This is a genomic window from Achromobacter dolens (assembly GCF_902859745.1).
In the GTDB taxonomy this organism is placed as follows: Bacteria; Pseudomonadota; Gammaproteobacteria; order Burkholderiales; family Burkholderiaceae_B; genus Achromobacter; species Achromobacter dolens.
Map to the genome: position 1 here is coordinate 1 of NZ_CADIJW010000035.1, position 55001 is coordinate 55001.

A 55001-nucleotide genomic window follows, 5' to 3' on the forward strand; every position below is an offset into this window, starting at 1 on the left:
GGCGTCGGGCGCGGCCGCCGCGGCCTGGCTGGCGCAGGCGCAGGGTTGGGCGGCGCAGCCCACGCCGACGGCCTATCTGGCCCAGGCGCTGGGTTCGTTCGGCGCGGGCGCGGCCTCGGTTGCGCTGATGACGCTGGCGATGCGCTTCGCCGCGCGCGGCACGCAGGCCGGCACCGACATGACGGCGGTGCAGAGCGCGCGCGACCTGGGCGAGATCCTGACCTCGTCGCTGATCACGGCGCTGGCGGCGCGGTTGGGCTATGCCGCCGGTTTCGGCGGCGGGCTGCTGGCGGCCGTTGCCACCCTGGCATTCGTGGCGTTGGCGCTGCGCCGCCGAGGGTGACATGGCGTTTCGGGCGGTTGCGGCTACACTTGTGCGCCGTTTTGCTTTCAAGCCCCGAATTTCCATGATTTCCACCGCATGCGGCGTCGACTTCGGCACCTCCAACTCCACCGTCGGCTGGAGCCGCCCCGACCAGCGCGCGCTCCTGGCCCTCGAAGACGGCAAGACCACCTTGCCCTCGGCCATCTTCTTCCACGATGAAGACGCCGAGGTCAGTTACGGCCGCGCGGCCATCTCCGACTACCTGGCGGGCTACGACGGGCGCCTGATGCGCTCGATGAAAAGCCTGCTGGGCAGTTCGCTGATCGACGGCTCCACCGAGGTGCAGGGCCGCTCGATCCCGTTCCGCGTGCTGCTGACGCGCTTCATCGCCGAACTCAAGCGCCGCGCCGAGACCGCCGCCGGCCGCGACTTCACCCGCGCCGTGCTGGGCCGGCCGGTGTTCTTCGTCGACGACAACCCCGCCGCCGACCAGACCGCCCAGGACACGCTGGGCGAGATCGCGCGCAGCGTCGGCTTCACCGACATCGAATTCCAGTTCGAGCCGCTGGCGGCGGCCTTCGACTACGAGTCGCAGATCGACCGCGAGGAACTGGTGCTGGTCATCGACATCGGCGGCGGCACCTCCGACTTCTCGCTGATCCGCCTGGGGCCGGGCCGCGCCGCCAAGCCGGATCGCCGCGACGACATCCTGGCCTACGGCGGCGTGCACATCGGCGGGGTGGACTTCGACAAGCAGCTCAGCCTGGCGCACGTCATGCCGCTGCTGGGGCTGGGCAGCCAGTTGCGCAGCGGCAAGGATGTGCCGTCCACGCAATACGGCAACCTGGCCTGCTGGCACACCATCAACCAGGCCTACACCCGCAAGGCGGCCGAACACTTCGCCTACATCCGCGCCGAAGCCGGCGACCGCGACAAGATCGACCTGTTGCTGAACCTGGTCAAGCAGCGCGCCGGCCACTGGGTGGCGGTGCAGGTGGAAGAGGCCAAGATCGCGCTGTCGGAAGGCCCGGCCGCGCGCATCGACCTGTCGCGCATCGCGCCCGAGCTGGGCGTGGACGTGACGCGGCCGTCGTTTGACGCCAGCGTGGCGCGGCTGATCGAGAAGATCGAGCAGACCGTCGGCGTCCTGCTGCGCGACGCGGGCGTCGCCCCCGCCGACGTGGACACGGTGTTCTTCACCGGCGGTTCCAGCCGCGTGCCGCGCCTGCGCGATTGCGTCTCGGCGCTGGTGCCGCAGGCGCGCAGCGTCGAAGGCGACCTGTTCGGCAGCATCGGCGCCGGCCTGGCGCTGGACGCCCGCCGCAAGTTCGACTGATACACGGGCGGCGAGCCTGCCGCCCCGAGATCCTCGGCGCTTGGTCCTGCGCGGGGGGGCATGATGCCCGTCATTCCCATCACGCCCGTCAGCTCCATGACGCGGCCATGGCGGGCGCGATGGTAAGCTGCAAGCTCTTCGCGCCGGCCGCCTTGCGTGGCGGCGCTCGCACCTTCCCACGCCGCGCCATGACCGACAAGTCCGATTCCCATCTGTTCGAAGAACGCGTCTCCACCGAGGCCGCCTACGATGGCCGCTTCCTCAAGATCCGCAACGACACCGTGCGGCTGCCCAACGGCAACACCTCCACGCGCGAGTACGTCGTGCACCCGGGCGCGGTGGTGGTGATCCCGTTGCTCGACGACGGCCGCGTGCTGCTCGAGCGCCAGTACCGCTATCCGATCGGCCGCGTCATGACCGAATTCCCCGCCGGCAAGCTCGATCCGGGTGAAGACCCGCTGGCCTGCGGCAAGCGCGAACTGCTCGAGGAAACCGGCTACACCGCCAGCCAGTGGGCCCGCGCCGGCGCGCTGCACCTGGCCATCGCCTATTCCACCGAGATCATCCACATCTACTTCGCGCGCGGCTTGCGCGCCGGCCCCCGGCAACTGGACCAGGACGAATTCCTCGACGTCTTCAGCGCCCTGCCCGAAGACCTGTACGCGGCCTGCGCCAAGGGCGAAGTCACCGACGCCAAGACCCTGACCTGCACGCTGTGGCTGCAGAACGTGCTGTCCGGCGCCTGGCAACTGGACTGGCAGGACCAGCCCGCCTGAGCGGGCAGCGGCCTTCCCCGCCCTGAAGGCCGGCCCGCGCCGCCGCCCTCACTAGACGAACGATCCCGCCGACCATGCCCGCCTTTCCTGTCCTGGTGCACCCGTCCGGACTGCGTTTCGAGGCCGACGCCGATTCGACCCTGCTGGCGGCCGCGCAGGCCGCCGGCATCAAGCTGCCCAGTTCCTGCCGCAACGGCACCTGCCGCGCCTGCATGTGCCTGATGCTGGAAGGCGAGATCGCCTACCGCATCGAATGGCCGGGCCTGTCGCGCGACGAGAAGGAAGAAGGCTGGATCCTGCCCTGCGTGGCCCAGGCCCGGTCACCGCTGGAAATCCAGTCGTTGCAGGCCGCGCCTCTCGAACCGGCGCCGCCGGCGCCACCGCGGCCGCTGACGGGCGCGCGGCGCTAGGCCGCGGTCCAGCAACCTCCGCCCGCTTCCCGTTTCCCGCGGCTCGCTGCCCGCCGCCGGCTGCCAGCCGCCAGCCGCCAGCCGCCCGGCACGGCAACCCTCGGATGCGCGGTTGATACGAATCAGCATATAAACGCGATTTTTCGGCTAAATAATCGCTGCCAGGTCGCGCATACTGCCTCCATGGCGTCAGGCATTCAGCCACGCCGCTTTTTTAAGGAGCACGACATGCTGGATTGGGTGAACTACCAAAAGGAACTGATGGGCCGCATCGGCGAACTGGGCGCGCTCACGCCCGACACGCTCAAGGGCTACCAGGCGTTGTCGGCCGCCGGCGCCAGGACCGCGCACCTGGATGCCAAGACGCGCGAATTGATCGCGCTGGCGGTGGCGGTCACGACCCGCTGCGACGGCTGCATCACGGTGCATTCGGCGCAGGCGCTCAAGCACGGCGCCACCCGCGAGGAAATCGGCGAGGCGCTGGGCGTGGCGGTGGCCTTGAACGCTGGCGCCGCGATGGTGTATTCGGCCCGTGTGCTGGACGCCGTCAGCGCGCATCAGCCGGGCTGACGGCCCGTGCGACTTTGCACGGTCGCACATCGCCGGCGCGCGCGGCCGGTCGTCGCACGGGCGGCCGCGCGCGCCGGCCATTCCCCGCGTGCGGCGTCAGTCGTGCCGGTGCATGGCCGACTGATGCTTGGTGTCGCGCATGGTCGCGTACACCAGCAGCGAGATGAAGATCACGCCCGCCAGGTAGTAGTAGAACCACTGCTCGTGGCCCTGCTGCTTGAACCAGAGCGCGATGGCGGGCGCCGTGCCGCCGAAGATCGACACGGTGATGGCGTAGGGCACCGCCACGCCGGTGGCGCGGATATTGGTGGGGAACAGCTCGGCCTTCACCACGGCGTTGATCGAGGTGTAGCCGGCCGTGAAGATCCAGGCCGCGCAGATCAGCAGGAAGGCGATGAACGGCGAGCGGGTCTGCGACAGCGTCATCAGCAGCGGCACGGTAAGCAGCGCGCCGGCGATGCCGAAGAACACCAGCAGCGGCTTGCGCCCGATCCTGTCGGACAGCGCGCCATACAGCGGCTGCAGGATCAGCGCGAAGATCAGCGACGCGGCGATCACGTAGGTGGTGACGATGTCGGAGAACCCGGCGGTCTGCCGCACGAAGGTCTGCATGTAGGTGGTGAAGGTGTAGAACGCCGCCGTGCCGCCGGCCGTCAGGCCCACCACGATGGCGACCTCGCGCGGATAGCGCAGCAGGCCGCGCAGGGAACTGGTCTTGGGCTTGGTCTGGCTGGCCTGCCGGTAGGAGTCGGTTTCCGGCATGTCGCGCCGCATGACGGCGGTGATGATGGCCAGCATGGCGCCGATCACGAAGGGAATGCGCCAGCCCCATTGCACCAGTTGCTCGTGCGTCAGGAATACGTTCTGCAGCAACAGCAGCACCAGGATCGCGCAGAGCTGGCCGCCGATCAGCGTGACGTACTGGAAGCTGGAATAGAAGCCGCGATGATCGGGATCGGCGATCTCGGTGAGGTAGGTGGCGCTGGCGCCGTATTCGCCGCCCAGGCTCAGGCCCTCGATGACCCGCGCCAGTGCCAGCAGCGCCGGCGCCGCCAGGCCGATGGAGGCATAGGTGGGCGTGACCGCGATGATCAGCGACCCCACGCACATCATGCCCACCGAGACCATCAGCGACAATCGGCGCCCGTGCCGGTCGGCCAGGTGGCCGAACAGCCAGCCGCCCAGCGGCCGCACGATGAAGCCGGCGGCGAACAGCGTGGCGGCGTTCAACTGCTGCACGACGGGATCGTGCGAGGGGAAGAAGGCGGGGGCGAAGTACAGGGCGAAGGCGGTATAGGCGTAGAAGTCATACCATTCGACCAGGTTGCCCATGGAGCCGACGAAGATCGCCTTGATGCGGCGTTTGGCGTCGGGCATGTCGAGATACGCTTGGCTCATATCTGTCTTCCACGGAGACGGTTCCCGCCTATGGTGCGCCTGCTGGCGCCAAAATGCACCCCTGCGCCCGTCCGGGTTATTCGTTCAGCTTGGTGTCAATAATCGCCGGCGGGATACTCCGCGCCGCGTTGCGGTCCGGGCGCGTCTACTTGCGCGGCGGTTCGATCACCGTGCAGGCCGCCGCGCCGGCGGGCGCCTGGGCATCGTCGCCGAGCAAGGCGCGCGCGCCGCAGACCGAGCCGAACATGCCCTTGTTGTCGTGGCCGATGCCCGTTACTTCGAAGCCGGCGCGATGCAGTGTCACCGGCCGGCTGCCGCGCGCGGCGACGATGCGCTCGTACTGCAGGTAGGCGGTGCCGCGCGCCAGCCGCGTCGCCCCCTGGGCCTCGGCGCCGCAGGTCTTGTCCAGCAGGCGGTGCTCGGGGTTGTTGTCGGCGCCGCCCAGCAGGTAGGTCACGTCGCGCGCCGCGTAGCGGATGAACAGGCGCGTGTCGTCGGTTTCCTGCGCGTACGCGGGCAGCTTGTCGGTGCCGTACTTGTATTGGTTGTAGGTCGGGCAGATGCCGCGCTCGTAGGGCGCGTAGCCCTTGCCGTCCGGGCGCGGGCGTTCGCCGGTCAGATACAGGTACGACGAGGGGTTGGCGATCACGTAGCGCAGCGCGACGCCGTCGCGGCGCAACGGGCCGTCGATCTGGTTCAGCACGGCGTAGCGCTGCACCAGTTGGCCACCGCCGGAATGCCCGGCCAGCACGATGCCGGCCAGGATCGGCAGGCGCTTGCGATCGTCCAGGCTGCGCAGCAGGTCGTCAATCACCTGGAACGAGCTGACCGGCGCGGGCCGGCCGTTGGCCTGCACACTGTCCTCGCCGTCTTCCCAGCCGGCCTTGCGCCACGCGGCCATGCCGGCGAAGCCCGAGTCGATCGAACCGACAAAGCGCGGCGCCAGGATCAGCGTGTCGTTGGCCCGCGCCGGATTGGCGGCCAGCACCGTGGCGACCGTTTCGTAATAGGCGTCCGCGTTGCGCTTGACCCCATGGAACACGATCACGATCTGCTTGATATCGCGCAGGTCGCCGCGCGCCAGGTTCCGGTTAGCATAAACCGGTATCTTGTAGCGATGGCCGGGCTTGCCCAGTTCCAGCGTCTGCCAGCGCGGCACCACCACCCGCTTGGGAGCGGGCGCGGGTTCGTCGTAATCGTAGGGGTCGGGCAGCGGCGTCTGCGCGCGCGCCGCCAGGGGCAGCAGGGCCGCCAGGATCAGCGCCGCCACGCCCCGCGCCCGGCGCGAGCGCGGCACGCGCGTAGCCGGATGGGGCTGCGCGGCGCCGGGTGCGGCTGTGCGGCGCATGGCGCGGGCGGGCGTCAGCAGCCCTCGTGGCCCAGCAGTTGCTTGAGCGCGGGCTGGTCCAGGATGCGGACTTCGCGCTGGTTGATGCGGATCAGGCCGTCGCGCGCGAAGCGCGAGAACAGCCGGCTGACCGTCTCCAGGGTCAGGCCCAGGAAGTTGCCGATTTCCTCGCGGCTCATGCGCAGCACGAACTCGGTCGAGGAGTAGCCCAGCGACGCATAGCGCTGCGACAGGTTCAGCAGGAACGCGGCCAGGCGCTGTTCGGAACGCATCGATCCCAGCGACGCCAGCATCTGGTGCGAGCGCGTGATTTCGCGGCTCATCAGGCGGCGGAACTGCTGCTGCAGCGACGGCAGATGGGTGGCCACGCGGTCGACTTCGTTCAGGCGGATCACGCAGACTTCGGAGTCTTCCAGGGCCACGGCGGCCGAGACGTGCTTGCCATCGAGCATGCCGTCCATGCCGACGATCTCGCCGGGCAGGTGGAAACCGGTGATCTGGATCTGGCCGGTGGCGTCTTCGAGCTGCGTTTTCAGGCTGCCGAAGCGCACGCCGTAGACGGCGTCCAGGGGATGATCCAGCGAATACAGCGTCTTGCCCTTTTCGAGGCGCACGCGTTCTTTCACCAGTTCGTCCAGCTTTTCCACTTCGGCGGCTGCCATCCCGACCGGGACACACACGTGGCCCAACATACACGTGGAACAGTGGGCGGCATCAGGGGCAACGGGAACCCGTTTTTGCATACGATGACCTTTATAGTGCCTAGACCTGGCCGGTAGCCTGGACGGGCTTAAAAGCGTGAAGACAGGTACCCATTGTAGTCCGTTGTTACTACGGGTGTCTTACGCGGCATTTTGTAGCGCATTCCTACGGCTGCGATCGGGCCGGGCGGGCCCGCCGATAGGCGATCCAGTCGTCCCCGTCGATGTCCGCCGCGGCCCCGCGCCAGGCCGGGTCGATGGGGTAGTAGTCGCAGGCCACCGGCGCGGCGCCAGGCGCCAGCGGCCGGGCCAGCACCGGCCGGCGCACGAAGCAGCCGGGGCGGCCGGGGACGTATTCCTCGATCTCATCCATCAGGGCGAGCAGGGCCGGGTCGACCTCGTAGATATCGCCCAGCACCCGCCGGCCATCGGTCACCGGGAGCAATCCGGGCCAGTCGCCGAAATCCACCAGCATGCCGGGCACCGTGGCCGGGCCGACGTGGCGCGCCGGCGGCAGGCCGCGGCGCGCGGCGGCTTGCGCCAGGTCATTGATTTCGCCCGCGCGTAGCGTGCCGTAGACAAAAACGTTTATGCTCATGGGACAGATTGTTGCTGTACGCGGATGCGTTACCGACCAAATCCATGCGGCCGACGAGGTATTGAAATTCTCGCATCCGGCCGCATATTCAGGTCATCGAGCCCGCCGGCGCGTATCGGTCAGGCTCACCAACAAGCCACCAACGACCATTATGCGATTCGACAAACTGACCACCAAGTTCCAGCAAGCCCTGGCCGACGCTCAGAGTCTGGCCGCCCGCAACGATCACCCCTACATCGAGCCCGTCCACGTGCTGGCGGCGCTGCTGTCCGACCCGGACAGCGGGGCCGGCAGCCTGCTGGCGCGCGCCGGCGTGGCCGTCAACCGGCTGCAGCCGGCCCTGGACGCCGCGCTCAAGGCGCTGCCCCAGGTGCAGGGCGATGACAACGTCCAGGTCGGCCGCGACCTGCAGGGCGTGCTGACCCGCACCGACAAGGAAGCCGCGCGCCGCGGCGACACCTACATCGCCAGCGAACTGTTCCTGCTGGCCCTGGCCGACGACAAGGGCGAGGCCGGCCGCATCCTGCGCGACGCGGGCCTGCAGAAAAAGGCCCTGGAGGCCGCCATCGACGCCGTGCGCGGCGGCGAGAACGTCTCCGGCGCCGAAGGCGAATCCAACCGCGAGGCGCTGTCCAAGTACACCCTCGACCTGACCGAGCGCGCCCGCCAGGGCAAGCTCGACCCGGTCATCGGCCGCGACGACGAAATCCGCCGCACCATCCAGATTCTGCAGCGCCGCACCAAGAACAACCCGGTCCTGATCGGCGAACCCGGCGTGGGCAAGACCGCCATCGTCGAAGGCCTGGCGCAGCGCATCGTCAACGACGAAGTGCCCGAGACCCTGCGCGGCAAGCGCGTGCTGTCGCTCGACCTGGCCGCGCTGCTGGCCGGCGCCAAGTTCCGCGGCGAATTCGAAGAGCGCCTGAAGGCCGTGCTCAAGGAACTGTCGCAGGACGACGGCAGCAACATCGTCTTCATCGACGAGCTGCACACCATGGTCGGCGCCGGCAAGGCCGAGGGCGCGATGGACGCCGGCAACATGCTCAAGCCGGCGCTGGCGCGCGGCGAGCTGCACTGCATCGGCGCCACCACGCTGGACGAATACCGCAAGTACATCGAAAAGGACGCCGCGCTCGAGCGCCGCTTCCAGAAGGTGCTGGTCGACGAACCCGATGTCGAGTCCACCATCGCCATCCTGCGCGGGTTGCAGGAGCGCTATGAGATCCACCACGGCGTCGAGATCACCGACCCGGCCATCGTGGCCGCGGCCGAGCTCTCGCACCGCTACATCACCGACCGCTTCCTGCCCGACAAGGCGATCGACCTGATCGACGAGGCCGGCGCCCGCATCCGCATGGAAATCGATTCCAAGCCGGAAGTGATGGACAAGCTCGACCGCCGCATCATCCAGCTCAAGATCGAGCGCGAGGCCGTCAAGAAGGAAACCGACGACGCCTCCAAGCGCCGCCTGGGCGTGATCGAGGACGAGCTCGAGAAGCTGCAACGCGAGTACAACGACTTCGAGGAAATCTGGAAGGCCGAGAAGGCCGCGGTGCAGGGCACCCAGGCCATCAAGGAAGAGATCGACAGCGTGCGCGCCGAAATGGCGGAGCTGCAACGCAAGGGCCAGTTCGACAAGCTGGCCGAGCTGCAGTACGGCAAGCTGCCCGACCTGGAAGCGCGCCTGAAGGCCGCCGAGGTGGGCGCCGCCGAGGCGGCCGAGGAGGCCGAGGGTGGCGAAGGCCGACCGCGCCTGTTGCGCACCCGTGTCGGCGCCGAGGAAATCGCCGAGGTCGTGTCGCGCGCCACCGGCATCCCGGTGTCCAAGATGATGCAGGGCGAACGCGAAAAGCTGCTGCACATGGAGGAATACCTGCACAAGCGCGTGGTCGGCCAGGACGAGGCCGTGCGCCTGGTGTCCGATGCCATCCGCCGTTCGCGCGCGGGCCTGGCGGATCCCTCGCGCCCGTACGGTTCGTTCCTGTTCCTGGGCCCCACAGGCGTGGGCAAGACCGAGCTGACGCGCGCGCTGGCCGAGTTCCTGTTCGACTCCGAAGAGCACATGATCCGCATCGACATGAGCGAATTCATGGAGAAGCACTCGGTGGCGCGGCTGATCGGCGCGCCGCCCGGATACGTGGGCTACGAAGAGGGCGGCTACCTGACCGAGGCCGTGCGCCGCAAGCCGTACAGCGTGGTGCTGCTCGATGAAGTCGAGAAGGCGCACCCGGACGTCTTCAACGTGCTGCTGCAGGTGCTGGACGACGGCCGCCTGACCGATGGCCAGGGCCGCACGGTGGACTTCCGCAACACCGTCATCGTGATGACGTCGAACCTCGGTTCGCAGCATATCCAGACGCTGGCCGGCCAGCCGTACGACGTGGTCAAGGAAGTGGTCTGGGGCGAGCTCAAGCAGACGCTGCGGCCCGAGTTCCTGAACCGCATCGACGAAGTGGTGGTGTTCCACGCACTGGAAGCGCAGCACATCGAGTCGATTGCCCGCATCCAGTTGCGCCGCCTGGCCGAGCGCCTGGAAAAGCAGGAGATGCGGCTGGAAGTGACCGAGCCCGCGCTGGCCGAACTGGCCCGCGACGGTTTCGATCCGGTGTTCGGGGCGCGTCCGCTCAAGCGCACCATCCAGCAGCAGATCGAGAACCCGGTCGCCCGGCTGATCCTGGAAGGCCAGTTCGGTCCGCGCGACGTGGTGCCGGTGGATTGGCGCGACGGCAAGTTCGTGTTCACGCGTACGTTGCAGTAAGCCCGGTCGCCTCGCCCATCCCGGGCGCGCACTCCAAAAGCCCCGCAGGCAATCGCTTGCGGGGCTTTGTTTTGGACAACGGGGGCCGCGCGGGCGGCCCCGCCAACGGCATCAGGAAGGGGCGTAGTCCCGCCGTTGATCGCCCACCTGACGGCCCAGGCCTTGCAGCGTCCGCAGCACCAGCGCCAGCCCGCGCCGCGTGTCCTCGTCGCGCGAGAGCTGGAACAGTCCGCCCAGGCCCGGCGGGCGCGCCTCTTGCAACCCTTGCGCATGGGCCGCGCGCCAGGCGTTGGACAGGGTCCAGGCCGCGCCCGTGGCCTGCTCCGACAGCGCGCCCAGCTTTTCCACCATGGGGGCATCGAGCAGGTCGACCAGGTCGGACGCCAGCGCCAGCAGGTCGACCAGATTGTCCAGCCGGCCGCTGTCGGCCAGCGGTTGCAGCTTGCCGGCGAGCTGCGCCAGCGCATCGTTGCCGGCCGCCGCGGGCGGCGCATCGAGCAGGGCGTCGCATTGGCCGGCGTTGGACAGGCTGTTGTCGTGCGGTGCGTTCATAGCATTCCCCTGGCGACGGACCAGTACAGGCCCCGGTTGAAACCATGCCGCAGCAGTCCGCCCAGCTTGGTCGGCGGTGTCGGCCGCACGTCGTGGGTGTAGTCGTACCAGAGCGGCATGCCCGCGTTCAGGCCCATCTGCGCCACGGCCTGGACGCGGCCGTCGTAGGCGCTGCAGGGATGGCCCAGCCGGATCTCGCCGGAGATGTTGTTGGCGATGACGGGCGCCTGGTTGTGGCACGAGCCGCCTGCCTTGCTCACCGGCAGGTCCACGGTGTCGCCGATCACGTACACATTGCGCAGGCCATAGACCTGCATGGTTTCGTGATCGGTGGGCAGCCAGCCCTCGTTGTCGGGCGCCTGCGAAACGCCCGATTCCAGCACCGCGTCGACCGCGCGGATCGGCGGCGTGGCCATGAGGATGTCGAACGGCTGCTCGACGCCTTCCTCCGAGTAGGCAATGCGGCGATCGGGGTCCACCTTCGCCAGCGTGAAGCCGCGCTGGAACCGGATGCCGCGTTGCTCGAAGATGGCCGGCAGCACCTCGCAGGTGGGCTTTTGCAGGAACAGGCAGTTGCGCAGCAGTTGCGAGGTGGTGGGGTAGGTGTAGATGATCTCCACACGGTCGCGCACGCCGCGTCGGCGCAGGTAGTCGTCCAGCATCAGCGTGGTCTCGATCGGCGCGATGCCGCACTGGTGCGGCACGTTCGGTGTCTTGGGAAAGGTGACGCTGACGAACACGCGGCCGCGTTCGATCGTGGAGAGGCGGCTGGCCAGTTGCCGCGCCGGCTCGTACTGGTAGAAATGGTCGCCCGCTTCGCGCAGCCCTTCGATGCGCTCCGGCGCGGGCACGCAGCCGGTGGCGATCACGAGATAGTCGTAGCCGTGGCGCTTGCCGCCGCGGGTGTGCAGTTGCTGGGCATCGAAATCGAAGCGCGTCACCTTGTCGACGCGGAAATCGATCTCGGGCCGCAGCAGGGAACGTTCGGGACGCTTGAGTTCTTCCTGGAAAAACAGGTTGAACGCCACGTACATGAAGGCCGGCTTGTAGTAATGATCCGGCGAATCGGACAGCAACATGATGCTGACCTTGCCGGCCGCCACTTCGGGGTACAGCTTGTGGGCCAGTTGGTTGGCCAGCATGGTGCCGCCGACCCCGCCTCCCACGACAACAATTCGCTTGCTCATAAAAATCCTCCGATGAGAATAATCAGGAACCAAGTGCAGTTGCGCCCTCATATGTAGCAATTGAGGGGTGGTCGGTCAACAAAATAACTGTGACTTATAAAAGGGAATCCGTGCCGGTCGCGTCTCGGATCGGGCCGGCGCGGCTCGAAATGCCGCGCCGGCGCAGGCCGTCTTACTGTTTGACGGTGACGAACACCGGGTTCGAGTAGAACCACAGGTCGTTGTAATTGCGCGCGTTGATGGCGTTGAAGCGGGCCGCGTTGTCGGCCAGATCGACCTTGGCGTCTGGCAACGGCTCGCCGTTGGCGGTTTCGCCCGCCACGTCCGGCGCCAGGTTGGTGCCGCGCAGGCGCAGATACTGGCTCTTGTCGGCGGTCAGCTTGACCTTGATGACGTTGTAGCCGTCTTTGTCCACGGTCCAGTCCTTGCTGGTGTAGCGGCCCAGCACGCGGGTGCTGGGATTGGTCGCGTTGTCGTACGCCGGCGTGCCGGCGGCGGCGCGGGCGCCGATATCGCCCACGATCAGGTCGACGTGGTGCACGGTCGGCTTGACGTAGGTGGGGTTGCCGCTTTCGATCGGATACTCGTAGTGGTTGCTGGCGGGGCTGCGAAAGCGGATGGTGACCTCCACCTGCTCGCCCTTGGCCGCCGTCAGTTCGCCGCCCATCTGTGCTGCGCCCGAGGCGCCCTGCGCCTGGAATTCGAGCGCGTCGATCAGGTCGCCGAAGACGCCGAACATGCGGCCGCTCTTCAGGCCCGCGACCACCGCCGCCATGTCCTTGCCATCCTTCCAGACGTAGGTCTTGGCGTATTCGCCCGGCGCGTAGCCGCTGCTGTACTGGCCGGTGGCGTTGATGCGGAAATGGAAGTCCGAATCGGCCACGGTCCAGATGTGGCGGCCCTCGCCCAGCAGCGCGTCCCAGGTGCCCCCGAGCTTGGCCACCAGGTAGTCGACGCCGCCGTAGGTGCGGTTGGGCAGCTTGTCGGCCGTGTAGGCCTCGGCATAGCCGCCGCGGTCCGGCTCCATCTGGTTGCCGACCATGCCTTCGATGGCGAAGAAGATCGACGGCGCCAGGTCGTGCATCTCGCGCAACTGGCCGATGGTGTACTTGCCGGCGTAGCGCGACGGGTGGTTCAACAGCATGTAGCTGTCGGGGTGCTTGTCGCGCAGCCACTTCAGGGCCGTCAGCGAGTCGGCGTGCGTGGTGTACGCGCGCGTCTGGCCGGCCAGGTCGGCGACCAGTTGCGCGTCGAACAGGTTGGCGGCCTTGTTGGTGTACAGGTATTCGAATTCGGCCACGGCGCGCAGCGACCTGTCGGACAGCGGGTCGTTGGTGCCGATGCCGATGTTGACGTGGTCGTGCGTGGGCATGTCCCATTCGAACGACGAGAAGATGATCTTGCCGGCGTAGCGGCCCGCCGCCTGCGCCTGCTTGATGAACGGCACTTCATAGCGCGCCATGCCCGCCGAGAACGGGATCGAGCCGCCGGGAATGTTGGCGCCGGTGTTGTCGCGCGCGGACATGCGCAGGTGGTTCGAAAGCGCGGCCCAGTCCAGTTGGTAGCGGTCGAAGGCCTGGTCCAGCACGCTTTCCAGCGTGGTCTGGGCGTCGTCGGACTGGATCGTGTGCACGTGCAGGTCGCCCGCGCTCCAGGCGCCGGTCTTCACCGGCGGCGTGGGTTCGGTCACGACCGGCGGCGCGCTCGCGTCGTCATCGTCATCGCTGCCGCCGCAGGCGCTCAGCAATGTTACGCAAGCCAGCGACAACGGCATCAGGGCCCGCCGCAGGCGGGTTACTTCGAACTGCATTCCATACTCCAGCGTCATGCGGCCCGCACCGGCGCGGCGCCGCGAAGGCCCGCACTATGCGGGCCGCGAGTGACGTGGGAATGACAGCTTGCTGTTAGCGGGCGGCTTGCGTCGCGTCGGCCAGCGCCTGGCGGATGATGGCCTGCGCGGTCCAGCGGGCGACCTCGGTGACGGCCGGCAATTCCAGGCCCCATATGTCCTTGAGCACCAGGAACACCTCGGTGCCGTAGACCAGCGACAGCGCCTGCGCCACGCGTTCCTGTTGCGCCGGCGGCAGCAGGTCCGCCAGCGGCGCGATGGCGCGCTTGAGGATGTCGACCCGATGGCCGCGCACCAGCCGCGGTTCATTGCCGGCGCGACCGGCGCTGGCTTCGGCGTGCTGCTGCAGCGACACCTGGATGGCCGCGCGCAGCGGCGCCTCGTGGGCGGCCAGGCGCGGGTAGGCGAAGCGCAGCAGTTCGTCGACGCGGGTGGCGGCGTCGGGCGCGGTCGAGTCCCAGGCCAGGATCGGCCCGAGGCTCTCGTCGACCACGGCGGCGATCAGCGCGCTCTGGCTCGGGAAGTAGCGGTAGGCGGTGGCGCGCGACACCTGCGCGTGCTCGGCCAGCTCGGCCACCGACGGGGTGATGCCTTGCGCCATCAGGCGCTGCGCGGCGTCCAGCAGGATCTTGCGCATGCGCGCGCGCGGTCCGTGCGGCGGTTCGCCGCTGGCGGCCGCCTGGCGGCTGGCGGGCGCGATCAGGCGCGCCGGGGCGGCGGCCGGCTTGCGCGCCGTGGTCGCGGTTTGACGTGAGACAGGTGTCTCAGTATGATTCTTTCGTCTCATTTCTTGATTCTACAGGGCCACTAGCCCCGGACATATATCGAGGCGCGCACCGAGTGTAGCCGCCCGCGGAGGAGTCATGACGCATTCGAATCGGCGGGTTTTCGTGGCCGCCACCTACGACACCAAGGGTCACGAGGCCGAGTACGTGGTCGAGCTGCTCAAGCGCGACGGCCTGGACGTGGTCTCGGTTGACGTGTCCACCACCGGCGCGGCCAGCGCGGCGCAAGTGCAGGCGCGGGAAGTTGCGCGCAGCCACCCGCAGGGCGAGCAGGCCGTGTTCACGGGCGACCGGGGCACCGCCATCGCTGCCATGGCGTTGGCATTCGAACACTATGCCGCCGCCAACCCCGACATCGGCGCCTTGCTGGGCCTGGGCGGCTCCGGCGGCACCGCATTGATCACCCCGGCCATGCGCGCGCTGCCCATCGGCGTGCCCAAGCTGATGGTCTCGACCATGGCGTCGGGCAACGTCGCGCCCTATGTCGGGCCGTCGGACATCGCCATGATGTATTCCGTGACCGACGTGGCCGGCCTGAACCGCATCTCGCGCCGCGTGCTGGCCAATGCCGCCGGCGCCATCGGCGGCGCCTTCCGCCAGGCCGCCAGCGCCACCGGCGATGACAGCCGGCCCGCCGTCGGCATCACCATGTTCGGCGTCACCACCGCCTGCGTGCAGCAGGTCACGCCGCTGCTCGAATCGCGCTATGACTGCCTGGTGTTCCACGCCACCGGCACCGGCGGCCAGTCGATGGAAAAGCTGCTCGACAGCCATCTGCTGTCCGGCGTGCTGGACCTGACCACCACCGAGGTCTGCGACTTCCTGTTCGGCGGCGTGCTGGCCTGCACCGAGGACCGCTTTGGCGCTGTGGCCCGCACGCGCGCGCCCTACGTGGGCTCCTGCGGCGCCCTCGACATGGTCAATTTCGGCGCCATGGATTCGGTGCCCGAGCGCTACCGCGGCCGCACCTTCTATCCCCACAACCCGCAGGTGACGCTGATGCGCACCAGGGCGGAAGAGAACCGCCGCCAGGGCGAATGGATCGCTGAACGGCTGAACCGCTGCGACGGCCCCGTGCGCTTCCTGATCCCGGAAGGCGGCGTCTCGGCGCTGGACGCGCCGGGCCAGGCGTTCTGGGATCCGCAGGCCGACGCCGCGCTGTTCGAGGCGCTGGAGTCGCGCCTGGTGCAGACCGCAGACCGGCGCCTGGTGCGCGTGCCGTGCCACATCAACGACCCCCTGTTCGCCCGCACCGCGGTCGAGCAGTTCCTAGCCATCGCCAAACATTGAGGATTGCCGCCATGCCGCGCTTTGACCGTAACCAACTGCTGGACAAGTTCCGCGCCATGGTGCGCGACCGCACCCCCATCGTGGGCGGCGGCGCCGGGACCGGACTGTCCGCCAAGTGCGAGGAAGCGGGCGGCATCGACCTGATCGTGATCTACAACTCGGGCCGCTATCGCATGGCCGGGCGCGGCTCGCTGGCTGGCCTGCTGGCCTACGGCAACGCCAATGAGATCGTGGTCGACATGGGCCGCGAAGTGTTGCCGGTGGTCAAGCGCACGCCGGTGCTGGCCGGCGTCAACGGCACCGATCCGTTCTGCGACTTCGACGTGTTCCTGGACGACCTCAAGCGCCAGGGCTTCGCTGGCGTGCAGAACTTCCCCACCGTGGGCCTGATCGACGGCACTTTCCGCGCCAACCTGGAAGAGACCGGCATGGGCTACGCGCTGGAGGTGGACATGATCCGCCTGGCGCACGAAAAGGGCATGCTGACCACGCCGTACGTCTTCAACAAGGACGACGCCGTGGCCATGACGCAGGCCGGCGCCGACATCATCGTGGCGCATATGGGCCTGACCACCGGCGGTTCGATCGGCGCCGAGACCGCGCTGACGCTGGATGACTGCGTCGCCGCCATCGACCGCATCGCGGCGGCCGCCCTGGCCGTGCGTCCCGACGTGATCGTGCTGTGCCACGGCGGCCCCATCGCCACGCCCGAGGACGCCGCCCACATCCTGCGCCATTGCCAGCATTGCCACGGTTTCTACGGCGCCAGCTCGATGGAGCGCCTGCCCACCGAGCAGGCGCTGACCGCCGCCACCCGCGAGTTCAAGCAACTGACGTTCTGAAATTTCCCCTTCCTCCGTTTCCGCCGGGGCGCCGCGCGCCCGTCAGGAGTCCGCATGCCGCATACCGTCTATACCAGCGCCATCGTCCAGGCGCCGCTGGCCAAGGTCTGGCCGCTGTTTCGTGATTTCAACGGCCTGGCGGAGTGGCATCCCGGCATTGCGCACAGCCGCCTGGAAGAGGGCGGCCGCCACGACGCCATCGGCTCGGTGCGCTACCTGTCGCTCAAGCCTTCGGGCTTCGTGCGCGAGCAGTTGCTGATGCTGGACGACCCGGGCACCGCGCTGCGCTATTCCATCATCGAGACCGATCTGCCGATGCGTGACTACGTCGCCGGCATCAACCTGCGCGCCATCACCGAGAGCGGCACGACGCTGGTGGAATGGTGGGCCGATTTCCGGGTCGAGGCGGACGCCGACCTGCAGGCGGTGGCGACCGCCGTGGGCCAGGGCGTGTTCGCCGCGGGACTGGCGGCCCTGGACGCGAAGCTGCGCGCCTGAGCGGCGCGTATCGTCGCGGCGGGGCGGGCGCATGCCCCGCTGGCGTTGCCGTGGCGACGCCGCTCCGCGTCAGGCGCGCCGGCGCGTCGCGCCCGCCGACAGTTTGCAGCCGGCCGGCAGCGCCGCGCCGCGCAGGTAGTCGCGGATGGCGCGGATCAGCGCCTCGGCCGCCGGGCTCAGCGCATGTTCCTTGTGGCGGATGATGCACAGCGTGCGCACCACCGTCGGCCGCGCCAGCAGCGCGAACGCCAATCCCGGTTCCAGCACCCGCTGCGCCGCCAGCGCGGGCAGCAGCGCCACGCCCATGCCGGCCTTCACCAACGCTGCCTGGGAAGTGGTGCTGGAGGCCTCGTAGAAGGGCGCGGCGGCTTCGATCGGCAGGTCCGCGCGGGCCCGCAGCAGCGCCATGATGCCGGTCTCGTCCACCACCCCCACCAGCTTGCGGCCCGCCAGGTCGGACCAGCGCATGGCGCCGTCGCGGCCCGGGCGCAGGCTGGCGTCGTCGCGCCGGTACAGCACGCCGAAGCGGTCTTCCAATAGCGCGTCGAATTGCAGGCCGGGCGCATCGGCCCAACGGCTGGTCAGGCCGAAATCGACTTCGCGCGCGGCCACCTTGCGCTGGATGCGGCCGGAGTTGTCGTCGCTCAGATAGAGGCGGATGGCGGGATACTGCGCCGCGAACCGCGCCGCCGCCGGCGCGATCAGCTCGGTGATGGCCGAGGGCGCGGCCGCCACGCCGACCCGGCCGCGTTCCAGCGCGCCGAAGCGCACCACGTCCTCGATCGCGCCATCGAAATCGGCCAGCAGGCGCATCACGCGCGGCAGGAACTCCTCGCCCGCCGCCGTCAGCAGCACGCGCCGGCTGGTGCGCGCGAACAGGCGCGTGGCCAGCGCCTCTTCCAACTGGCGCACCAGGCTGGTCACCGACGACTGGGTCTGGAACAGGCGCTTGCCGGCATGCGTGAAGCTGGATTCCTGCGCCACCGCGACGAACGCGGTCAGATGCTTGAGGGTGACGTGCTTGGGCAGGCGATTCATTTCAAATCACGATGGATGGATCAATAAAAACAATTTTTCCAGATTGATCGGGCGGACGATACTAGGGGCTTCATCAAGCATCGGAGCCGTCGGTGGACGGCCCGCAAGCGGCCGGCCTCAATGCCGGCCCTATCGAGACGGAAGTGGCATGCAGGAAGAACTGGATCTGGTTATCGAAGGCGGCTGGGTGATCGACGGGACGGGCGCCGCGCGCCGCCGCGCCGACGTCGGCATCCGTGGCGAGCGCATCGCCGCCATTGGCGATCTGTCGGCCACCCCGGCCGCGCGACGCCTCGATGTCGCCGGCAGGATCGTCGCGCCCGGATTCATCGACACCCACGGTCACGACGACCTGATGTTCGTGGAAAGGCCGGGCCTGGAATGGAAGACCAGCCAGGGCATCACCTCGGTGGTGGTTGGCAACTGCGGCATCAGCGGCGCGCCCGCGCCGCTGCCGGGCAACACCGCCGCTGCGCTGGCGCTGCTGGGCGATTCGCCGCTGTTCGCGGACATGGCCGCGTATTTCGGCGCGCTGCAGGAACAGCGGCCGATGATCAACGTGGCCGCCCTGGTGGGCCACGCCAACCTGCGCCTGGCCGCGATGCTTGATCCGGCGGCACAGCCCAGCGCCGAGGAGCAGCGGGCGATGGAGCGCATGCTGGCCGACGCGTTGGAGGCTGGTGCGGTGGGGTTCAGCACGGGCCTGGCCTACCAGCCCGGCGGCGTCGCCGAGGAAGCCGAACTCGACGGCCTGGCGCGCGTCGCGGCCTCGCACGGCGCGCTGCACACCAGCCACATCCGCAACGAGGGCGACGCGGTCGAGGCCGCCGTCGACGAGGTGCTGGGCATCGGTCGCCGCACCGGCTGCGCCACGGTGCTGTCGCACCACAAATGCATGATGCCGGCCAACTGGGGCAAGAGCGCCGCCACGCTGGCCAACATCGACCGTGCCCGCGCCGCCGGCGTCGACGTGGCGCTGGACATCTATCCGTATCCTGGCAGCTCCACCATCCTGATTCCCGAGCGCGCCGACCAGATCGACGACATCCGCATCACCTGGTCGACGCCGCATCCCGAATGCGGCGGCCAGTCGCTGGCCGAGATCGCCGCGCGCTGGGGCTGCGATCCGGTCACGGCGGCGCGCCGCCTGTGCCCGGCGGGCGCGATCTACTTCGCCATGGACGAAAACGAGGTGCGCCGCATCTTCCAGCACGAATGCTGCATGGTGGGCTCCGACGGCCTGCCCAACGACGCCCATCCGCACCCGCGCCTGTGGGGCAGTTTCACGCGCGTGCTGGGACGCTACGTGCGCGAGGCCGAGCTGCTGACGCTGGAGGCCGCGGTGGCCAAGATGACCTCGTTGCCGGCGCGCGTCTTCGGCCTGGCCGATCGCGGCCGGCTGGCCGTGGGCGCCTGGGCCGACGTGGTGGTGTTCGACGCCGACACGGTGTGCGACCGCGCTACCTGGGACGCGCCGACGCTGGCCTCGGCCGGCATCGAGCATGTGCTGGTCAACGGCTGCCCGGTGTTCCCGGCGGCGCCCGGCACGCATCGTCCCGGCAGGATATTGCGCCGCGACGCCAGCATCGCCGCCGCGCCCGTTCTTTCCCGATAACAAGCAGAACCGATCCCCACAGGAGACAACCCCATGATCCGCAAGACTTGCGTCGCCCTGGCGCTGGCCGCCCTGTTGCCGGCCGCCCATGCCGAATTCCCCGACCGCCCCATCACCCTGATCGTGCCGTTCCCGGCCGGCGGCCCCACCGACATCGTCGGCCGGCTGGCCGCGGCCAAGGCGGGCGAGATCCTGGGGCAGCAGGTCGTGGTGGAGAACCGCACCGGCGCCTCCGGCACCATCGGCATGGCCGCCACCGCGCGCGCCAAGCCCGATGGCTACACGGTGGGGCTGGCGACCGTCAGCACCCACGGCACCGCGCCGCACCTGTTCCCCAAGCTGGCCTATGACCCGGTCAAGGACTTCACGCCCATCAGCAACCTGGTGACCAGCCCCAACATCCTCAGCGTCAACCCGCAGTATCCGGCCAGGACGCTGGCGGAATTCGTGTCGCACGTGCGCGCCAATCCCGGCAAGGACGGCTACGCCAACGCAGGCGCCGGCGGCGTCAACGACCTGGGCATGATCTGGTTCCTGCAGATCACCGGCGGCAAGATGAACAGCATCTCGTACCGCGGCTCGGCGCCGGCCCTGACCGACACGGTGGGCGGGGTGGTGCCCGTGATCTTCGACAACTTCCCGTCGTCGCTGCCCTACATCAAGAGCAACCACCTGCGCGCGCTGGCCATCACCGGGACCGCGCGCAATCCGCGCCTGCCGGACGTGCCGACCTTCGCGGAGCAGGGCTACAAGGACTACGACGTCACGGCCTGGTACGGCGTGGTGGGGCCGGCGGGCATGCCGGCCGACGTGCGCGACAAGCTGGCGCAGGCCTTCGCGAAGGCGGTGCGCGACCCCGCCACCGCCGCCAAGATGGAAGAGACGGGCGCCTTCCCGCTGGGCAATTCACCGGCCGAGTTCGGTGAGCAGATCCGCGCCGAGCGCGACCGGTGGAAATCGGTGATCGAGCGCGCGCAGATCAAGCTGCAGTAAGGCGGGGGAGCCGGCCGTCTCCGGCTGGCACGGTCTTTCCGGCCAGCCGGGTCACGGCGGCCAGGCGGTCCACGGGCGGGGAAATTCAAATAAGATAGGTCACCCGTTACGTGTTACCGGAGGTCGTCATGCTTGAATCGCAAGTCGTGGATCAGATCGGTCGTCATTGGGGTTGGGTGGCGTTGCGCGGCGTCGTCGCCATTCTGTTCGGCCTGATGGCCGTGTTCATGCCGGCGATCACCTTGTCGGCGCTGGTGCTGGTGTGGGGCGCGTTCGCGCTGGCCGATGGCGTGCTGGCGCTGATCGCCGGCATCCGCATCCGCGACCACGGCAAGCCGCTGTGGGCATTGATCATCGTCGGCCTGCTGGGCGTGGCGGCCGGCATCGTCACTTTCCTGTGGCCGGGGCTGACGGCGCTGATCCTGCTCTACATCATCGCCATCTGGGCGCTGGTGGCCGGCGTGTTCCAGATCATTGCCGCGATCCGTTTCCGCAAGGAAATCCGCAACGAATGGTTCCTGGGGCTGTCCGGATTGGTGTCGGTCCTGTTCGGCGCGATGCTGGTGATGCAGCCGGGGGCCGGCGCGCTGGCGCTGGTGTGGGTCATCGGTATCTATGCCGTGTTCTTTGGCATACTGCTGCTGGTCTTTTCCTTGCGCCTCAAGCAGCACCGCGCGCCCTGAGTCCATGTCCGCCTACCAGACCCTGATTCCCCTGAACTTCCTGGCCGTGGGCCTGGGCGCCATGTTCGGCGCCTGGGCCCGCTGGCTCGTCAGCCTGTGGCTCAACACCGAGTCGTGGCCCTGGGGCACGCTCGCGGTCAACCTGGCCGGGGGCTATCTGGTGGGGCTGGTGCTGGCGCTGGTGGCGGGCCATCCCGAATGGCCCGCCTGGGTGCGGCTGGGGGCCATCACCGGCTTCATGGGCGGTCTGACCACCTTCTCGACTTTCTCGGCCGAAACCGTGGCGATGCTCGAGCGCGGCGCGTACGGCGGCGCGCTCGGCTACGCCGGCTTCAGTTTGCTCGGATCCCTGCTGCTGACGGGGTTGGGCCTGGCAACGGCCAGCCTGTTGCGCTGAGGCGCCCGCGTTGCGGCGGCGCCGGGCCGCCATGCGGTTGCGTGGCGCCTTGGCGACGCTTCAGTCGCCGGCCCGCGGATTCAGCACCCGCGCCGCTTCCAGGCCGCTGCGCACCGCGCCTTCCAGCACGCCGGGATAGCCGGTATCGGTCCAGTCGCCGGCCAGCGCCAGCGTCGGCCACGGCGTGCTGTTCAAGGGCCGCGTCAGACCCGGCACCGCCGCGAAGGTGGCGCGTTTTTCGATGAACAATTCCGCCGCCGCGACTTCCGGCATCGGCGGCAGCCGTTGCGGATGGGCGGCGGCCTGTTCGGCCACCTGGTCGATCAGGGCCTCGATGGCCTGCTGGCGGTTGCGGTCGGCCAGGCTGGTGGCGGCGCTCGCCACCACCGCCAGTTCGCCGGCCAGGGCATCGCCGGCCAATTGCGCGCGGTCGAACAGCCATTGGCCGACGTGGCCACGGGCCGGCTCTTCGCGCAGCATCATCATGGGCTCGGGCAGGCGCCAGGGGCCGGCCAGCCGCAGGTTGAGCGTGGCGATCGGCAGATAGTCGAAGGCGCGCAGCGCGTCCAGCAGCCCGGTGGCGCCGGCCGCCCGCAGCGGCGCGTCCAGCAGGCGCGCGGCGAACGCCGGCGGCACCGCCAGCACGGCGGCGTCGAAGCGTTCCTGGTTGATGTCGATGCCGTCCTCCGCCGGCCGCAACTGGCGCACCGTGCTGCCGTAGCGCATGGTGACCTGGCGCGCGGCGGCGTCCGGCCACAGCGCCGACAGGTCGGTGCAGGGCAGCAGCAGGTCGCTGTCTTCGCGGCGGCCGGCCAGGCTGTCGCGCAGCACGCGGGCGAACAACCCGGCGCTGGCGCTGGCCACGGGGGTATTCAGCGCGGCCAGGCACAGCGGTTCCCAGACCTGGCGGATCAGGGCGTCGGACTGCGCGTGATAGTGCAGGAGCTGCAACACGGTCCAGTCGCGCGGCGGCGTCCAGGACATGGCTCGCAGGCCGCGCATCAGGCGCAGTGTGGCAAAGCGGTCGGCCCACGACAGGCCGCGCGCGCCCAGGATCGCCACCGCCATGTGCAGCGGCGCGGGCAGGCGCGGCGCCGACAGCCGGAAGCGGCCGTCCAGGCTCGCCAGCCGCAGCGATCGGCGCATCAACAGGGCATCGGGGTTGCGGCCCACCCGGCGCATCAGCGCCAGCGTGTGCGTGTAGGCGCCCGACAGCAGGTGCTGGCCGTTGTCCAGCGGCGATTCGAAGCCATCGTGGAACACCCGCCGGGCGCGGCCGCCGGGCGTGTGGCCGGCTTCGAACACGGTGACCTTGGCGCCGGCTTCGCGCAGGGCGACGCTGGCCGCCAGGCCCGCCCAGCCGGCGCCGATGACCGCCGCCTTCACCGTGCCAACCGGCGGACCAGTCCGCGCCCGCCGCCTACCCAGGTCTTCCACGCCAGCCACAGCTTGCGCAGCGGCGTCAGCGAGATGCGCTGATGCAGCACCTGCCAGTTGTCGCGCTCGATCTCGTCGAGCAGCGCGTGATAGATCGCCGCCATCATCAGGCCGGGACGCTGCGCGCGCCGGTCGGCTTCGGGCAGGCTGCGCATCGCCTCGCGGTACAACTCGCGCGCGCGCTCGGCCTGGAACTTCATCAGGGCCGAAAAGCGCTCGGAATACTCGCCATTCAGGATGTCCGAGGCCTTGACCTCGAACTGCTGCATGTCGTTGACCGGGATGTAGATGCGGCCGCGGCGGGCGTCGTCGCCCACGTCGCGGATAATGTTGGTCATCTGGAACGCCAGGCCGAGCTTCTCGGCGTACACCAGCGTGGCCGGATCGGTGTAGCCGAAGACGCCGGCCGACAGTTCGCCGACCACGCCGGCGGCATGCCAGCAATACTTGCGCAGGCCGGGCCAGTCCAGGTAGCGGGTCTGGTCCAGGTCCATTTCCATGCCGTCGACCACGGCCAGCAGGCGCTCGCGGGTGATCGAACAGCTCTGCAGGTGCGGTTGCAGCGCGCGGGTCACGGGATGGTCGGGCTTGCCGTCGAACATCTGGTCGACCTGCGTGCGCCACCAGGCCAGCTTGATGCGCGCCAGCGACGGGTCGGTGCATTCGTCGACCACGTCGTCGACTTCGCGGCAATAGGCGTACAGCGCCGTGATGGCGCGCCGCCGCTCGGGCGGCAGGAACAGGAAGGAATAGTAGAAGCTGGAACCGCTTTTGGCGGCTTTCTCCTGGCAGTACTCGTCAGGGGTCATAGTTGGCAGGGCCGTTTGCTTACTTGATGGAGCGCCAGAGCATGATGGCCCAGTCCTTGGCGCCCAATTCGGGTCGGTTCATGAATACATCGTAGCCGCTCGCCTCGATCCGCTCCAGCACGCGCAGCCCGCCTTGCACCACCAGGCGCAGTTCCAGGCCGATTCGGCCCGGCAGGCGGCGCGCCAGCGGAGCGCCGAAGTGTAGCAGCGCGCGGGTGCGTTCCACTTGGAATGCCATCAGCGCGCGCCAGCCCGGCGTCAGGCGGCAGGCCGCCAGGTCCTCTTCCGAGACGCCGAAGCGGTCCAGGTCTTCCTGCGGCAGGTAGACGCGGTGCTTGTGCCAGTCGACCCGCACGTCCTGCCAGAAGTTCACCAGTTGCAGCCCGGTGCAGATGGCGTCCGACTGCTCCACGTTGTGGGGTTCGGCGGCATCGAACAGATGCAGCATCAGCCGCCCGACCGGATTGGCCGAGCGGGTGCAGTAATCGGCCAGCGTGGCGTAGTCCTCGTAGCGCTTGACGCTGATGTCCTGTTCGAAGGCCGACAGCAGGTCGTAGAACGGCGTAATGGGCAACTGGTGGCGGGCGATGGTGGCCGCCAGCGGCACGAAAATGCCGGCCAGTTGAGGCGCGCCGGGCGCGGGCACGGCGCCCGGTTCGGCGCCGATGCGGTGCAGTTCGGCGCGGAAGGCCGCCAGTTGGGCCAGCCGCTCGTCGTCGCTGGCGCTGCCTTCGTCGGCGATATCGTCCGCCGCCCGGGCAAACCGGTACAGATCGGTCACGGCGCCGCGCAGCCTGCGCGGCAGCAGCAGCGAGGCGACGGGAAAATTCTCGTAGTGATCGATGGGCATGGTCTGGTCCTGCTTTCTGACTGCGGTCTGGCCGCGCGGGCCGGATCCCGGTCATTTTAGAGTACGTGCGGCGCCGCGGCCCCGCGCCGCCGACACGCCGATCAGTTAGACTTAAGCGCCACAGGATCTCATACCATGCCCCGCCCAATTTCAGCCACCGTTTCCGTTTCCGCCCTGGCCCACAACCTGGCCGCCGTGCGCAGCCACCTCGACCAGACCGCCGCCGCGGCCGGCGGCGTGCCGCCGTCGATCTGGGCAGTGATCAAGGCCAACGCCTACGGCCATGGCATCGAACAGGCCGTCGCCGGTTTTTCCAAGGCGCAAGGGCTGGCCATGCTGGACCTGGACGAGGCCGTGCGCTGCCGCGAGGCCGGCTGGGGCGGTCCGATCCTGCTGCTCGAAGGCTTCTTCAATCCGTCCGATCTCGAGATCGTCGACCGCTACCACCTGAGCATCACCGTGCATCAGCGCGAACAGCTCGACATGCTGGCGCGCGCCCGACTGTCGCGCCGCGTGGACGTCATGCTCAAGCTCAACAGCGGCATGAACCGGCTGGGCTTTTCGCCCGCGGCCTATCCCGCCGCCCACGAGCGCGCGCTGCTGCTGCAACAGCAGGGCGTGATCGGCTCGATCGGCAAGATGACCCATTTCGCCTGCGCCGACGGCCCCCAGGGCATCACCGAGCAACTGGCCGTGTTCAATTCGGTGACGCATAAGATGACCGGGCCTGTCAGCGTCTGCAATTCGGCGGCCACCCTGCGCTTCGCCGAGGTCGCCGTCGGTTCCGAGAGCCAGGCGCACTGGGTCCGTCCCGGCATCTGCCTGTATGGCGCCTCGCCCTTCGCCGACGCCGAGGCCGCCGCCTTCGGGCTCAAGCCAGCCATGTCGCTGCGCTCCGAGATCATCGCGGTGCAGGAATTGAAGGCCGGCGACTCGGTCGGCTACGGCGCGCTGTTCCGCGCCGACCGCCCCATGCGCGTCGGCATCGTGGCCTGCGGCTACGCCGACGGCTATCCGCGCCATGCCGCCACCGGTACCCCGGTGGTCGTGGCCGGCGTCCGTACCCGGCTGGTCGGGCGGGTGTCGATGGACATGCTGATCGTCGACCTGGACCCGATTCCGGCCGCCGGCGTCGGCGCCCCGGTGTCGCTGTGGGGCGAGGAGGGGCCGTCGGTGGACGAAGTCGCGCTCGCGGCCGGCACCATCGGCTACGAGCTCCTTTGCGCCTTGGCGCCGCGCGTGCCGGTCACCCGGGACGCCTGATCCCTTTTTGACCAACCCCGGGCACTTTTCCGACTCTTGCCTGTCGCAAGCCTGACGGCGTCCTTTTTCACCGGGTACTTCCGCCCACGGCGGCAGGTGTCCGGCATGCAAGAATTGCTACGCAATTTACAAGACAGGCAACGCCGGATGGTGTCTACTTGAAAACCGGGCGCCCAAGCGCCCGTTTTCGCCCCAGTAACGAACGACGAGGTTTCGATCCATGAAGGACAAATGCGTGCTCATCACGGGCGCCACCAAAGGCATAGGCTGGGCCCTTACTCAGCGGCTGTCCGACATGGGTTGTCATGTGGTCGGTATCGCGCGCAATACCGGTGATGTGGACTTTCCCGGCTACCTCTATGCCTGTGACCTGGCCGACGCCGGCCGCACCGAGGAAGTGCTGCGCGAGATCCGCGAGAAATTCCCGGTCGATGCCGTGGTCAACAACGTCGGCATCGCCTCGCCCCAGCCGCTGGGCGAGATCGATCTGGCCACCCTCTACAACGTGCTGGACCTGAATGTGCGCGTCGCCGTGCAGGTGACGCAGGCCTTCATCGAATCGATGAAAGCGCGCCGCGCCGGCCGTATCGTCAACGTCTGCAGCCGCGCCATCCACGGCGGCCTGGAACGCACCGCCTATTCGGCCGCCAAGAGCGCGCTGGTCGGCTGCACCCGCACGTGGGCGCTGGAACTGGCCGAATACGGCGTGACCGCCAACGCGGTGGCGCCGGGCCCCATTGAAACCGAAATGTTCCGCGCCACCCGTCCGGCGGGCAGCGAAGGCGAAAAGCGCGCGCTGGCCTCGGTGCCGATGAAGCGCCTGGGCACGCCGGCCGAAGTGGCCGCCGCCATCGCCTTCCTGCTGTCGGACGACGCCGGCTTCATCACCGGCCAGGTGCTGGGCGTGGACGGCGGCGGCAGCCTGGGCGGCCGCTCCTGATCGCCCGCCCGCCCCACGGCCGGCACGCCGCCCGTGGCACGGTATAAAGAAGGCGCCCCACGGGCGCCTTTTTTGCCGCCGGGCTGCCCTCAAAGGCAAAAGCGCGCCTCCGCAGGGGCGGCGACCCGCGTAGCGGCGGAGCGTGGGGTTTTTTTCCGTTTGCGGTCCGGCTCAGTACGGTCCGCCGGCCTTGGCGGCCGGCTTGACGTCCTTGAACTCGCCGGCCAGCTTCTCGGCGGCGCGCGCCAGCAGCACCGCGTCCACGCCCACCGCCACGAAGGTCGCGCCCAGCGACAGGTAGTGCCTGGCCTGCGCCACGCCGCTGTGCAGGATGCCGGCGGCCTTGCCCGACTTGACGATGCGGCCGATGGCCGCGTCGATGGTGCGGGTGACTTCGGGATGCTCGGGCTGGCCCAGGTAGCCCATGCTGGCCGACAGGTCGGCCGGGCCGACGAAGGCGCCGTCCACGCCGTCCACCGCCAGGATGGCCTCCAGCGCCTCCACCCCGCGCGGCGTCTCGATCTGCACCAGCACGCACATCTCGTCGTTGGCGCGCTCCAGGTAGTCGGGGATGCGGTTCCAGCGCGACGAACGCGCCAGCGCGCTGCCCACGCCACGGATGCCGGCGGGCGGATAGCGCACCGCGGCCACGGCGGCGGCGGCCTCTTCGGCCGACTGCACCATCGGCACCAGCAGCGTCTGCGCGCCGGTGTCGAGGATCTGCTTGATCTGCACCGGATCGTTCCAGGCCGGGCGCACCACCGGCGCCACCGGATAGGCGGCCACCGATTGCAGTTGCGCCAGCGTGGTCTGCAGCGTGTTGGGGGCGTGCTCGCCGTCGATCAGCAGCCAGTCGAAGCCGGCGCCGGCGATGATCTCGGAGGTGTAGGCGCTGGCCAGGCCGGCCCACAGGCCGATCTGGGGCGTGCCGGCGCGCAGCGCGCGTTTGAACTGATTGGTCAGGATATCCATGGGCCGCGTTGAGGTCAGATGAAGTGGCAGTTGACGGAGCCGAGCACGCCGTAGTCGACGTTGAAGGTGTCGCCGGGGCGCGCGGCCACCGGCCGGGTAAAGGAACCCGACAGGATGATCTCGCCCGCTTCCAGCGCCACCTCGTGCGCGGCCAGCTTGTTCGCCAGCCATACTACGCCATTGGCCGGATGGTTCAAGACGCCGGCGGCCACGCCGGTTTCCTCGATCACCGCGTTGCGCGACAGGATCGCGCCGATCCAGCGCAGGTCCAGCTCGCCGATCTTCACCGGCCGCCCGCCCATCACCACGCCGGCGTTGGCCGCGTTGTCGGCGATGGTGTCGAACACCTTGCGCGGATGCTTGCTGTCGGGGTCGATGCCGTGCGAGCGGGCATCGATGATCTCCAGCGCCGGGATCACGTAGTCGACCGCGTCGTATACCTGGAACAGGGTCACGTTCGGCCCTTGCAGGCGCTTGCCCAGCACGAAGCCCAACTCCACTTCCAGCCGCGGCAGGATGAAGCGGCCGGCGGGAATGTCGCCGCCATCCTCGAAGAACATGTCATCGAGCAACATGCCGAAATCGGGTTCGTCGATCTGTGACGACAACTGCATGGCGCGCGAGGTCAGGCCGATCTTGTGGCCGCGCTTGACGCGGCCCTCGGCCAGCTTGATGTCCATCCAGGCGCGCTGGATGGCGTAGGCGTCGGCGATGGTGATGTCGGGGTGTTCCAGCGAGATCTGGCGGATCTGCTGGCGGGTGCGTTCGGCGTCGTGCAGGCGCGCGGCCAGCGCGCGCACGGTGGTGGAATCGAGCATGCGGGGTATCCAGGTAGGGGGGATCAGGCGGGGCAGGGCACCAGCGTGTTGACCAGACGGCCGATGCCGTCGATCTCGGTCACGACCTCGTCGCCCGGCTGGACGTTGACGATGCCATCCGGGGTGCCGGTCAGGATCAGGTCGCCGGGCGACAGCGTCATGAAGCCGCTGAAGTACGCGATCAGGGCGGGGATGTCGAACACCATGTCGCGGGTGTTGCCGCGCTGGGTCTCGACGCCGTTGACGGTGGTGCGCAGGTCCAGGTTCATCGGGTCGGCCACGTCGTCGCGGTCCACCAGCCATGGCCCCAGCGGGGTGCAGGTGTCGCGGCTCTTGACGCGCAGGTTGGGGCGATACCAGTTCTCCAGGTAGTCGCGCAGCGCGTAGTCGTTGGCCACGGTGTAGCCGGCCACGTAGTCATAGGCCTGCTCGCGCGTGACGTTGCGCGCGGTCTTGCCGATCACCACGGCCAGCTCGCATTCGTAGTGCATGAAGCCCACGTCCGCCGGCCGCAGCGTCTGCGCGCGATGGCCGACAAAGGTATTGGCTGCCTTCAGGAAGCCGAGCGGTTCGGGCGGCGCCTTGAACGCCAGTTCCTTGGCATGGTCGGCATAGTTGATGGCCAGCGTGAAAGTGGTGCGCGGCTCGATCGGCGGCAGCCAGGTCACCGCGTCCTCGGCCAGCAGGCGGCCGTCGGCCAGGCGGATCTGGCCGTGGCCGGCGTCGGTGGCGGCGTGGATGGCACCTTCGTGGGCGATGCGTGCGTGTTTCATGGCGGGTTCCGTGGGGACGCCTCAGGCGCCGGCGATGAGCGTGTTGCCGAGCGTGCCGACCTGGTCGATGCGGATCTCGTAGCGTTGGCCCGCATGCGCCAGCGGCGCGTCGGCGCGGGCGCCGGCCAGCAGGATGTCGCCGGGTTCGAAGCTCATGAACGCGGTGACGTCGGCGATCAGGCGGGCCACCGGCCGCACCAGGTCGGCGGTGCTGGCGCGCTGCGCCAGTGCGCCGTCGATCCAGACCTCGATGGCGAGCGCGTCCGGATCCGCCACGGACGACACCGGCGCCAGCGCGCGGCCGATCGGGCAGAAGCCGTCGCGGCATTGCTGCTTGAGCGCTGGACGGAAATAGCTGTCGTGCGGCGCCGACAGATCGGCCACCACGCGATAGCCGGCCACGTGGGACAGCGCCTCGGCTTCGCTGACGCGGCTGGCGCGCCGGCCGAACACGATGCCCAGGGTGGCGCCGATGCGCACCTGGGGCACGTCGGCGGGCAGCGTGATCGCGTCGCCGTGGGCGGCATAGGTATTGGCCGGCTTGATGTACAGCACCGGCGCGCGCGGCGCGGCCTGGTAGGGCGGCGCGTTCACCGCCTCGCCCAGCGCGGCCAGCGCCTGGCGGGTATTGAGCGCGGCGCCCGCCACCGTGCGCGGCAGCGCGGCGGTGCGGGCCGCCAGGTATTCGCGATAGTTGCTGTGCTTGTAGTTGAGCACCGCGTCGGCTTCTTCCACCTGCAGCGACAGGCCCAGCGGCAGGCGCGCCATTTCCGGCTCCAGCGCGTCGCGCAGGGCCTGGAACGTGCGTTCGCCCAATGCCGCCTGCTGCGCGGCGCTGCGGCCGTGGCCGATGCGCAGCAGCACGTGCACGAAGGCGTTGTCGGGATGACCGTCCGCGATCAGGTAGTCATCGATCCGCACGGCGCGGGTACGGGCCCCGGCCAGCGGATAGAGGCTGCCGTCGCCGACGGCGGCGTCCTGCACCACGCGCATCAGGGCGCGGGTGTCCAGGTCCAGGTTGGCGGAGTACTCGATCCAGATATGTGGCATGACAGGCGCGGGACCAGCCCCCTCCGGCATATTGTTATCATGTTAATTATCATAGCGAAAAAAGGGCGTCGGCCGCAATCGTCCGCGCAGCCGCGCGACAGGGGTTTTCCGTCGTTGACAGCGCCATCGCCGACGCATAAAGTTAACGAGTTAACTAAAATGTCGAGCCGCCCGCCGCATTGGCGCCGGCCGTCCGCCCAAGGCGAGGAGACGCACGTGAGCATCAAGCACTGGATCAACGGCAGGCAGGTCGACAGCGCCGACCGCTTCACCACCTTCAACCCGGCCACGGGCGAGGCCATCGACGACGTGGCCGCCGGCGGCCAGGCCGAGATCGACGCCGCCGTGGCCGCCGCGGCCGAGGCCTTTCCCAAGTGGGCCGGCACGCCCGCCAAGGAACGCGCGCGGCTGATGCGCCGCCTGGGCGAACTGATCGACCGCAACGTGCCGCAGTTGGCCGAGCTGGAAACCCGCGATACCGGCCTGCCCATCTCGCAGACGCGCAAACAACTGATCCCGCGCGCCTCCGAGAACTTCACCTTCTTCGCCGAAGTCTGCACCCGCATGAACGGCCACACTTATCCCGTGGACGACCAGATGCTGAACTACACGCTGTACCAGCCGGTCGGGGTGTGCGCGCTGGTGTCGCCTTGGAACGTGCCCTTCATGACCGCGACCTGGAAGACCGCGCCCTGCCTGGCGCTCGGCAATACCGCCGTGCTGAAGATGTCGGAGCTGTCGCCATTGACCGCCGACCAGCTCGGCCTGCTGGCGCTGGAAGCCGGCATCCCGCCCGGCGTGCTCAACGTGGTGCAGGGTTATGGCGCCACCGCCGGCGACGCGCTGGTGCGCCATCCCGGGGTGCGCGCGATCTCGTTCACCGGCGGCACCGTCACCGGCAAGAAGATCATGGCGAACGCGGGCGGCATCAAGAAGTTCTCGATGGAGCTGGGCGGCAAGTCGCCGGTGCTGGTGTTCGACGACGCCGACGTCGAGCGCGCGCTGGACGCGGCGCTGTTCACCATCTTCTCGCTCAATGGCGAGCGCTGCACCGCGGGCTCGCGCATCTTCGTGCAGGAATCGATTTACGATGACTTCGTGCGCCGCTTCGCCGAGCGCGCCAATCGCCTGGTGGTGGGCGACCCGACTGATGACAAGACCAATGTGGGCGCGATGATCACCCGCCAGCACTGGGAAAAGGTCACCGGCTACATCCGCCTGGCCAAGGAAGAGGGCGCGCGCATCCTGGCGGGCGGCGCCGACGCGCCGCAGGGCCTGCCGGCGCACCTGGCCGGCGGCAATTTCGTGCGGCCCACGGTGCTGGCCGACGTCGACAACCGCATGCGCTGCGCCCAGGAAGAGATCTTCGGGCCCGTCGCCTGCCTGATTCCGTTCAAGGACGAGGCCCACGGCCTGGCGCTGGCCAACGACGTCAAGTATGGCCTGGCCTCCTACATCTGGACCCGCGACATCGGCCGCGCCCACCGGCTGGCGCGCGGCATCGAGGCCGGCATGGTGTTCATCAACAGCCAGAACGTGCGCGACCTGCGCCAGCCGTTCGGTGGCACCAAGGAATCCGGCACCGGCCGCGAGGGCGGGGAATACAGCTACGAAGTGTTCGCCGAGATCAAGAACGTCTGCGTCTCGATGGGCAGCCACCCCATTCCGAAGTGGGGCGTCTGACAGGCGCCCGGATACCGAAAACAACAGGAGACACGCATCATGGGCAAGCTCGCGCTGGCGGCCAAGGTAACGCACGTGCCGTCGATGTACCTGTCCGAAATGCCCGGCCGCCATCACGGCTGCCGCGAAGCCGCGATCCAGGGCCATCGGATCATCGGTCAGCGCTGCCGCGACCTGGACGTGGATACGCTGGTGGTGCTGGACGTGCATTGGCTGGTGAACGCCGGCTACCACATCAACTGCAATGAACGCTTCGCCGGCCGCTACACCAGCAACGAGCTGCCGCACTTCGTCCAGGACATGGATTACGCCTACCGCGGCGACCCGGCGCTGGGCCGCCGCATCGCCGAATGCGCCGGCGCCGCCGGCGTGCCCACCCGCGCGCACGAGATCGCCAGCCTGGAACTGGAATACGGCACGCTGGTGCCGATGCGCTACATGAATGGCGACGACCGCTTCAAGGTGGTGTCGGTGGCGGCCTGGTGCGCCTGGCATTCGCTGGACGACAGCCGTCGTTTCGGCGCGGCCCTGCGCCAGGCCATCGCGCAGAGCGACAGCCGCGTCGCGGTGCTGGCCAGCGGTTCGCTGTCGCACCGCTTCAACGACAACGGCAGCCCCGAGGCCGCCATGCATAACATCAGCCGCGAGTTTTACCGCCAGGTCGACCTGCGGGTGGTGGACCTGTGGCGCCAGGGCGACTGGAAGACGTTCTGCGCCATGCTGCCGGAATACGCCGAGCTGTGCGTGGGCGAGGGCGGCATGCACGACACCGCCATGTTGCTGGGGCTGCTGGGCTGGGATGCCTACGACCGGCCGGCCGAGATCGTCACGGACTACTTCACCAGTTCGGGCACGGGCCAGATCAACGCGATCCTGCCCGTGCCGGACTGATTCATTCGGTCGGGTCGCGCTTGATCAGGTCGACCATCGCGTCGACGTCGGCGTACAGGCGGTCGAGCAATTCCTTGCCGATCCGGTCCTCGATTTCCTGGTACTTGGCATCCACCTGCGGCCGCATGCGGTCGATCAGTTTATTGCTCTTGGGCGTCAGCGAAATCTCCTGGCGCCGTTGATCCGCGTTCGAGCGAACCCGCTTGATGAGGCCCTGTTCTTCCATGCCCGCCAGCATGCGGGTCAGGCTGGGGCTGAGGATCTGGCAACTGCGGGCGATCTGGTTGGGTTCCATCGCGCCGACTTCGCTCAGCGTGCGCAACACCCGCCATTGCTGTTCGGTGACGCCGGCCGCGTGCAGGATCGGGCGGAAATGCGCCATCAGGGTTTCACGCGCGTAAAGCAGCAGGTGGGGAAGGTTGCGGTGGTGGAAGCTCGGACTCATGTTGGCCATGTTAGCAAGAAGCCGATCAGTTTCTGACCGGATCTCGGGGGTATCAACGTCCAGGCCCGCAACGATGGCGGGCCTGGACGGGTAAAACGGAACGCGGAAACGGGGTCAGGACGCGGGGTTCTGCTGCGCCAGTTCCTGCAGGTCGTCGGGCAGGGTCAGGTCGGGGGCGCCCTGCTGCAATTCGCGCAGCGCCGTCACGGCCTCTTCCTGCTGGTCGTCCTGCATCAAGGCGCGGATGTGCGCCACGCGAGTCTCGATGTCCTGTTCGCTGAAGGCGACCGGCTCGCTGCTGGCCGCCTCGGCCGGCTGTTCGGCCGCGGCCGTGGCGGCAGCCGGCGTGGCGTCGACGCTGGCCTGCTGGGCGGGGACGGCGGCGGGGGCGTCCGCGGGCGTCTGCACCGCGGCGCGCTGCACCGGCGCGGACGCCGGCTGCGGCGCGGGCGCTTCGGCGACCTCTGGCCGCGGCGCCGGGCCGCGTTCGATGTTGATGGCCGGTTCGTGCGACACGGCCAGTTGCGGCGTCATGTCGGCCATTTCCGCGTTTTCACGCATGTCGGTCCAGGCGAACAGGCCGGCGACCAGCGCCGCGCAGGCGGCTGCGGCCCAGCCCGGGTGCCAACTGCGGCCGGGATGCCAGGCGCGGCGCACCGCCGCATCCAGTTCGGGGCTGCCGCCGGCCCTGGGCTTGCGATACAGGGCGCGCAAATCCAGTTCGTCGTCTTCGTCGAAGGGGGGGCGATAGGTAATGCTCATGCGCGTACTCCTCGCGCATACGCCTGGTGGCAAGGCGTATCCGCGTCTGACCTTGGCCTGTGCCGCGCCGGTGGTCCGGCGGTCTCGTCCAGGGGCGGGTCTTGTTCCGGTTTAGGTGGCCGCGTTTGCGGCCCAAGCGTCTTGCGATGCGCCGCGATTCCCGTCGTGCCGTCCTGGCGGGCGGCGGCGCCGGGTATGCCGCCAAATAACCGACGGTTCAACATTGCGCATCACCCGGTGATTATGCGCGATTTGCAGAAATCTGCCAGCGAATTTCTTCTGTTTGCATGGTGTAACTATGACGCGTCCCTGTTTGTGCAAGCCAATTGAAAGCTGGCTGCACCAGGGCGGGGCAAAACCTGCCGTGGATGCGCGCCGTGGCGACGCGGTGGCGGCCCCCCCGGCACTGTCCAGTGCCGGTAAACTTGCGCCCATGGCCAAAACCCGAACCGTCTATGTGTGCGCCGAATGCGGCGGCACCACTCCGAAATGGCAAGGCAAGTGTCCGCACTGCAATGCCTGGAACACCCTCGAAGAAACCGTGGAGTCGGCCGCGCCGGCCGCCGCGGCCTCGCACCGCTATGCGCCGCTGGCCTCCAGCAGCCCGGTGCGCAGCCTGTCCGAGATCGAGGCGCGTGAAACCCCGCGCACCCCCACCGGGCTGGAGGAATTCGACCGCGTGCTGGGCGGCGGCCTGGTGGCCGGCGCCGTGGTGCTGATCGGCGGCGACCCCGGCATCGGCAAGTCGACCCTGCTGCTGCAGGCGCTGGCCTCGCTGTCCGAAAGCACCAACGTGCTCTACGTCACCGGCGAGGAATCGGCCGAGCAGGTGGCGCTGCGCGCGCGCCGGCTGGGACTGCAGACCGGCAACGTCAACCTGCTGGCGGAAATCCGCCTGGAGGCAATCCAGGCCGCCGTGTCCGAGCAGAAGCCCAGCGTGGCCGTGATCGACTCCATCCAGACGCTCTACAGCGGCGAGCTGACCGCGGCGCCCGGCTCGGTGTCGCAGGTGCGCGAGTGCGCCGCCCAATTGACGCGCCTGGCCAAGCAGACCGGCATCGCCATCGTCATGATTGGCCACGTCACCAAGGACGGCGCGCTGGCGGGACCACGCGTGCTCGAACACATCGTCGACACGGTGCTGTACTTCGAGGGCGACACGCACTCGTCTTTCCGGCTGGTGCGCGCCTTCAAGAACCGCTTCGGCGCGGTCAACGAGCTGGGCGTGTTCGCCATGACCGACCGCGGCCTGCGCGGCGTGGCCAACCCGTCGGCGCTGTTCCTGTCGCAGCACGAGCAGCAGGTGGCCGGCTCCTGCGTGATGGCCACGCAGGAGGGCACCCGCCCGCTGCTGGTCGAGATCCAGGCGCTGGTGGACAGCTCCCACGCGCCCAATCCGCGCCGCCTGACGGTCGGCCTGGAGGGCAACCGCCTGGCGATGCTGCTGGCCGTGCTGCACCGCCATGCCGGCGTGTCGACCTTCGACCAGGACGTGTTCGTCAACGCCGTCGGCGGGGTGCGCATCACCGAGCCCGCGGCCGACCTGCCGGTGCTGCTGGCCATCATGTCGTCGCTGCGCGACCGGCCCCTGCCGCGCGGCCTGATCGCCTTCGGCGAAGTCGGGCTGGCGGGCGAGATCCGGCCCGCGCCGCGCGGCCAGGAACGCCTGCGCGAAGCCGCCAAGCTGGGCTTCTCGATCGCGCTCATCCCCAAGGCCAACGCCCCGCGCCAGCCCATCGAGGGGCTGGAGATCTGGGCGGTGGACCGGCTCGACGCCGCGCTCGACAAGTTGCGCTGACGGGAGCCCCGAGTGAGTCTTTTGCTGATCGCCCTGTGCCTGGGCGCGGGATGCCTCATTGGCTTCATGGGCGGCGTGCTGGGCATCGGCGGCGGCCTGATCGCGATTCCGGCGCTGGTGCTGCTGCTGGACATGCCGCAGCAACTGGCGCAGGGCACCGCGCTTATCATGGTGTTGCCCACCATCATGATGGCGGTGCGCAAGTACAACCAGCAGACCCGCATCGACCGCCGCGTGGCGCTGGCCGGCGCGGGCGGGGCGGTGGTGTTCACCTGGGTCGGCGCGCGGCTGGCGCTGGGCATCGAGCCGGGCGTGCTGCGCCTGAGCTTCGCCGTGTTCCTGTTCTTCATCGCGCTGTTCTATGCATGGCAGACCTGGCGCGCCGGAAGCGTCCCGCCCGCTGCCCGGCCGGCCACCAGGAAAGGCGGCCTGCCCGCCGGGGAAGCGCCGGCGTTCACGCCGCGTCGCGCGACCGCGCTGGGCGTGCTGTGCGGCACGCTGGGCGGCTTCTTCGGTGTCGGCGGCGCGGTGCTCGCCGTGCCCATCATCACGTCGGTCTTTCGCCTGTCGCAGACCACGGCGCAGGCGCTGGCCCTGTGCATGGTGATTCCCGGCTCGGCCGTGGCGCTGGTGACGTATTCCTGGGCGGGCAAGGCCGACTGGTGGGTGGGCTTGCCCCTGGCGGCGGGCAGCCTGTTGTTCGTGCCGGTGGGCGTGCGCCTGGCCTACCGTCTGCCTGAACGCAAGCTGAGAGCCTGCTTCGCGGCGATGCTGTTTGCCACCGTGGCGCTGCTGGTATTTGAAAGCTGAGCGGCGCGGCGGGGCCGCTCGATTGTCACGATCCCATGACCAAGCGTTAACGTCGGAAAGGGCGCGAAAATTCCGCGCGTCCCGCTGAACCTTCGTGGCGGTGCGGGCTCCAACGGAGTACGGGTTTTGCGGCGATGTTGCCGCCCCGTGTTGGCAAGGCCGGAGGGGCAGCCCTCGGGTCTTCACCATTAGGAGTACATGTAATGACGACTCACTCCCGTATCGCTGCGTTCCTGTCCACGTCGGCCTTGTGCCTCGGTCTCGCTGCCGCGCCTTCGGCGTTCGCGGCGGGCGCCGACGCCACGACCAAGGCAGGCGACACCAAGACCCACGCGCAGCACAAGCATCACAAGTCCGACAAGACGTCCGCCAAGCAGGGCACCGAGAAATCGGGCGCCGCCAAGGTGGATCAATCGGGGGCCACGGTTCCCGCCAAGTAAGTCGGCCGCGCAGTACCGGATCGCGAGATCCGCGCAGTTCCTTTGCACGGCGGACGGGCTTCGGGCCCGGAAGTCGAAAGCCTCTCGGTATGGGCGCCGAGAGGCTTTTTTCATGTGTTCCGCCCGCGGCGTGCGGCCTGCCCCGTGGCGCGGGCGGCGCCACGGGGCAGGCCCGTGTCAATCCACTGGCGTGATCACGCGGCCGGTATCGAAATACGCCGCCAGGTTCTCCAGCATCAGGTCTTCCATGGCCTGGCGCGTTTCCAGCGTGGCGCTGCCGATGTGCGGCAGCAGCACCGCCTGGTCGCTCTTGATCAGGGCCTCGGGCACCTTGGGCTCGTGCTCGAACACGTCGAGCGCGGCGCAGCCGAGCTTGCCGGCCTCCAGCGCGGCCACCAGCGCGGCCTCGTCGATGACCGGGCCGCGCGCGATGTTGACGATGATGCCGCGCGGGCCGAGCGCTTCCAGCACCTCGCGATTGACCAGGTGGCGCGTGGCCGGGCCGCCCACGGTGGCCACGACCAGGAAGTCGGCCCAGGCCGCCAGGTCGGTCAGCGAGGCCTCGTAGCCGTAATCGACGTCGTCGCGCTTCCTGCGGTTGTGATAACGCACCTGCATATCGAAGCCGATGCCGCGGCGGGCGATGGCCTCGCCGATGCGGCCCAGGCCCACGATGCCGAGCTTCTTGCCGCTGACGCGCTGGCCCAGCGGAATGCTGCCGTGCACCTGGCCCCACTGGCCGGCGCGCACGAAGCGTTCGCCCTGGCCCATGCGGCGGGCGCCTGCGATCATCAGGCCCCAGGCCAGGTCCGCCACGCAGTCGGTCAGCACGTCGGGCGTGTTGCTGACCTGCACGCCGCGCGCATGCGCCGCCTGCACGTCGATGGTCTCGTAGCCCACGCCCCAACTGCAGATGGCCTTCAGGTCGGGCAGGGCGTTGATGAGTTCGGCGTTGGCGCCGAAGTTGGCCGAGGTGACGACGGCCGTGACGCCCTTGCCGAGTTCGGCCAGCGCGGCCTTGCGGTCCGGCTGCTTCCAGAGCTCGATGACGTCGTAGCGCTCGGCGAGGCGCTGGTTGGCGGAGGGCGAGCCGGCCAGCGAGCCGACCTGGATGATGCGATGCTTGGTGGTCATGTTGTCGTACAGGTGGGTGGCGAAACCTTCATGCTACTTGATCCGGCCTTGAATCCGGCTGACAGGGCGCGGGCCGCGGGACCCGCCGCGGCCGCGCCCTCGAGCGGCTGGCTCGAAGCGGCCCGCCCCAAGCAGTCCACCCCCAGCAGCCCGCCCCCGGGCAGCCTTACTCCAGTTGGATATCGGCCTTCTGGATCACGTCCTTCCAGCGCTTGACCTCGGCCTGCTGGAACGCGCTGAACTGCTGCGGCGTGTTCGCCACCACCTCGAAGCCCAGGCCCTGCAGCGTCTTCTCGGTCTGCGGATCGCGCAGGGCGGTCTGCAGGGCCTTGGTCAACTGCTGCACCACGGCCGGCGGGGTGCCCTTGGGCACCGCGAAGCCCTGCCACGAATACACCACCATGTCCTTGATGCCGGCCTCGGCCAGCGTCGGCACGTCCGGCAGGTCCGCCGCGCGCGCGTCGCCGGTGATGGCCAGCGCCTTGAGCTTGCCGGCCTTGATGTGCGTCTGCACCGCGCCCAGGTTCTGGAACGACACGTTGACCTGGCCGCCGATCAGGTCGGCGATGGCGGCGCCGCCGCCGCGATACGGCACGTCCACGCCCGAGGTCTGGGTGCGCTGGCGGAACATCACCGCCGACAGGTGGTCCGACGAGCCCGTGCCGGACGAGGCGTATGAAACCTTGCCCGGATTCCTGTTCGCATAGTCCACCAGCTCAGCCACCGTGCTGGCCGGGAACGACGGCGAGGCCACCAGCACGTTGGGGTTGCGCACCGCCTGCGTGAGGTACTCGAAGTCCTTGCTCGGGTTGTACGAGAGGTTCTTGTACAGCGCCTCGTTGATGGCGAAGGTGCCGATCGAGCCGACCATCATGGTGTAGCCGTCGGGCGTGGCGCGGGCCAGCGCCTGCGCGCCGATGGCGCTGTTGGCGCCCGGCTTGTTCTCGACCACGAAGGTCTGGCCCAGCGCTTTCGTCAGCCCCGGCGTGACGCTGCGCGCCGTGATGTCGGACGAGCCGCCCGGCACGAACGGCACGATCATCGTGACGGGCTTGGTGGGATAGCCGGCGGCGTGGACCGCCGGCCCGGCAAGCAGGGCGGCGGACAGCGCGACCGCGCCGATCGATCTGTTCATGATGTCTCCTGGTTCGCGTGATGATGAAGAACCCGGCGCCCACGCGTGGCGGCCGGGCCCGGATCGGCGCGGGTCAGTCGACCTTGGCGCCCGATTGCTTCACGACCGCGGCCCATTTGACGGTTTCCCGCGCCATGAACTGGGTGAATTGCGCCGGCGTGTTGCCCGAGGGCGTCGCGCCCTGGGCCTGCAATTGTTCGCGCACCGCCGCCTGCTGCAGCGCCGCGGCGACATCGCGCTGGACCTTGTCGACGATCTGTTGTGGCGTGCCCGCCGGGGCCAGCAGGCCGAACCAACTGGACGCCTCGTAGCCTTGCACGCCGGCCTCGGCCAGCGTCGGCACGTCCGGCAGCGCCGGCGAGCGCGTGGCGGTGGTGACCGCCAGCGGCCGCAGCTTGCCGCCCTTGATGAAGCCCATCGACGATGGCAGGTTGTCGAAGATCAGGTCGGCCGACCCCGCCATCACATCCGTCAGGGCCGGGCTGCTGCCCTTGTAGGGCACGTGCGTCATGCGGGTGCCTGTCATGGTCTGGAATAGTTCCCCCGACAGGTGGGTCGAGGTGCCGTTGCCGGTCGAGGCCATATTGACGCTGCCGGGATTGGCCTTCAGGTATTTGATCAGGTCCGCCACGCTGCGGATGCCGTGCTTGTCGGCAAAGGCCGGATTCAGTTCCAGCACGTTGGGCACCGGGATCACCAGCGTGACCGGCGTGAAGTCCTTGACCGGGTCGTAGGGCAGCTTGGCGTAAACGGACTGGTTGATCGCATGAGTGCTGACGGTGCCCATCAGCAGCGTGTAGCCATCGGGCGTGGCGCGGGCGGCTTCGGCGGTGCCGACGTTGCCGCCCGCGCCCGCCTTGTTGTCCACCACCACCGCCTTGCCCCAGGCCTTGCCCAGTTCGGCCGCGACCACGCGCGCGGCGATGTCGGCGGTGCCGCCGGCGGGGAAGGGCACGATGATCCTGACGTCGCGCGCCGGATAGTCGGCGGCGCGCGCGGCGGCGGGTAACAGGGCTGCCGCCGCCAGACAGGCGGCAAGGGCCAGGCGGCCGCGCAAGGGGGCTGCAAGCATGGAAGTCGTCTCCTCGTGTGCGCGTGGCCGCGCATCGTTTGTGGGGTGTTCCTGCCAGGCCGGGGCCCGGATCTGAATGCTGCCGGCGTCTGTCGCGCCTTGCCGTCGTGAATCCCGATGACTTGTAAAACGAATATAGGTATTGAGGGTCTACTTGTCAACCAAGTATACTTTTTCCAAGCTACTCATCTAACAACTGGATTCCCCCTCGGAATCCGCCAGGAGACCCGCCATGAAAACCTCCCCGGTCACCGTGCAGGACCTGCAGCGTTCCGTCATCGCGGTCCCGCCGCTGGCGCGCCATGCCGACCTGTCGCTGAACGAAGCCGCCAACCAGGCCCTGCTGCGGCACCTGGAGGCGGGCGGGGTGCGCAACGTGATGTACGGCGGCAATGCCAACTTCTACAACGTCGGCGTGGGCGAATACGCGCGCATCGTCGATATGCTGGCCGCGCTGGCCGGGCCGGACACCTGGATCCTGCCGTCGGTCGGCCCCGATTTCGGCAAGATGATGGACCAGGCGGCGATCCTGCGCGGCCGCGCCTTCCCCACGGCCATGCTGCTGCCGATGTCGTTTCCCTACACCGACGCCGGCCTGGCCGACGGCGTGCGCCGCTTCACCGATGCGCTGGGCAAGCCGGCGGTTGTCTACATCAAGTCGGCCGACTACCTGGCCCCGGCCACTGCGGCGCGGCTGGTCGAGGAAGGCCGCATCGTGGCGTTCAAGTATGCGGTGGTGCGCGAGGACCCGGCGCGCGACGCCTACCTGTCGGCGCTGCTGCAAAGCGTGGACGCCAATCGCGTGGTCAGCGGCATCGGCGAGCGCCCGGCCATCGTCCACTATCGCGACTTCGGCCTGAAGAGCTTCACCTCCGGCTCGGTCTGCGTGGCGCCGCGCGGCTCGATGCGCCTGCTGCGCCTGCTCAAGGAAGGCCGCTACGACGAGGCCGAGTCGGTGCGCGCCCAATACCTGGGCCTGGAGGACTGCCGCGACGCGATCAGCCCGATCCGTGTGCTGCACGACGCCGTGACCCTGTCGGGCGTGGCCGACATGGGCCCGATGCTGCCGCTGCTGACCGGCATTTCCAGCGCCGAGCGCGAGCGGGTCGCGCCAGTGGCGCGCGCGCTGGCCGAGTGGGACCGCGAAGCCGTCGCGGCCTGATGGCCGCGCGCGCGGCAACGGCGGTACGATGAGCGCTGCCGATACGCACCAGGAGATTTCGTGGCCCGACCCAAAGCATCGCCTCCCTCCGCGCCGCCCGCGTCCGCCGAGCCGGACGCCATGGGCGCGCTGGTGCTGGAACGCGGCCATCGCGTCCGGCTGGCCGACCAACTTTACGGCCAGATCTTCGAGCAGATCGTCGCCGGCAATCTCAACGTCGGCGACAAGCTGCCTTCCGAGAACGAGATTTCCGAACGCTTCGGCGTGTCGCGGCCGGTGGTGCGCGAAGCGCTGCTGCGCCTGCGCGCCGACGGCCTCATCACCGCGCACCAGGGCCTGGGCACCTTCGTCAGCCACCAGCCGGCGCCGCGCCTGACGGCCTTCAGCGACGTTGGCAACGTCGGCGCCTATCTGCGCGCACAGGAGTTGCGCGTGGCGCTCGAGGGCGATGCCGCGCGGCTGGCGGCGCTGCGCCGCACCGACGAGCAGTTGCACAAGATCGAGGCCGCGCATGCCGCCTTCGCCGACAGCCTGGCGCGCGGCCAGATGTCGGCCGAGGCCGACCTGGCGTTCCACGCCAGCATCACCGAGGCCACCGGCAACGACTTCTATCTCGGGGTGCTGGAAAGCATCCACGAGTCCATCAATGGCTTCATGCGCCTGACGCTCAACCTGACCCGCACCGGGTCGCGCCAGCGCGCCCAGCGCGTCCTCGACGAGCACGCCACCATCCTCGACGCGATCCGCGCCCAGGACGGCGAGCGCGCCCGGGTCGCCATGCAATTCCACCTGGGCCAGGCCCGCCACCGGCTGGTCGACCGCGAACGCGATTGACCGGCCGCTCGCGCCGTCCGGGAGCTTCACACTGACAACAGCAGGAGACATCGCGTGCAAGGCAATGGTTCGGCAGGAACAGCGGCATCGGCGGGGCAGGTGCGTGAACAGATTCTGATCGTGTTGCAGGCCTGGGGCATGGCGCCCGACCTGGCCGCCATCACCGCCGGCCTGATGGCCGAGACGGATCTGCTGGGCATCGATTCGCACGGCATCTCGATGCTGCCGTCATACGAGGAAAAGCTGCGCGCGGGCACGCTCAAGCTCGACGCGCGCCCGCGCGTGGTGCGCGACGGCGGCGCCAGCGCGCTGCTGGACGGCATGGGCGGACTGGGCTATCCGGTATCGGCGCAGGCCATGAACCTGGCCGTCGACAAGGCGCTGGAGCATGGCGTGGGCGCGGTGTCAGTGTGCAATTCGCATCACTTCGGCGCGGCTGGCGTCTATGCGCGCATCGCGGTCGAGCGCGGCGTGGTCGGGCTGGTCACCAGCAGCGCCAACGGCGTCATCATGGTGCCCACGCGCGGCGCCATGCCCATGCTGGGCACCAACCCCATCGCCTTCGGCGCGCCGGCCGCGCATAACGAGCCGTTCGTGCTCGACATGGCCACCACCACCGTCGCGGCCAACAAGGTCAAGGTCTATGACTTCCTTGGCAAGCCGCTGCCGCCGGGCTGGGCGGTGGACGGGCAGGGCGAGCCGGTCACCGCGGCCGACAGCGCCATGCAGTTCATCTTCAAGCATCCCGAGGGCGGGCTGACGCCGCTGGGCGGCACGCCGGCCATGAGCAGCCACAAGGGCTATGGCCTGGCGATGATGGCGCAGATCCTGGGCGGCACGCTCAGCGGCAGCGCGCTGGCGGCGCGCCGCAACGTCACGCGCCGTCCCGGCGAACCCGACGACGTCGGCCACTTCTTCCTGGCGCTCAATCCCGACGCCTTCCGCGCCAGCGGCTCGTTCGAGTCGGACATGGACGACCTGATCGACACGCTGCACGACACCCCGCCGGCGCGGCCCGACGAACCGGTGCTGGTGGCCGGCGAACCCGAGGCCGCCGAGCGCGCGCGCCGCCGCGAGCGGGGCATCCCGATCCCGCCCGCCCTTGCCACGCGCCTGCGCGAGATCTGCCAGCGGGCCGCGGTGCCGTATCTGCTGGACTGAGCCCTCCGCCCGGTCGCATGACGTTTTCCCCGCCGCGCGGGCCTGCCCGCGCGTTGATTCACCGACCCGGTCACCGGGCGGCAAGCATTAGAAAAACACGACAAGGAGACAACCATGCAACACAAGACATCGCCGGCGCGCCGCCGGCTGGGACTGGCCGCGCTGGCATTGGGCGCGGCCGCGGCGATCGCGCCGGGGCTGCTGCTGGCGCAGGACTGGCCGACACGGCCGGTCAAGCTGATCGTGCCGTTCCCCGCGGGCGGCAGCACCGACGCGGTCGGACGCCTGCTGGCCGCCGAGCTGTCCAAGGAACTGGGACAGAGCGTCGTGGTCGAGAACAAGGGCGGCGCCAACGGCAACATCGGTTCCGATGTGGTCGCCAAGGCCGAGCCCGACGGCTACACGCTGCTGCTGTCGGGGGTGGGCTCGAACGCCATCAGCTATTCGCTCTATCAGAGCATGCCGTACCGCGACAGCGACTTCGCCCACATCTCGCTGCTGGCCACCGGGCCCAACGTGCTGGTGGCCAACATGGATTTCCCGGCCACCAACTTCGCCGACTTCATCAAGCTGGTGCGCGCCAACCCGGGCAAGTACACCCACGCCAGCTCGGGCAACGGGTCGTCGGGCCACCTGGCCATGGAGATGCTCAAGCAGGCCGCCAAGATCGACCTGGTGCACGTGCCCTACAAGGGCGGCGCCGCCGCCATCACCGACATGATCGGCGGCCGCGTGTCGGTGATGTTCCTGAACCAGGACACGCTGCTGCCGCAGGTCAAGTCCGGCAAGCTGCGCGCGCTGGCGGTGGCCAGCGCCAAGCGCAATCCCGCCTATCCGGATACGCCCACGGTCGCGGAGTCCGGCTACCCGGGCTTCGCCGCCGAATCATGGTTCGGCCTGTCGGCGCCGGCCAAGACGCCGCCGGCCGTCATTCAGCGGCTGAATCAGGCCACCGTCAAAGCCCTGGCTTCACCGGATATCCGGCAGAAGCTGGAAAGCGTAGGCTTCGTGGTGGTGGGCGACGACCCCAAGGCGTTCTCGGCCTTCGTCCAATCCGAAATCACCAAATGGGGCGCGGCGGCCAAGGCCTCCGGCGCCCGCATGGACTAGCGTTCTGTATCAACACTCCCCGCGCGCCGGGCGGCGCCCGGGGTTCAATACGATGGGAAACACGCAGCGATGACTTCACCCTTGCCCAACCGCTTTCGCCAACGCATCCTGGCGCGCGAGCGCCTGATCGGCTTCTGGATGTGCATGTCCAGCCACATCACCGCGGAAGTCGCGGGCCTGGCCGACTTCGACTGGCTGCTGCTGGATGGCGAGCATTCGCCCAACACCGTGCCGATGTTCCTGCAGCAGTTGCAGGCCCTGCAGGGCAGCGCCAGCGCCGCCATCGGCCGGCCGACCTGGAACGATCCGGTCGAGATCAAGCGCCTGCTGGACATCGGCTTCTACAACCTGCTGATCCCCTTCATCGAATCCGAGGATGACGCGCGCCGCGCGGTGGCCGCCACGCGCTATCCGCCGCAGGGCATCCGCGGCGTGGCCGGCATGCAGCGCAGCAACCGCTACGGCACCGTGCCGGATTACTTGAAGACCATCAACGACAACATCTGCGTGCTGCTGCAGATCGAGAGCCGGCCGGGCATCGAGGCGGTCGATGCGATCGCCGCGGTCGAGGGCGTGGACGGCGTCTTCATCGGCCCGTCGGACCTGGCCGCGGCCCTGGGCCATCTGGGCAACCCGGGCCACCCGGAAGTGCAGGAAGCGATTCGCCACCTGTACCAGCGCGTCACCGCGCAGGGCAAGGCGGTGGGCATCCTGGCGCCGGTGCAGGCCGATGCGCGCCGCTACCTGGACATGGGCATGCACTTCGTCGCGGTCGGCACCGACCTGGGCGTGTTCAAGCAGGCTACCTTCGCCTTGCGCGAGGCCTTCCCCACCTGATCCTGCCTGATCGCGCGGCCGTCGCGTTCGCCACGGCCGCGCCTTGCCTTACTGCTCCAGCGCCAGCAGGTCGGCGACCGTCTGGCGGCGGCGGATCAGGCGCGCCTCGTTGCGCTCCAGCAGCACTTCGGCCGCCAGCGGCCGGGTGTTGTAGTTCGAGGACATCGACGCGCCATAGGCGCCGGCATTGTGGAACACCAGGAAGTCGCCGATGCGCGGCCGCGGCAGCGACTGGTCCGAGACCACGCCGCCCGCGTCCTGCGTGAACACGTCGCCCGATTCGCACAGCGGGCCGGCCACGGCGATGCGGGTCTCGGCCGTCGGCGGCGTGGCGCCGTCCGGCGCGTGCACCGAGATGCGGTGGTAGCTGCCGTACATGGCCGGGCGCATCAGGTCGTTGAAGCCGGCGTCCACCAGCGCGAAATCGCGCTCGGGGCGGCGGTTGATCGCGTGCACTTCGGCCACCAGCGCGCCCGCCTCGGCCACCAGGAAGCGGCCCGGTTCGATCTCCAGGCGCACCGCGTGGCCCAGGCGCTGCTCGATGCGCTTGCGGGCCGCGTCCCATTGCTCGAAGTAGTGGTCGCAGTCGATGCGCGGCTCGCCCTCGCGATACGGAATCGAGAGGCCGCCGCCGGCCGAGATGGCCTCGATGTCGTGGTCCAGCGAGGCGACCACGTCGACCATCGCGTCGCACACGCTGGACAGGTGGCCGTAGTCCACGCCCGAGCCGATGTGCATGTGGATGCCGACCAGCTTCAGGCCGTAGCGGCGCACGATGCCGATGGCGGCCGCGACGTCGTCGATCCAGATGCCGTGCTTGCTTTGCGGGCCGCCGGTGTTGGTCTTGTTGCTGTGGCCGTGGCCGAAGCCCGGGTTGATGCGCAGCCAAACGCGGTGGCCCGGCGCGTGCTGGCCGACGCGTTCGAGCATGTCGAGCGAGCCGGCGTTCACGGTGATGCCGTGCTTGATGACGGTGGCCAGGGTGGCGTGGTCGATCAGATCGGCCGTGAACACCACGCCGGCCGGCTCGCCCGCGGGCTCGAAGCCGGCGGCCAGGCTGCGCTCGATCTCGCCCAGGGACACCGCGTCCACCATCACGCCCTCGGCGCGCATCAGGCGCAGGATGTGCAGGTTGGAGCAGGCCTTCTGCGCGTAGCGGATGACGTCGAAGCGGCGCAGTTGGGCGATGCGCTCGCGGATGACGGCGGCATCGTAGACCCACAGCGGGGTGCCGTGCTCGGCGGCGAGTCGGGTGAGTTGGCGCGGATCGAAAGCCATTGCGGGGTGAACCTTGTTACGGTGATGGGGTAGGGAATCAGGGCAGCATCATGCCTGCGCCAGGTCATCCAGTAAAATGCTTAGATTTTCCACATCGATTCATTCCTGATATGGGTCAGTCATGCTGACGCACCGACATATCGAAGTCTTCCGCGCCCTCATGATCGCCGGCAGCGTGACCAAGGCTGCCGACCTGCTGTTCACCTCGCAGCCCACCGTCAGCCGCGAGCTGGCGCGCATGGAGCAGACCATCGGCTTCGCCCTGTTCGAGCGGGTGCGCGGCCGCCTGCGGCCCACCATGCCCGCGCTGGCGCTGTACGACGAGGTGCGGCAGTCATACGCCGGGCTGGAGCGGGTGGCGTCCACCGCGGCGCGCCTGCGCGCCTTCCAGGACGGGCAACTGGCGGTAATCGCGTTGCCGGCGTTTTCACATTCGCTGCTGCCGGGGGCCTTCCGGCGCTTCAGCCAGGACTACCCGGGCGTGAGCCTGGCGCTGGAGGCGCAGGAATCGCCGTTCCTGGAGGAATGGCTCACGGCCCAGCGCTACGACCTGGGCCTGACCGAGCACGAGCTGGAGCCGGCCGGCACCCGGCTGGCGTTATTGCTGGAGGTGGACGAGGTCTGCGTGCTGCCCGATGGTCATCGCCTGTTGGCCCGGCCGGCGCTGGAACTGGCCGATTTCGCCGGCGAACCGTTCGTCAGCCTGTCGTCCAGTGACCCCTACCGCATCCAGATCGACGAGGCCTTCGCGGCCGAAGGCGTGCTGCGGCGCGCGATCATCGAGACGCCGACGGCGGTCTCGGTATGCGCCTTCGTGCGCCAGGGGCTGGGGCTGGCCATCGTCAATCCATTGACGGCGCTGGATTTCATCGGCCGCGGCCTGCATATCCGGCCATTGCGGCGATCGTTCCCGTTCCGGGTCAACCTGGTGTTTCCGGAGCACCGGCCCAAGAACCCGCTGGTGGACGCCTTCACCGCCACCCTGCGCGACGAGGCCGAGCAGATCCGCGCCCGCCTCGCGGCCCGGCAGGACTGACGGGCGCTGCCGCCATCGGGCCATGCGGCTGGGGTCCGTAGACGGCAGTCGGCAATAGGTGGGAACGGGCAGGTGGCAGCAGCCGGCAATAGCGCAACGAGCAACTGGCAACAGGAGCAGGCGACAGGAACAGGTAACAGGAACAGGCAACAAAAAAGGATGCCCGTGGGCATCCTTCTTCATTTGCCGTATTCATGACGCCCTGCAAGGCAGGGCGGCATAATGGCTTAGGCCAGCGCCTTGATGGCGGCAGCCAGGCGGCTCTTGTGGCGAGCGGCCTTGTTCTTGTGGATGATGTTCTTGTCAGCCACGCGATCGATCACGCTCGACGCCTTCTGGAACACTTCGCCAGCCGCAGCCTTATCGCCAGCGGCGATGGATTGGCGAACGCGCTTGATGGCGGTGCGCAGCATCGAGCGCAGGCTGGAATTGTGCTTGTTGCGCTCAACGGATTGGCGAGCGCGCTTGCGGGCTTGGGCGGTATTGGCCATGTTGCTATGTAAGTTGAATTCGGCAAAGTCGAACATTTTAGCAAGTCCCAGAGGGATTGCAAGCTTTAAATGCCGTGTCTGCCGATGGAGCGCCCGTCAACCGGGCGGGGGGCGCTGCGAGGAAAGCCTCGGACTGCAGGACCCGGGTAGCTTGACCTGGGCTTCAGACCGCGCGGGCATCGAAGGAATCAACGCCTGGTGGCCCTGCTGCGCCTACTGGATAAAAACACCGTGCCGAGTATACAACGGAAGCGGCCTTTCGTTACAGCCCCGTTTCAGCGGACGTGGTCAGGCCGCGACGTTGATCGACACGAACCAGGGTGTGTAACGCCGCACGTGGATCGGCATCATGTCTTCGAGCGCGGCCAGCGCCGCGTCCGTGTCGTCGAGCGGGAAATGGCCGGAAACGGGCAGGCCGCCAGCGGCCATGGAGACGCGCAGGGCGCCGCTGCGGTAGGGGCGCAGGGCGGCGATGACCTCGGCCAGCGGGCGACCGCGGGCGTCGATCCAGCCAGCCTCCCAGGCGGCTTCCGCCATCAGTTCGGCACGGGGGGTGTCGATGCGCGAGACATCGAAGCGGGCTCCGGTGCCGGCCCGCACGATGCCGTGGGCGCCCGCCATGGTTTCCACCACCACCTCGTGCTCATGCACCACGACCACCGTGCGCTGGGCTTGCTGGCGCACCATGTAGCGGGTGCCCAGGGCGCGCACGGTGCCCTCGGCGGTCTGCACCAGGAAGGGCCGCCGCGCGTCGGGCGCCACCGACACGGTGACGGCGCCGTCCAGCAGCCGCACCTGGCGGTAGGCGGGGGTGAAGTCCAGGTTGACGCGGCTGCGCGCGTCCAGCAGCAGTTGGCTGCCGTCGGAAAGCAGGTAGCGGCGGCGTTCGCCGGTGGCCGTGGCGGCGTCGGCCGCGACGTTGCTCAACGGGTAGAAGGCGTTGCCCACGTACGCGGCGCAGGCGCCCGCGCTGGCGAGGGCGAGCGAACCCGCCAGGAAGCGCCGGCGCGGCGGCACGACGACGGGCGGCGTGACGGCAGGCGCGGGCGCCGCCTGCGGCGAGGGCGGCGAGGCGGTCGTGGCGTAACCGGCAGGATAGGCGTCGCCCAGCCGGCCAAAGCCCGATCCCGCCAGAGTGCCCGTCAATTGTTGCCAGGCATTCTCATGCAGAGGGTCGGCCGCGCGCCACGCCAGGAAATCGTTGTAGTCCTGCGCCGTCGCTTTACCGGAGCGTAGCAGCAGCAACCAATTGATGACTTGGTCCGCCATGGGTTGTCCTTGGGCGTACTTCACTTCAAGCTGCCGCCTGGGAGGCCAGGCGGGAATCCTTTTGATGGCAATTTGTAAATAATAAAGGTTTTTTACCAAAGATTACCGGCCGCTTGTCAATTCTTGACGAATCAAATGCAAAAAAAGCCGGCGGGTAGCCGGCTTTTTGCTGAGATTGAGGCGCGAACCCTGGAAATTAACGGGGGGATCGGCGTCCGAAGTCTCGGGGACGGAACCCAAACAGTAACAACATGCCGAAGTAGGCCGCCGCGCTGGCCGCCAATACGCCGGTCAGCCACAGCGCGCGATGGCCGGCATGGGCCTGCAGGCCGATCCAGTCAATACGACCATCGGCGTATAGCAGCAGCGCGGCCAGGGCCGCCAAGGCCGGCACCAGGCGCAGGCAGAAGCGGCCCCAGCCGTCGCCGGGCCGGTAGACGCCCCGGCGGCGCAGGCCGATCAGCAGCGCCAGCGCATTCAGGCAGGCGCCCAGGCCGATGGCGAGCGCCAGGCCGGCGTGGGCCAGCAGCGGCACCAGCGCCAGGTTCATCAGTTGGGTCAGGATCAGTACGCCGATGGCGATTTTCACGGGCGTGCGGATGTCCTGCTTGGCATAGAAGCCGGGCGCCAGGATCTTCACCGCCAGCAGGCCGATCAGGCCGGCCGAATAGGAAATCACGGCCAGCCGGGTCTGCAGCACGTCTTGCGCCGAGAACGCGCCATAGTGGAAGAGCGTCGCCACCAGGCCGTCCGACAGCAGCGCCATGCCCACCGCCGCCGGCAGTCCCAGCAGCAGCACCAGTCGCAGGCCCCAGTCGAGCAGCGCGCTGTAGCCGCCATGGTCGTCGCGGGCGTGGGCGGCCGACAGGCTCGGCAGCAGCACCGTGCCCAGCGCCACGCCCAGCAGGGCGGTCGGGAATTCCATCAGGCGGTCGGCGAACGACAGCCAGGTGACGCTGCCGGGCGCGAGCCAGGTGGCGATGTTGGTGTTGATCAGCAGCGAAATCTGCGCCACCGACACGCCCAGCGTGGCCGGCGCCATCTGCTTGAGGATGCGCTGCACCGTGGGGTCGGCCCAGGCTTCGCGAAAGCGCAGCGAGAAGCGCGGCGTCAGGCCCAGCCGCGCCAGCGCCACCCATTGCACCGCCAGTTGCGCCACGCCGCCGATCATCACGCCGATGGCCAGGGCATAGACCGGCACGTCCATGCGCGGGGCCAGCCAGAGGCAGGCGGCGATCATGGACAGGTTCAGCAGCACTGGCGTGAAGGCCGGCACGGCAAAGCGCCGCCAGGTGTTGAGCACGCCGGAGGCGAACGCAATCAGCGACATGCAGAAGATGTAGGGAAACATCACCCGCGTCATCCAGACGGCGGCGCCAAATTCGGTGTCGCGCGCGGCGCCGCGCAGGCCGCTGGCCATGGCCGACACCACCCAGGGCGCGGCGATGATGCCGATCAGCGTGATCGCCATCAGGGCCGCGGTCAGCAGCAGCGCCACCCGGTCCAGCAGGGTGCGGACCTCGGCTTCGGAGCGGTTGTTGCGGGCATGGCCCAGGATCGGCACGAAGGCCTGGGCGAAGGCGCCTTCGGCGAACAGCCGGCGCAACAGGTTGGGAATGCGGAAGGCGACCCAGAAGGCGTCGGTGATGGGGCCGGCGCCGAAGGCGCGCGCCACCAGGATGTCGCGCACCAGCCCGGAAATACGGGACAGCAGGGTGAAGCTGCTGACGGTGGCCGCGGAACGGAACAGGCTCATGGAGTGACTGGATGGAGGCGGGCGGCCGTCAATGGAAAATCGCCTTCCTCGAAGGGAAGGACCGCTGCATGCCCGGGCGCTTCAAAGGATGGCTTTTCCCCGCCGGGCCGCCCCAAGGGGAAAAAGCCCCCTCGGGGGGCAGAGAGCCCCCGCAGGGGGCGAAGCGTGGGGGCATATTCCCCGCTGGGCCGCCCCAAGGGGAAAAAGCCCCCTCGGGGGGCAGAGAGCCCCCGCAGGGGGCGAAGCGTGGGGGCATATTCCCCGCCGGGCCGCCCCAAGGGGAAAAAGCCCCCTCGGGGGGCAGAGAGCCCCCGTAGGGGGCGAAGCGTGGGGGCATTTTTACTTCGGGGGCATCCGGATGGCGCCGTCCAGGCGGATCGTCTCGCCGTTCAGCATGTCGTTGGTGATGATGGCGTGCACCAGCTTGGCGTAGTCCTCCGGACGGCCCAGGCGGGCGGGGAAGGGGATGCTGGCGGCCAGCGAGTCCTGCACTTCCTGCGGCATGCCGAAGATCATCGGCGTGCCGAAGATGCCGGGAGCGATCGTCATGCAGCGGATGCCGGTCTTGGCCAGGTCGCGGGCGATCGGCAGGGTCATGCCAGCCACGCCGGCCTTGGAGGCGGCGTAGGCCGCCTGGCCGATCTGGCCGTCGAACGCGGCGACCGACGCGGTGTTGATCATCACGCCGCGCTCGCCGGTGGGCTCGGGCGTGTTGCCGCTCATGGCCTCGGCGGCCAGCCGCATCATGTTGAAGCTGCCGATCAGGTTGATCGACACGACCTTCTGGAACAGATCCAGCGGGTGCGCGCCGTTCTTGCCGACGATCTTGGCGGCCGGCGCCACGCCGGCGCAGTTGACCAGGCCGAACAGGGTGCCCAGTTCCTTGGCCGCGGCAACGGCGCGCTGGCCGTCGGCCTCTTGCGTCACGTCGCAGTGGACGTAGCGCTGGCCCAGTTCCTTGGCCAGTTCCTCGCCGGGGCCGTCCTGCAGGTCGGCGATGACCACCTTGGCGCCGTTGGCCACCAGCATGCGCACGGTGCCGGCGCCCAGGCCGGATGCGCCGCCGGTAACGATGAATACCTTGTTCGCGATTTCCATGTCTCTACCACCAGATCAATTCAAGGGATGAAAACGGCGCGCCGGGCGCCGGATGCGAAAAGGCCTTCGGGCCGGGGGCGGAACGCGTCGCGTCCGGCCGGCGCCGAAGGCCTGGGCCTGCGAAGCGCCTATCAGCTCTTGACGGCGTCGAACAGGCGCGACTTGATTTCCTCGACCGCGCCGACGCCGGAGATCTTGCGGTACTTCGGCGCCTCGGCCGGGTTCTGCTGGGCCCACGACGAGTAGTAGTCGACCAGCGGACGGGTCTGCTGGCGGTACACGTTCAGGCGATTGCGGACCGTTTCCTCGCGGTCGTCGTCGCGCTGGATCAGGTCTTCGCCGGTGACGTCGTCCTTGCCTTCGACCTTGGGCGGGTTGAAGCGCACGTGGTAGCTGCGGCCGCTGGGCTGGTGCACGCGGCGACCGCTCATGCGTTCGATGATGTCTTCTTCGGGGACTTCGATTTCCACCACGTAGTCCAGCTTGACGCCGGCGCTCTTGAGCGCGTCGGCCTGCGGAATGGTGCGCGGGAAACCGTCGAACAGGTAGCCGTTGGCGCAGTCGGGCTGCTTCAGGCGGTCCTGGACCAGGCCGATGATGATCTCATCCGAGACCAGGCCGCCGGCATCCATGACCTTCTTCGCTTCGATGCCCAGGGGCGTGCCGGCCTTGACCGCGGCGCGCAGCATGTCGCCCGTGGAAATCTGGGGAATGCCGAAATGCTGGGTGAGAAACGCGGCCTGGGTGCCTTTGCCGGCGCCGGGAGGTCCGAGCAAGATGAGACGCATGAGTGCTCCTGAATGGGGTTTAATTTTTGTGATCCGAGCGATTATGCCGCAACGCAGCAGCCTCTGCGGGGCCGCGCCATGCGAAATAACCCTTATATCCGTTTGCTATAGATCAAGCGAACGCGTTCCAGGTCGGCCGGCGTATCTACGCCGGCGGCCGGAGGGTGCGACGCCCGATGGACGACGATGACGTGGCCGTGCTCCATCGCGCGCAACTGTTCCAGCGACTCGAACCGTTCCAGCGCGCCTTGCGGCAGGGTCGGGTAGCGGCGCAGGAACGACACGCGGTAGGCGTACAGACCGATGTGATGCCAGGCGGGCAGGCCGTCGGCCAGCACGCGCTCGCCGCCGGCCAGCGCGTCGCGCGCCCAGGGGATCGGCGCGCGCGAGAAATACAGCGCGCGGCCGTCGACGGCGCAGACCAGCTTGACCACATTGGGGTTGAACAGCGCCTGGGCGTCCGCCAGCGGACAGGCGCAGGTGGCGATGTCCGCCTGCGGGCTGTCGGCCAGGCGGGCCGCCACGGCGTCGATGAGTTCGGGTTCGATCAGCGGTTCGTCGCCCTGCACGTTGACGACGATGGCGTCGTCGGGCAGGCCCAGTTGTTCCACGGCCTCGGCCAGGCGGTCGGTGCCGGTGGGATGGTCGCCGCGGGTCATCAGGGCGCGCAGGCCGTGGGCCTGGGCGGCGTCCTGGACGCGCGCGTCATCCGTGGCGATGTAGACCTGCGACGCGCCTGATTGCGCCGCGCGTTCGGCCGTGCGCACCACCATCGGCTTGCCGGCGATGTCGGCGAGCGGTTTGTCGGGCAGGCGGGTCGAGGCGGTCCGCGCCGGGATCAGGGCGATGAAGCTCACGATACGGGCGGGTCAGGAGGAAACGGGGGCGTCGTCCAGCGAGCGCGCTTCCGATTCGAGCATGACGGGAATGCCGTCGCGCAGCGGGAATGCCAGGCGGTCGGCGCGGCAGACCAGTTCGGCCCGGGTGCGGTCGTGTTCGAGGCGGCCCTTGCACAGGGGGCAGACGAGGATGTCGAGAAGGCGGGATTCCATGACCGGGATTCTAAAGCAGTTTGGGCGGGCGCAGCCCGCGCCGGGCCGCCTCGCGCGCCGGAAATGAGGGGCGCGGGAGGGTCGAATTACTTGTTTTG

The 55001-nt window shown here is 68.8% G+C and carries 54 protein-coding genes and 1 pseudogene; 26 read left to right on the forward strand and 29 right to left on the reverse strand.

Annotation, left to right across the window (positions count from 1 at the left end; all coding sequences use genetic code 11):
- The 5 genes and pseudogenes from HV783_RS20720 to HV783_RS20740 form a co-directional block, all read left to right on the forward strand.
- Positions 1-343, forward strand: a pseudogene (locus HV783_RS20720) (MFS transporter); the annotation flags it as partial.
- Positions 344-407: 64 nt separating this feature from the next.
- Entirely contained in the window at positions 408-1661 is a 1254-nt protein-coding gene (locus HV783_RS20725; RefSeq protein ID WP_063587686.1) for an Hsp70 family protein, read from the forward strand.
- 188 nt (positions 1662-1849) lie between these two features.
- Positions 1850-2437 (forward strand): NUDIX domain-containing protein, encoded by a 588-nt coding sequence (locus tag HV783_RS20730; RefSeq protein WP_064528437.1) that lies wholly within the window; start codon positions 1850-1852, stop codon positions 2435-2437.
- A gap of 74 nt (positions 2438-2511) precedes the next feature.
- Positions 2512-2847, forward strand: a complete 336-nt coding sequence (locus tag HV783_RS20735) for a 2Fe-2S iron-sulfur cluster-binding protein (protein ID WP_054502038.1) — start codon at positions 2512-2514, stop codon at positions 2845-2847.
- Positions 2848-3075: 228 nt separating this feature from the next.
- Entirely contained in the window at positions 3076-3417 is a 342-nt protein-coding gene (locus tag HV783_RS20740) for a carboxymuconolactone decarboxylase family protein (RefSeq protein WP_054502039.1), read from the forward strand.
- 96 nt (positions 3418-3513) lie between these two features.
- On the opposite strand, the gene HV783_RS20745 is transcribed toward HV783_RS20740, so the two are convergent.
- The 4 genes from HV783_RS20745 to HV783_RS20760 all read right to left on the reverse strand — a co-directional run bounded on the left by HV783_RS20745 (position 3514) and on the right by HV783_RS20760 (position 7462).
- Entirely contained in the window at positions 3514-4815 is a 1302-nt protein-coding gene (locus tag HV783_RS20745; protein WP_175166714.1) for an MFS transporter, read from the reverse strand.
- Positions 4816-4960: 145 nt separating this feature from the next.
- The gene (locus tag HV783_RS20750) at positions 4961-6163 is read right to left on the reverse strand and encodes a hypothetical protein (protein WP_437341325.1); all 1203 of its coding nucleotides are present in this window, start codon (positions 6161-6163) and stop codon (positions 4961-4963) included.
- A 14-nt stretch (positions 6164-6177) separates the two neighbouring features.
- Positions 6178-6906, reverse strand: coding sequence for a helix-turn-helix domain-containing protein (locus tag HV783_RS20755; RefSeq protein ID WP_049073054.1), 729 nt, complete (start codon positions 6904-6906; stop codon positions 6178-6180).
- A gap of 124 nt (positions 6907-7030) precedes the next feature.
- On the reverse strand, positions 7031-7462 hold the full coding sequence (locus HV783_RS20760; RefSeq protein WP_175189797.1) for a gamma-glutamylcyclotransferase family protein: 432 nt from the start codon (positions 7460-7462) through the stop codon (positions 7031-7033).
- Positions 7463-7613: 151 nt separating this feature from the next.
- Between HV783_RS20760 and clpB the strand changes: the two genes are divergently transcribed.
- Positions 7614-10220 carry an ATP-dependent chaperone ClpB gene (gene clpB / locus HV783_RS20765; protein ID WP_049073056.1) on the forward strand — a complete coding sequence of 869 codons (2607 nt, stop codon included), beginning with the start codon at positions 7614-7616 and terminating at the stop codon, positions 10218-10220.
- A 111-nt stretch (positions 10221-10331) separates the two neighbouring features.
- On the opposite strand, the gene HV783_RS20770 is transcribed toward clpB, so the two are convergent.
- The 4 genes from HV783_RS20770 to HV783_RS20785 form a co-directional block, all read right to left on the reverse strand.
- Positions 10332-10772: a DUF1641 domain-containing protein gene (locus HV783_RS20770; protein ID WP_081273662.1), complete on the reverse strand. Its 441-nt coding sequence runs from the start codon at positions 10770-10772 to the stop codon at positions 10332-10334.
- Complete coding sequence (locus tag HV783_RS20775; protein WP_175189798.1) at positions 10769-11959, reverse strand: NAD(P)/FAD-dependent oxidoreductase; 1191 nt, start codon at positions 11957-11959, stop codon at positions 10769-10771. The genes HV783_RS20770 and HV783_RS20775 overlap by 4 nt, the downstream gene beginning before the upstream one ends.
- A gap of 172 nt (positions 11960-12131) precedes the next feature.
- The gene (locus HV783_RS20780; RefSeq protein WP_175166716.1) at positions 12132-13769 is read right to left on the reverse strand and encodes a CehA/McbA family metallohydrolase domain-containing protein; all 1638 of its coding nucleotides are present in this window, start codon (positions 13767-13769) and stop codon (positions 12132-12134) included.
- Between the two features lie 94 nt (positions 13770-13863).
- Positions 13864-14511 carry a TetR/AcrR family transcriptional regulator gene (locus HV783_RS20785; RefSeq protein WP_064528465.1) on the reverse strand — a complete coding sequence of 216 codons (648 nt, stop codon included), beginning with the start codon at positions 14509-14511 and terminating at the stop codon, positions 13864-13866.
- Positions 14512-14671: 160 nt separating this feature from the next.
- On the opposite strand from HV783_RS20785, the gene HV783_RS20790 reads away from it, so the two are divergent.
- Genes HV783_RS20790 through HV783_RS20800 form a run of 3 tightly spaced genes read left to right on the forward strand, consistent with a single transcriptional unit; the run spans position 14672 to position 17223 of the window.
- Entirely contained in the window at positions 14672-15883 is a 1212-nt protein-coding gene (locus tag HV783_RS20790; RefSeq protein ID WP_175189799.1) for a Tm-1-like ATP-binding domain-containing protein, read from the forward strand.
- An 11-nt stretch (positions 15884-15894) separates the two neighbouring features.
- Positions 15895-16725: a phosphoenolpyruvate hydrolase family protein gene (locus HV783_RS20795; RefSeq protein WP_175189800.1), complete on the forward strand. Its 831-nt coding sequence runs from the start codon at positions 15895-15897 to the stop codon at positions 16723-16725.
- A gap of 54 nt (positions 16726-16779) precedes the next feature.
- On the forward strand, positions 16780-17223 hold the full coding sequence (locus HV783_RS20800; RefSeq protein WP_064528455.1) for an SRPBCC family protein: 444 nt from the start codon (positions 16780-16782) through the stop codon (positions 17221-17223).
- A 69-nt stretch (positions 17224-17292) separates the two neighbouring features.
- Here the strand turns inward: HV783_RS20800 and HV783_RS20805 are convergent, their stop codons facing one another.
- Positions 17293-18261, reverse strand: a complete 969-nt coding sequence (locus tag HV783_RS20805) for a LysR family transcriptional regulator (RefSeq protein WP_175189801.1) — start codon at positions 18259-18261, stop codon at positions 17293-17295.
- A gap of 148 nt (positions 18262-18409) precedes the next feature.
- Here HV783_RS20805 and HV783_RS20810 point away from each other — a divergent pair, with 148 nt between their 5' ends.
- The 4 genes from HV783_RS20810 (at position 18410) to HV783_RS20825 (ending at position 21949) form a co-directional block, all read left to right on the forward strand.
- Positions 18410-19876: an N-acyl-D-glutamate deacylase gene (locus tag HV783_RS20810; protein ID WP_175189802.1), complete on the forward strand. Its 1467-nt coding sequence runs from the start codon at positions 18410-18412 to the stop codon at positions 19874-19876.
- A gap of 33 nt (positions 19877-19909) precedes the next feature.
- Entirely contained in the window at positions 19910-20869 is a 960-nt protein-coding gene (locus HV783_RS20815; protein ID WP_054502048.1) for a tripartite tricarboxylate transporter substrate binding protein BugE, read from the forward strand.
- Between the two features lie 128 nt (positions 20870-20997).
- Entirely contained in the window at positions 20998-21552 is a 555-nt protein-coding gene (locus tag HV783_RS20820; RefSeq protein ID WP_049073064.1) for an HdeD family acid-resistance protein, read from the forward strand.
- Positions 21553-21556: 4 nt separating this feature from the next.
- On the forward strand, positions 21557-21949 hold the full coding sequence (locus tag HV783_RS20825; RefSeq protein WP_064528463.1) for a CrcB family protein: 393 nt from the start codon (positions 21557-21559) through the stop codon (positions 21947-21949).
- Between the two features lie 60 nt (positions 21950-22009).
- Here the strand turns inward: HV783_RS20825 and hpnE are convergent, their stop codons facing one another.
- The 3 genes from hpnE to hpnC are packed head-to-tail and all read right to left on the reverse strand — an operon-like array spanning position 22010 to position 25045.
- On the reverse strand, positions 22010-23335 hold the full coding sequence (hpnE, locus tag HV783_RS20830) for a hydroxysqualene dehydroxylase HpnE (protein ID WP_175166718.1): 1326 nt from the start codon (positions 23333-23335) through the stop codon (positions 22010-22012).
- Complete coding sequence (hpnD, locus tag HV783_RS20835; RefSeq protein ID WP_006384298.1) at positions 23332-24195, reverse strand: presqualene diphosphate synthase HpnD; 864 nt, start codon at positions 24193-24195, stop codon at positions 23332-23334. Before hpnD ends, hpnE begins: the two co-directional genes overlap by 4 nt.
- Positions 24196-24214: 19 nt before the next feature.
- Positions 24215-25045 (reverse strand): squalene synthase HpnC, encoded by an 831-nt coding sequence (gene hpnC / locus HV783_RS20840; protein WP_064524709.1) that lies wholly within the window; start codon positions 25043-25045, stop codon positions 24215-24217.
- 135 nt (positions 25046-25180) lie between these two features.
- Between hpnC and alr the strand changes: the two genes are divergently transcribed.
- Both alr and HV783_RS20850 read left to right on the forward strand, forming a co-directional pair.
- Complete coding sequence (alr, locus tag HV783_RS20845; protein ID WP_054502050.1) at positions 25181-26308, forward strand: alanine racemase; 1128 nt, start codon at positions 25181-25183, stop codon at positions 26306-26308.
- A 220-nt stretch (positions 26309-26528) separates the two neighbouring features.
- Positions 26529-27248: an SDR family oxidoreductase gene (locus HV783_RS20850; protein ID WP_020928472.1), complete on the forward strand. Its 720-nt coding sequence runs from the start codon at positions 26529-26531 to the stop codon at positions 27246-27248.
- A 171-nt stretch (positions 27249-27419) separates the two neighbouring features.
- Here HV783_RS20850 and hpaI read toward each other — a convergent pair whose 3' ends face one another.
- The 4 genes from hpaI to HV783_RS20870 are packed head-to-tail and all read right to left on the reverse strand — an operon-like array spanning position 27420 to position 30861.
- Positions 27420-28220, reverse strand: coding sequence for a 4-hydroxy-2-oxoheptanedioate aldolase (gene hpaI, locus HV783_RS20855; protein WP_175189803.1), 801 nt, complete (start codon positions 28218-28220; stop codon positions 27420-27422).
- Between the two features lie 14 nt (positions 28221-28234).
- Positions 28235-29038, reverse strand: coding sequence for a 2-oxo-hept-4-ene-1,7-dioate hydratase (gene hpaH, locus HV783_RS20860; protein WP_175189804.1), 804 nt, complete (start codon positions 29036-29038; stop codon positions 28235-28237).
- Between the two features lie 23 nt (positions 29039-29061).
- Positions 29062-29811, reverse strand: a complete 750-nt coding sequence (locus HV783_RS20865) for a fumarylacetoacetate hydrolase family protein (protein ID WP_049073071.1) — start codon at positions 29809-29811, stop codon at positions 29062-29064.
- Positions 29812-29832: 21 nt separating this feature from the next.
- A complete protein-coding gene (locus tag HV783_RS20870) occupies positions 29833-30861 on the reverse strand; it encodes a fumarylacetoacetate hydrolase family protein (RefSeq protein ID WP_175189805.1) in 1029 nt (342 codons plus the stop codon).
- A 216-nt stretch (positions 30862-31077) separates the two neighbouring features.
- Between HV783_RS20870 and hpaE the strand changes: the two genes are divergently transcribed.
- Together hpaE and hpaD are read left to right on the forward strand one after the other, a co-directional pair.
- Positions 31078-32544 (forward strand): 5-carboxymethyl-2-hydroxymuconate semialdehyde dehydrogenase, encoded by a 1467-nt coding sequence (hpaE, locus tag HV783_RS20875; protein WP_175189806.1) that lies wholly within the window; start codon positions 31078-31080, stop codon positions 32542-32544.
- 39 nt (positions 32545-32583) lie between these two features.
- Positions 32584-33435, forward strand: coding sequence for a 3,4-dihydroxyphenylacetate 2,3-dioxygenase (gene hpaD, locus HV783_RS20880; RefSeq protein ID WP_175189807.1), 852 nt, complete (start codon positions 32584-32586; stop codon positions 33433-33435).
- 1 nt (position 33436) lies between these two features.
- Here hpaD and hpaR read toward each other — a convergent pair whose 3' ends face one another.
- Both hpaR and HV783_RS20890 read right to left on the reverse strand, forming a co-directional pair.
- Positions 33437-33880, reverse strand: a complete 444-nt coding sequence (gene hpaR / locus HV783_RS20885; RefSeq protein WP_054502418.1) for a homoprotocatechuate degradation operon regulator HpaR — start codon at positions 33878-33880, stop codon at positions 33437-33439.
- 114 nt (positions 33881-33994) lie between these two features.
- Positions 33995-34642 (reverse strand): hypothetical protein, encoded by a 648-nt coding sequence (locus tag HV783_RS20890; protein WP_175189808.1) that lies wholly within the window; start codon positions 34640-34642, stop codon positions 33995-33997.
- Between the two features lie 433 nt (positions 34643-35075).
- Here HV783_RS20890 and radA point away from each other — a divergent pair, with 433 nt between their 5' ends.
- The 3 genes from radA (at position 35076) to HV783_RS20905 (ending at position 37690) form a co-directional block, all read left to right on the forward strand.
- A complete protein-coding gene (radA, locus tag HV783_RS20895) occupies positions 35076-36440 on the forward strand; it encodes a DNA repair protein RadA (protein ID WP_006396055.1) in 1365 nt (454 codons plus the stop codon).
- A gap of 12 nt (positions 36441-36452) precedes the next feature.
- Positions 36453-37250, forward strand: a complete 798-nt coding sequence (locus HV783_RS20900) for a sulfite exporter TauE/SafE family protein (protein ID WP_054502057.1) — start codon at positions 36453-36455, stop codon at positions 37248-37250.
- A 203-nt stretch (positions 37251-37453) separates the two neighbouring features.
- A complete protein-coding gene (locus HV783_RS20905; protein WP_175189809.1) occupies positions 37454-37690 on the forward strand; it encodes a hypothetical protein in 237 nt (78 codons plus the stop codon).
- Between the two features lie 177 nt (positions 37691-37867).
- On the opposite strand, the gene HV783_RS20910 is transcribed toward HV783_RS20905, so the two are convergent.
- The 3 genes from HV783_RS20910 to HV783_RS20920 form a co-directional block, all read right to left on the reverse strand.
- On the reverse strand, positions 37868-38824 hold the full coding sequence (locus tag HV783_RS20910) for a 2-hydroxyacid dehydrogenase (protein ID WP_026384457.1): 957 nt from the start codon (positions 38822-38824) through the stop codon (positions 37868-37870).
- A gap of 166 nt (positions 38825-38990) precedes the next feature.
- Positions 38991-39959: a Bug family tripartite tricarboxylate transporter substrate binding protein gene (locus tag HV783_RS20915; RefSeq protein ID WP_064524696.1), complete on the reverse strand. Its 969-nt coding sequence runs from the start codon at positions 39957-39959 to the stop codon at positions 38991-38993.
- Positions 39960-40032: 73 nt separating this feature from the next.
- Complete coding sequence (locus HV783_RS20920; RefSeq protein WP_054502059.1) at positions 40033-41031, reverse strand: tripartite tricarboxylate transporter substrate binding protein; 999 nt, start codon at positions 41029-41031, stop codon at positions 40033-40035.
- Between the two features lie 232 nt (positions 41032-41263).
- Between HV783_RS20920 and HV783_RS20925 the strand changes: the two genes are divergently transcribed.
- From HV783_RS20925 to garL, 5 genes are all read left to right on the forward strand, one after another.
- Positions 41264-42193 carry a dihydrodipicolinate synthase family protein gene (locus HV783_RS20925; protein ID WP_054502060.1) on the forward strand — a complete coding sequence of 310 codons (930 nt, stop codon included), beginning with the start codon at positions 41264-41266 and terminating at the stop codon, positions 42191-42193.
- Positions 42194-42313: 120 nt separating this feature from the next.
- On the forward strand, positions 42314-43027 hold the full coding sequence (locus tag HV783_RS20930; RefSeq protein ID WP_049073084.1) for a FadR/GntR family transcriptional regulator: 714 nt from the start codon (positions 42314-42316) through the stop codon (positions 43025-43027).
- A 54-nt stretch (positions 43028-43081) separates the two neighbouring features.
- Positions 43082-44188: an Ldh family oxidoreductase gene (locus tag HV783_RS20935; protein WP_175189810.1), complete on the forward strand. Its 1107-nt coding sequence runs from the start codon at positions 43082-43084 to the stop codon at positions 44186-44188.
- 114 nt (positions 44189-44302) lie between these two features.
- The gene (locus HV783_RS20940; protein WP_054502062.1) at positions 44303-45298 is read left to right on the forward strand and encodes a Bug family tripartite tricarboxylate transporter substrate binding protein; all 996 of its coding nucleotides are present in this window, start codon (positions 44303-44305) and stop codon (positions 45296-45298) included.
- A 69-nt stretch (positions 45299-45367) separates the two neighbouring features.
- The gene (gene garL, locus HV783_RS20945; protein WP_054415874.1) at positions 45368-46135 is read left to right on the forward strand and encodes a 2-dehydro-3-deoxyglucarate aldolase; all 768 of its coding nucleotides are present in this window, start codon (positions 45368-45370) and stop codon (positions 46133-46135) included.
- A gap of 48 nt (positions 46136-46183) precedes the next feature.
- On the opposite strand, the gene lysA is transcribed toward garL, so the two are convergent.
- Positions 46184-47413 carry a diaminopimelate decarboxylase gene (gene lysA, locus HV783_RS20950; protein WP_175189811.1) on the reverse strand — a complete coding sequence of 410 codons (1230 nt, stop codon included), beginning with the start codon at positions 47411-47413 and terminating at the stop codon, positions 46184-46186.
- Between the two features lie 121 nt (positions 47414-47534).
- On the opposite strand from lysA, the gene HV783_RS20955 reads away from it, so the two are divergent.
- Positions 47535-48449: a LysR family transcriptional regulator gene (locus HV783_RS20955; protein ID WP_054502064.1), complete on the forward strand. Its 915-nt coding sequence runs from the start codon at positions 47535-47537 to the stop codon at positions 48447-48449.
- Positions 48450-48676: 227 nt separating this feature from the next.
- Here the strand turns inward: HV783_RS20955 and rpsT are convergent, their stop codons facing one another.
- From rpsT to HV783_RS20990, 7 genes are all read right to left on the reverse strand, one after another.
- Complete coding sequence (rpsT, locus tag HV783_RS20960) at positions 48677-48940, reverse strand: 30S ribosomal protein S20 (protein ID WP_006396042.1); 264 nt, start codon at positions 48938-48940, stop codon at positions 48677-48679.
- Between the two features lie 288 nt (positions 48941-49228).
- On the reverse strand, positions 49229-50209 hold the full coding sequence (locus tag HV783_RS20965) for a FecR domain-containing protein (RefSeq protein WP_175189812.1): 981 nt from the start codon (positions 50207-50209) through the stop codon (positions 49229-49231).
- A 196-nt stretch (positions 50210-50405) separates the two neighbouring features.
- Positions 50406-51965, reverse strand: a complete 1560-nt coding sequence (gene murJ / locus HV783_RS20970) for a murein biosynthesis integral membrane protein MurJ (protein WP_064524685.1) — start codon at positions 51963-51965, stop codon at positions 50406-50408.
- Positions 51966-52304: 339 nt separating this feature from the next.
- Positions 52305-53063 (reverse strand): 3-hydroxyacyl-CoA dehydrogenase, encoded by a 759-nt coding sequence (locus HV783_RS20975; protein WP_006384004.1) that lies wholly within the window; start codon positions 53061-53063, stop codon positions 52305-52307.
- Between the two features lie 131 nt (positions 53064-53194).
- Complete coding sequence (gene adk / locus HV783_RS20980) at positions 53195-53851, reverse strand: adenylate kinase (RefSeq protein WP_054502068.1); 657 nt, start codon at positions 53849-53851, stop codon at positions 53195-53197.
- 92 nt (positions 53852-53943) lie between these two features.
- Positions 53944-54708: a 3-deoxy-manno-octulosonate cytidylyltransferase gene (gene kdsB / locus HV783_RS20985; RefSeq protein WP_054502069.1), complete on the reverse strand. Its 765-nt coding sequence runs from the start codon at positions 54706-54708 to the stop codon at positions 53944-53946.
- A gap of 12 nt (positions 54709-54720) precedes the next feature.
- Positions 54721-54903 (reverse strand): Trm112 family protein, encoded by a 183-nt coding sequence (locus HV783_RS20990; RefSeq protein ID WP_054502070.1) that lies wholly within the window; start codon positions 54901-54903, stop codon positions 54721-54723.
- Positions 54904-55001: the final 98 nt, after the last annotated feature.

What these genes read in the sequence shown, in the direction of transcription:
- HV783_RS20725 (WP_063587686.1), top strand. Translation starts at nt 408, where the DNA reads ATGATTTCCACCGCATGCGGCGTCGACTTCGGCACCTCCAACTCCACC.
- HV783_RS20730 (WP_064528437.1), top strand. Translation starts at nt 1,850, where the DNA reads ATGACCGACAAGTCCGATTCCCATCTGTTCGAAGAACGCGTCTCCACC.
- HV783_RS20735 (WP_054502038.1), top strand. Translation starts at nt 2,512, where the DNA reads ATGCCCGCCTTTCCTGTCCTGGTGCACCCGTCCGGACTGCGTTTCGAG.
- HV783_RS20740 (WP_054502039.1), top strand. Translation starts at nt 3,076, where the DNA reads ATGCTGGATTGGGTGAACTACCAAAAGGAACTGATGGGCCGCATCGGC.
- HV783_RS20745 (WP_175166714.1), bottom strand. Translation starts at nt 4,815, where the DNA reads ATGAGCCAAGCGTATCTCGACATGCCCGACGCCAAACGCCGCATCAAG.
- HV783_RS20750 (WP_437341325.1), bottom strand. Translation starts at nt 6,163, where the DNA reads ATGCGCCGCACAGCCGCACCCGGCGCCGCGCAGCCCCATCCGGCTACG.
- HV783_RS20755 (WP_049073054.1), bottom strand. Translation starts at nt 6,906, where the DNA reads ATGCAAAAACGGGTTCCCGTTGCCCCTGATGCCGCCCACTGTTCCACG.
- HV783_RS20760 (WP_175189797.1), bottom strand. Translation starts at nt 7,462, where the DNA reads ATGAGCATAAACGTTTTTGTCTACGGCACGCTACGCGCGGGCGAAATC.
- clpB (WP_049073056.1), top strand. Translation starts at nt 7,614, where the DNA reads ATGCGATTCGACAAACTGACCACCAAGTTCCAGCAAGCCCTGGCCGAC.
- HV783_RS20770 (WP_081273662.1), bottom strand. Translation starts at nt 10,772, where the DNA reads ATGAACGCACCGCACGACAACAGCCTGTCCAACGCCGGCCAATGCGAC.
- HV783_RS20775 (WP_175189798.1), bottom strand. Translation starts at nt 11,959, where the DNA reads ATGAGCAAGCGAATTGTTGTCGTGGGAGGCGGGGTCGGCGGCACCATG.
- HV783_RS20780 (WP_175166716.1), bottom strand. Translation starts at nt 13,769, where the DNA reads ATGCAGTTCGAAGTAACCCGCCTGCGGCGGGCCCTGATGCCGTTGTCG.
- HV783_RS20790 (WP_175189799.1), top strand. Translation starts at nt 14,672, where the DNA reads ATGACGCATTCGAATCGGCGGGTTTTCGTGGCCGCCACCTACGACACC.
- HV783_RS20795 (WP_175189800.1), top strand. Translation starts at nt 15,895, where the DNA reads ATGCCGCGCTTTGACCGTAACCAACTGCTGGACAAGTTCCGCGCCATG.
- HV783_RS20800 (WP_064528455.1), top strand. Translation starts at nt 16,780, where the DNA reads ATGCCGCATACCGTCTATACCAGCGCCATCGTCCAGGCGCCGCTGGCC.
- HV783_RS20805 (WP_175189801.1), bottom strand. Translation starts at nt 18,261, where the DNA reads ATGAATCGCCTGCCCAAGCACGTCACCCTCAAGCATCTGACCGCGTTC.
- HV783_RS20810 (WP_175189802.1), top strand. Translation starts at nt 18,410, where the DNA reads ATGCAGGAAGAACTGGATCTGGTTATCGAAGGCGGCTGGGTGATCGAC.
- HV783_RS20815 (WP_054502048.1), top strand. Translation starts at nt 19,910, where the DNA reads ATGATCCGCAAGACTTGCGTCGCCCTGGCGCTGGCCGCCCTGTTGCCG.
- HV783_RS20820 (WP_049073064.1), top strand. Translation starts at nt 20,998, where the DNA reads ATGCTTGAATCGCAAGTCGTGGATCAGATCGGTCGTCATTGGGGTTGG.
- HV783_RS20825 (WP_064528463.1), top strand. Translation starts at nt 21,557, where the DNA reads ATGTCCGCCTACCAGACCCTGATTCCCCTGAACTTCCTGGCCGTGGGC.
- hpnD (WP_006384298.1), bottom strand. Translation starts at nt 24,195, where the DNA reads ATGACCCCTGACGAGTACTGCCAGGAGAAAGCCGCCAAAAGCGGTTCC.
- hpnC (WP_064524709.1), bottom strand. Translation starts at nt 25,045, where the DNA reads ATGCCCATCGATCACTACGAGAATTTTCCCGTCGCCTCGCTGCTGCTG.
- alr (WP_054502050.1), top strand. Translation starts at nt 25,181, where the DNA reads ATGCCCCGCCCAATTTCAGCCACCGTTTCCGTTTCCGCCCTGGCCCAC.
- HV783_RS20850 (WP_020928472.1), top strand. Translation starts at nt 26,529, where the DNA reads ATGAAGGACAAATGCGTGCTCATCACGGGCGCCACCAAAGGCATAGGC.
- hpaI (WP_175189803.1), bottom strand. Translation starts at nt 28,220, where the DNA reads ATGGATATCCTGACCAATCAGTTCAAACGCGCGCTGCGCGCCGGCACG.
- hpaH (WP_175189804.1), bottom strand. Translation starts at nt 29,038, where the DNA reads ATGCTCGATTCCACCACCGTGCGCGCGCTGGCCGCGCGCCTGCACGAC.
- HV783_RS20865 (WP_049073071.1), bottom strand. Translation starts at nt 29,811, where the DNA reads ATGAAACACGCACGCATCGCCCACGAAGGTGCCATCCACGCCGCCACC.
- HV783_RS20870 (WP_175189805.1), bottom strand. Translation starts at nt 30,861, where the DNA reads ATGCCACATATCTGGATCGAGTACTCCGCCAACCTGGACCTGGACACC.
- hpaD (WP_175189807.1), top strand. Translation starts at nt 32,584, where the DNA reads ATGGGCAAGCTCGCGCTGGCGGCCAAGGTAACGCACGTGCCGTCGATG.
- hpaR (WP_054502418.1), bottom strand. Translation starts at nt 33,880, where the DNA reads ATGAGTCCGAGCTTCCACCACCGCAACCTTCCCCACCTGCTGCTTTAC.
- HV783_RS20890 (WP_175189808.1), bottom strand. Translation starts at nt 34,642, where the DNA reads ATGAGCATTACCTATCGCCCCCCCTTCGACGAAGACGACGAACTGGAT.
- radA (WP_006396055.1), top strand. Translation starts at nt 35,076, where the DNA reads ATGGCCAAAACCCGAACCGTCTATGTGTGCGCCGAATGCGGCGGCACC.
- HV783_RS20905 (WP_175189809.1), top strand. Translation starts at nt 37,454, where the DNA reads ATGACGACTCACTCCCGTATCGCTGCGTTCCTGTCCACGTCGGCCTTG.
- HV783_RS20910 (WP_026384457.1), bottom strand. Translation starts at nt 38,824, where the DNA reads ATGACCACCAAGCATCGCATCATCCAGGTCGGCTCGCTGGCCGGCTCG.
- HV783_RS20915 (WP_064524696.1), bottom strand. Translation starts at nt 39,959, where the DNA reads ATGAACAGATCGATCGGCGCGGTCGCGCTGTCCGCCGCCCTGCTTGCC.
- HV783_RS20920 (WP_054502059.1), bottom strand. Translation starts at nt 41,031, where the DNA reads ATGCTTGCAGCCCCCTTGCGCGGCCGCCTGGCCCTTGCCGCCTGTCTG.
- HV783_RS20925 (WP_054502060.1), top strand. Translation starts at nt 41,264, where the DNA reads ATGAAAACCTCCCCGGTCACCGTGCAGGACCTGCAGCGTTCCGTCATC.
- HV783_RS20930 (WP_049073084.1), top strand. Translation starts at nt 42,314, where the DNA reads ATGGGCGCGCTGGTGCTGGAACGCGGCCATCGCGTCCGGCTGGCCGAC.
- HV783_RS20940 (WP_054502062.1), top strand. Translation starts at nt 44,303, where the DNA reads ATGCAACACAAGACATCGCCGGCGCGCCGCCGGCTGGGACTGGCCGCG.
- garL (WP_054415874.1), top strand. Translation starts at nt 45,368, where the DNA reads ATGACTTCACCCTTGCCCAACCGCTTTCGCCAACGCATCCTGGCGCGC.
- lysA (WP_175189811.1), bottom strand. Translation starts at nt 47,413, where the DNA reads ATGGCTTTCGATCCGCGCCAACTCACCCGACTCGCCGCCGAGCACGGC.
- HV783_RS20955 (WP_054502064.1), top strand. Translation starts at nt 47,535, where the DNA reads ATGCTGACGCACCGACATATCGAAGTCTTCCGCGCCCTCATGATCGCC.
- rpsT (WP_006396042.1), bottom strand. Translation starts at nt 48,940, where the DNA reads ATGGCCAATACCGCCCAAGCCCGCAAGCGCGCTCGCCAATCCGTTGAG.
- HV783_RS20965 (WP_175189812.1), bottom strand. Translation starts at nt 50,209, where the DNA reads ATGGCGGACCAAGTCATCAATTGGTTGCTGCTGCTACGCTCCGGTAAA.
- murJ (WP_064524685.1), bottom strand. Translation starts at nt 51,965, where the DNA reads ATGAGCCTGTTCCGTTCCGCGGCCACCGTCAGCAGCTTCACCCTGCTG.
- HV783_RS20975 (WP_006384004.1), bottom strand. Translation starts at nt 53,063, where the DNA reads ATGGAAATCGCGAACAAGGTATTCATCGTTACCGGCGGCGCATCCGGC.
- adk (WP_054502068.1), bottom strand. Translation starts at nt 53,851, where the DNA reads ATGCGTCTCATCTTGCTCGGACCTCCCGGCGCCGGCAAAGGCACCCAG.
- HV783_RS20990 (WP_054502070.1), bottom strand. Translation starts at nt 54,903, where the DNA reads ATGGAATCCCGCCTTCTCGACATCCTCGTCTGCCCCCTGTGCAAGGGC.